Source organism: Sphingomonas radicis (genome assembly GCF_051400635.1).
In the GTDB taxonomy this organism is placed as follows: Bacteria; Pseudomonadota; Alphaproteobacteria; order Sphingomonadales; family Sphingomonadaceae; genus Sphingomonas.
Map to the genome: position 1 here is coordinate 738,757 of NZ_JBLFFG010000002.1, position 56,168 is coordinate 794,924.

Here is a 56,168-nt window from a genome sequence, read left to right on the forward strand (position 1 = left end):
AACCGATCGTGCTGGTCGGGCTGATGGGAGCCGGCAAGACGACGGTCGGCCGGCGGCTGGCGCAGCGCATGCGGCTGCCCTTCGTCGATGCCGACCATGAGATCGAGCGAGCCGCGGGGATGACGATCGCCGACATCTTCGATCGATTCGGCGAGCCCTATTTCCGCGACGGCGAGCGGCGGGTGATCGCCCGGCTGATCGATGGGCGCCCCAAGGTGATCGCTACCGGCGGCGGTGCCTTCGTCAATGCCGAGACGCGTGCGCTGATCCTCGACCAGGCGCTCGCGATCTGGCTCGACGCCGAGCCCGCGGTGCTTGCCGACCGCGTCCGCCGCCGCGACACCCGGCCGCTGCTGCGCGGTCGTGACCCCGAGGAAGTGCTCACCGAGCTCGCCGGCATCCGCAATCCATTCTACGCACTTGCGCCGATCCGGGTGCAGAGCATAGCGGCACCCCATGACGCCACCGTCGACGAAATCCTGAAGGCGATCCGCTCTTGACCACCGTTCCCGTCGCGCTCGGCGAGCGCAGCTACGACGTCCGCATCGAATCCGGCCTGCTCGCCCGCGCCGGCGAAGCGCTCGCGCCGCTGGGCCGAGGACGGCCGATGCCGATCGTCACCGACAGCCACCTTCACGGCCCTCTGGCAACACTTCAGGCAAGCCTCGCCGAGGCAGGCATCGCCAGCGAGGCGATCGTGCTCCCTCCCGGCGAAGGCACCAAGAGCTGGCGCCAGCTCGAGGCGCTGACCAACCGGCTGCTCGAACTCGGCATCGAGCGCAGCGATTACGTGATCGCGCTCGGCGGGGGCGTGATCGGCGATCTCGTAGGCTTCGCCACCTCCATCCTCAAGCGCGGCTGCAACTTCGTCCAGGTGCCCACCACCCTGTTGGCGCAAGTCGATTCGTCGGTAGGCGGCAAGACTGCGATTAACACACGCGCAGGCAAGAACCTGATCGGCGCCTTCCACCAGCCCGCGCTGGTGCTGATCGACCCGCAGGTGCTCGACACCCTGCCGCTGCGTGAGCTTCGCGCGGGGTATGCCGAGGTGGTCAAATACGGGCTGATCGATGATTTCGCTTTCTTCGAATGGTGCGAGGCCAATGCCGCCGCGCTGCTCGACGGCGATCCCGCAGCCCGCGAACATGCCATCGCCCATTCGGTAGCAGCCAAGGCGCGGATCGTGGCGGAGGACGAGCGCGAGACCACGGGCAAGCGCGCGTTGCTCAATCTGGGCCACACCTTCGGCCATGCGCTCGAGGCCGAGACCGGCTTCTCCGACAAGCTGCTCCACGGTGAAGGGGTCGCCGCGGGCATGGCGCTTGCCTTTGGCTTCTCGGCCGAAAAAGGCCTCTGCCCCGGCCAGGATGCCGAACGTGTCGCCGCGCACCTGCGTGCCGTCGGTCTCCCCGACGGTCTCGCCGCCGCGGGCGTCACTGCCTCGGGCGCGCGGCTGGTCGAACACATGCTCCACGACAAGAAGATGGCGGCCGGCACCCTCCCCTTCCTCCTCGCGCGCGGGATCGGGCAGACCTATGTCGACAAGAGCGTCGATCTGAAGGAAGTCGAAGCCTTTCTAGATCGCCAGCCGCGCTGACGTCCGAAACGCGCCTTTCCGGCGGGCAGGAAGAGGGCGTATTCCCCTGCCCCGCCCCGCACCCCGCTACGCCATCCAGTTGCCGTTCAGCCGCGAACCGCATAGCAAGCCGCCATGCGCATCCTCCTTCCCGCCATCGCCGCCCTGATGACCACCACCGCCATCTCGGCCTTCGCCCAGCAGGCGCAGCCCGCGCCGATCCTCACCGCTCCCGAAGCGAAGGACGTCTGGACGCACGCCGAGCCGCAGGTGGCACGCGTCACGCATGTCGACATCAACCTCGATGTCGATTTCGCCACGAAGACGCTGTCCGGAACTGCCATGCTCGATGTGCTGGCGGCCAAGGGTGCGAAGCAGATCGTGCTCGACGTCGACGATCTGGAGATCCAGGCAGTTACCTGCCGCAAGGGCAAGCCGCTTCGCTACACGGTCGGCCCGCGCGACAAGGAACTCGGTTCGGCGCTGACGATCGAGCTCGACGGCAACGACAAGATCCTCATCCGCTATCGGACCAAGCCCGGTGCCAGCGCGCTCCAGTGGCTCGCGCCCGAGCTCACTGCGGGCAAGAAGAAGCCCTATCTGTTCAGCCAAGGCCAGCCGATCAACAATCGCAGCTGGATTCCCACCCAGGACAGCCCCGGCATCCGCCAGACCTGGTCCGCCACCCTCACCGTTCCCGATGGCTTCGTCGCAGTGATGAGCGGCGAGCGACTAGACGGGGAGAAAGGCCAGCCCGCCGCTGGCGGCAAGCGCAGCTTCCGCTTCCGCATGGACAAGCCGGTGCCGCCCTATCTGATCGCGATGGCGGTGGGCGACCTCGCCTTCAAGGCCACCGGACCGCGCACCGGCGTCTGGACCGAGCCCGCGATGCTCGAGGCGGCCGCCAGCGAAGTCGCCGATATCGAGAAGATGATCGACGCCGCCCAGGCGCTCTACGGCCCCTATCGCTGGGGCCGCTACGACATGCTCGTCCTGCCACCGAGCTTCCCCTACGGAGGCATGGAAAACCCCACCCTCACCTTCCTCACCCCGACGATCATCACTGGAGACCGCTCGAACACCGACGTCGTCGCGCACGAACTTGCGCACAGCTGGTCGGGCAACCTCGTCACTAACGCGACTTGGTCGGATTCCTGGCTCAACGAGGGCTTCACAACCTATTTCGAGAACCGGATCATGGAGGCGCTCTACGGCCAGGAGCGCGCTGCCATGTACGCCGATCTCGACTGGGACGGCCTGCAGGAGGATATCGCCAACGCCGGCGGGCCACAGGCGCCCACCACGCGGCTGCACGGCGATCCCGGCACCACCTTCGGCCAGCTCGACTATTTCAAGGGATCGACTTTCCTCCGCACGATCGAGGCGGCGGTCGGCCGCGAGCGGTGGGATGCGTATCTGCGCTCCTATTTCGATCGCCACGCCTTTCAGCCGCAAACGAGCGCGGGCTTCCTCGCCGATCTGCGCAAGAACCTGATCAAGGGCGATGCGGCGCTCGAAGCGAAGCTCCAGCTCGATCGCTGGGTGTACCAGCCCGGCCTCCCGGAGAACGCAGTTCATGTCCAGTCGGCCACACTGGCCGAGATTGACGCCAAGATCGCGGCCGTGAAGGCAGGCGGGCCGATCTCGGCGGTGCAGCCGCAGGGCTGGGCGACGCAGCAATGGCTCCGCTTCCTCAATGGCCTGCCGCGCCAGCAGACGCCTGCGCGACTGAAAGAACTCGACGAGACCCTGGGGCTATCAACCTCGACCAACGCCTATGTCCGCTCGGCCTGGGCCGAACTGGCGATTGCCAATCGCTACGAGCCCGCCCTCCCGTCGATCCGCGCCTTCGCCAAGAGCGTCGGCCGCGGGCTGCTTATCCGCCCGATCTACGAGGCACTGATCAAGCAGGGCGACTGGGGCAAGCCGATCGCGCAGAGCATCTTTGCCGAGGCGCGCGGCACCTATCACCCGACCGTGGCGGCGCAGGTGGAGAAGATGCTCGCGGAGTGAAGTTCAGGCCGCCTGCCTCGCGCGCCGGAGCAGCGGCCGAATGATGGTGATCAATGCCAGAACCATAAGTATCGCAGCAGTGTCGACCACCCAGTCGAGCCAATCCGAGTCGCGGTGCAGAGCCGGGATCGCCTGCACCGCTTCGATGAACGCTCCGAACAAGGACAGGCCGATCACCAGCCGCCATTTCGGCACGCGCGGATGGCCCAAGGCAGCAAACAGCGTCAGTACCGCGAATGCCGTCGCATGCTGCGCCTTGTCGCTGAGGTCCCCCGGAACACGCGGAGGGTGCGGCAGCGAAGCCATGACCAACGCGAAGGCTCCCGCCAGCCAGAATGCCAGGGCAAAATGCCGGTCCCGGATCATGGCGTTCACCCGCGCAGCGCGTGCCAAGCCAACCATAGCCATCCCGCGATCAGCGCCGCCCCGCCGATCGGCGTGACCGCCCCCAGCCAACGCGGCGCGCCGAGCGCCATCGCATAGAGCGTCCCCGCAAAGATCGCCGCGCCGACCACGAACAGCCACGCGGGCGCCACCGCGCCCATCCGCGCCGCGACCAGCGCTGCCACCGCATGGATGAGCTGATACTGACCGCCGGTGCGCAGCCACTCCGCCGCGTCCCCGCTCGCTCCGTGCGCACCGAACGCTCCCGCGCCCACCGCCAACGCACCCGAAAGCGCGGCGAGCACCGCCACCAGCATCAGCCGCGCTCCAAGTCGGATTGGGCCGCCGTGGTCGGGTTGGCGTGGGTGAACATGCCATCTCGGCCCGCCCGCAAGTCGCCCGTCTCGCGCTGGACCTTAAGCCGCTCATAGTCGCGCCGGCGATATTCGGCTTCGGTCCTGTCAATCTCGGAGACCTCGACTCCCACCGCCTGCATCGCCCGCCGCGCCATCACCACCGCGCTCTCCATCAGCTCGCGCACCGCGCCCGCGATCGGCGCGCCTTTCATCCGCATGATCGAGCGACGGTCATAGGCGCGCACGAAGATCGATGCCTTGGGAAAGGCGTGGTGGATCGCTTCGAGCTGCTCGGTGTCCATCCCGTCGCCATCCTGGCAGAACAGGATCAGCTCGGCATCCGCCGCTCCGGCCTGGCGCAGCAGGTCGAGCCGCGTCCCGTCGCCGTAATAGACTTTCATCCCGAAATCGCCCGCGGTCTGGATCATCTCCACGTCGGTATCGACCAGCGTCACCGAAATTCCCTGGCCGATCAGCATCTGCGCCACAGTCTGGCCGAAGCGGCCATAGCCGACGACGATTGCATTCGCGCCGTCCTGCTGCGGCCCTTCCAATCCCTCGGCGCTCGGCTCGGGCTCCGCGCGAAGCCGCTGGCTGAACATCATCAGGAAGGGCGTGGTCGCCATGGACAGCGTCACGATCGCGCCGAACAGGCTCGCCGCTTCGGGAAGGATCAGCAGCGCGTCCTGCGCCTGGGCAAAGAGCACGAAGCCGAACTCGCCGCCCTGGCTCAGCAGCAGCCCCACTGCGAGCGCCTGCCGCCAGGGCATTCGAAACAGCCGCGCCAGCAGCGTGATGATGGCGGCCTTGGTCGCGATCAGCGCCAGCGCCATTCCGACGACGAACCACGGCCGCTCCGCGATCGCGTGCAGGTCGAGCGCCATGCCCACGGCGAGGAAAAAAAGCCCGAGCAGGATCGATCGGAACGGCTCCACATCGGCTTCCAGCTCGTGGCGATACGGGCTGTCGGCCAGCATCACACCGGCGATGAAGGCGCCGAGCGCTGTCGAGAGCCCTAGCGTCTCCATCACCGCGGCGCTCGCGATCACTGCGAACAGGCCGGCGAAGACGAACATCTCGCGCTCGCCCAGGTTACCGATCAGGCGGAACAGCGGGCGGAGCAGGAAGCGGCCGGCGAGCACCAGCCCGGCGACCGCCAGCACCGTGTAAAGCCCCAGCAGCCAGCCCGGCGGCCCACCCTGATCGGCCGGATTGCGCGAGAGCGCCGCGATGATCGTGATCAGCGGCACGATCGACAGATCCTGGAACAGCAGGGTCGAGAAGGTGCGCTCGCCGATCGGAGTGCGCATCCGCCCGGCCGACTGGAGCATCGGCAGCACCTGCGCGGTCGACGAGAGCGCGAGCGGAAGCCCCAACGCGAGCGCCGCCGCGACGGTCGCGTTGGTGGTCGCCGCGACGACCAGCGCGATCGCGAGGCCGCACAGCGTCACCTGTAGCGTGCCGAAACCGAAGATGTCGTGCCGCATCCGCCAGAGCCGGCTGGGGCTGAGCTCCAATCCCACCAGGAACAGCAGCAGCGAGATGCCGAGTTCGGCGATCCCCATCTTGCCCTCGGCGTCGCCGACGAGGCCGAGCATCTGGGGACCGACGAGCGCGCCCGCCACGAGATAGCCCAGCGTGGCGCCCAGCCCCAGGCGGCGGAAGATGAGGACGAAGATGAGTGCGAAGCCGAGCAACGGCACGCTGTCGCGGAGCAGCGAGATGCCCTCGTGCCCCTCCATCAGCCGCGCGCCTTCGCCGCAGCCTCGGCAGCCGCTTCGAACGCGAGTCGGATCGATGCGTGGCGGCCCCGGTGCGCAAGCGCGGGAACGAACAGCTGGAATCCTGGCCAGTCTGGCGGCGGCGCACGTTCACCCGCGAGCCATGCGGTCAGCTGATCGCGTGCAACGGCGAGCTCCTCCGCCGAGCGCCCGATCGCGTGCATTCCCATCAGCGCCGCCGAAGCCTGGCCGAGCGCGCAGGCGCGCACCAGCATCCCCAGCGCGGAGACGCGGCCCTCGCCATCGACCTCGACATCCACTGTCACGCGGCTGCCGCACACCGGGGAGCGCTTCTCGACGCTCGCCATCGGTGCGGCCAGCCGCTCGTGGAAGGGGATCGACGCGGCAAGCCGCAGGATTTCGGTGTTGTAGAGCGGCGCATTCATTACGGCTTCCGACTTAGGCGACGAGCGTCGGAAGTGCGAGAGGCTAATCGGCCTGATCGGCCGTGGAATTCGTTGCCCCAGGCGCTTCGGGCCCGAACACCGGCTCGCCCCGGCGGCGGCGGTCGACGAAATCGGCGATCGTCCGGCTCGTCGCGTCGAGCATCGGGTAGGTGGTCGATGTGCGGATCCATTCGGGGCGCTTCGCGGGGCCGCCGCCGACGGTATCGAACACAAGCACCAGCAGCAGGAAAGCGACGCTGGCGAGAATCAGCCCCTTGAGCGCGCCGAATCCCAGCCCCAGCGCACGATCGATCGGCCCGAGGATGCTCTTGCGGGTCTGCGCCCCCACCGTATTGGCGATCAGCCGCCCGATCAGATAGCTGCCCCCGCCAAGCGCCGCGAAAGCGAGCACCGCTGCACCCGGCTCTGTCCCCACCACACCGGCCAGCAGGGCAGCCAGCGGGGTATGAAACAGCTTGATCGCGAGCACCACGAGCAGCCATGCGAGCAGCGCCAGCACTTCGGTGACGAAGCCGCGCATGAAGCCGAGCACCGCCGCGCCGCCGATCGCGATCAGCACGATGATGTCGAAACCCGTCAATGCCATCATGCGCCCTCCCGCGGCCGCCTATGCCGCAAGCCGCGCGTGGGCGGAAGTGTGCGGGGTGGCAGCCGAGCGGCGTTGCCCCGACGACGATAGACGCGTATTCTGGCGGAGCGGGGAAAACGCAGGAGAGCGCCATGGAAGTCGCTCGTTCGGAACGTCTCGATCGTTCCGCGCCTATTATCGAAGTCCGCACCATCGGCGATGCCGATCTGAGGGACGCGCTGCGCCAGGGCTGGGCCGATCTCATGGATCGGCGCGGCGACCTGCTGTTCGTAGGCCTGATCTATCCGCTGGTCGGTTTGATTGCCGCGGTCGTTTCGCTCAACGGATCGCTGGCCTATCTCTTCTTCCCGCTCGCCATGGGCATCGCGCTGCTCGGGCCGCTGGCCGCGATCGGCTTCTACGAGCTCGCGCGCCGCCGCGAACAGGGGCTGGAAGCGAACTGGTCGCACTTCCTCGATGTCGCCCGGCGCCCCGCATTCGAATCGATCCTGATCGTTGGCGGGCTGCTGTTGATGGTCTTCGTGGCCTGGATGGCCGTCGCCGGAGCACTCTATTTCGCGCTGATGGGCGCGCCCCCCGAATCGATCGGCGAATTCCTGACGCGCCTCTTCACCACGCCCCAGGGCTGGGCATTGATCGCGATCGGCAATCTCGCCGGGCTCTTCTTCGCCGCGCTCGTGCTCACGATCAGCGTCGTGTCGATGCCGATGCTCGTCGACAAGGATATCGATGCGCGCACCGCGATCGACACTTCGATCCGCGCAGTCGCCGCCAACAAGGGAGTCATGTTTCGCTGGGGCGCCATCGTCGCCGCCCTGCTGGTCGCCGGCTCGATTCCCTTCTTCGTCGGCCTCGCGGCGGTGCTGCCGCTGCTCGGCTATGCGACCTGGCACCTCTACACCCGAATGGTCGTACGCTGATCCGGGGAGCTAGCGCCCCAGCAGGTGATCGACGAACGCGGCCAGACTCTTGAACCCCGCGAGGTCGAGACCGCCCTTGTCGGCTGTCTGTGCGGCCGGCGCGAGCGCGCGCCCGAACCCGAGCTTTGCCGCCTCGCGACAGCGCAACGCGCCGTGCGCCACCGGTCGCACTTCGCCCGAGAGCGCTATTTCGCCGAACGCCACCGCGTCGGCCGGAAGCGGCCGCTCGGCAAGCGCCGACACCAGCGCCGCCGCCACCGCCAGATCCGCCGCGGGATCCTGCACCCGATAGCCGCCCGAGATGTTGAGATAGACTTCGCACGCCGAAAAGCTCAGCCCGCAGCGCGCTTCGAGCACCGCCAGCACCATCGCCAGCCGCCCCGAGTCCCAGCCGACCACCGCGCGCCGGGGCGTCGCTCCGCTCGCCAGCCGCACCGTGAGCGCCTGCACCTCGACGAGCACCGGCCGCGTGCCCTCCAGCGCGGGGAAGACGATCGTGCCGCTCATATTCTCGTCGCGGTGGGTGAGGAACAGCGAGGAGGGGTTTCCCACTTCGTTCAGCCCCTCGGCCTCCATCGCGAAAACGCCGATCTCGTCGGTGCCGCCGAAGCGGTTCTTGACCGCGCGCAGAATGCGATACTGGTGGCTGCGCTCGCCCTCGAAAGCGAGCACGGTATCGACCATATGCTCCAGCACGCGCGGTCCGGCGATGCTCCCGTCCTTGGTCACATGCCCCACCAGAACCAGCGCCGTCCCGCGCTCCTTGGCGAAGCGGATCAGCTCCTGCGCCGATGCGCGCACCTGGCTCACCGTTCCCGGCGCGCCCTCGATCAGGTCCGAATGCATCGTCTGGATCGAATCGATCACCATCAGCGCCGGCGCCGCGCCTTCACCTAGCGTCGTGAGGATGTCGCGCACCGAAGTCGCCGCGGCGAGCTGCACCGGCGCATTGCCGAGCCCCAGCCGCCGCGCACGCAGCCGCACCTGATCCGCCGCTTCCTCGCCTGAGACATAGGCGACGTTCAGTCCGCGGCTCGCGATCCGCGCCGCCGCCTGGAGCAACAGCGTCGACTTGCCGATCCCCGGATCGCCGCCGATTAGCGTCGCCGACGCTTCGACGAACCCGCCGCCCAGCGCCCGGTCGAGCTCGGAGATTCCCGTCGCCATCCGCTCGGGCAGCGGGACATCGGCATCGAGCCCGCTGAGCTGGATCGCGCGCCCGCCCGACTGGAGATTGTGCCGCGCCTGGAACGGTGTCACCACCGCGCCGGAATCCTCCACTAGCGTGTTCCAATCCCCGCAATCGGCGCACTGCCCCGCCCATTTGGACGCGACCGAGCCGCACGCCTGGCAGACATATCGCTTCTGGAGTTTCGCCATGGGCTCATGGCTAGCGGAAGAACAGGAAGGGAACAAGTCCCAACTCTCCGCCCTCCCCCGAACAGCCGAAGGCCCGCAATCTTGCTCCGCATCTCCGCCCCGGCTATCGCCGCGCGATGCAAGCGTCGGACCTCCGTGTCGCCATGTTCAGCGGCAACTATAATTACGTCCGCGACGGCGCCAACCAGGCGCTCAACATGCTCGCCGGCCACCTGCTGCGCCGGGGCGTCCAGATCCGCGTCTATTCGCCTACCACCGACACGCCCGCCTTCCCGCCGACCGGCGACCTGGTGAGCGTGCCGGCGCTGCCGATCCCCGGCGGGCGCGGCGAATATAAGTTCGCCTGGCGGCTGCCGCGCGTGACGCAGGAAGACCTTGAGGATTTCGCGCCCGACATCGTCCATGTCTCCGCGCCAGAGGTGCTCGGCCACCGTGCGGTCACCTGGGCACGCGAGAACGATATCCCCACGCTCGCCTCGCTCCACACGCGCTTCGAGACCTATCCGCAATATTATAAGATCGGCTTCCTCGAGCCGATGATGATCCGCGGGCTGACGCGCTTCTACAATCGCGTCGATCAGGTGATGACACCCGGCCAGTCCACTGCCGACATCCTGCGTTCCTGGGGTGTCACCACGCCGATCGGCATCTGGGCCCGCGGCGTCGATCATGACCGGTTCGATCCGGCCCGCCGCAGCCTCGAATGGCGCCGCTCGCTCGGCATCGCCGACGAGGAGTTCGCAGTGGGCTTCCTCGGCCGCCTGGTCCTGGAAAAGGGGCTCGACATCTTCGCCGACGTCTGCGGAGCGCTGCGCGCGCGCGGCGTGCCGCACAAGGTGCTGGTGATCGGCGACGGCCCGGCGCGCGACTGGTTCGCCGAACGCGTGCCCGAGGCCGCCTTCGCAGGCTTCCAGAAGGGCGACGATCTCGGCCGCGCGGTCGCCTCGATGGACGTGCTGTTCAATCCGTCGGCCACCGAAACTTTCGGCAACGTAACGCTCGAGGCGATGGCCGCAGGCGTGCCGGTGGTCGCCGCGCGCGCGACCGGCGCGGTGGACCTGATCGACGACGGCGTGAACGGCTTCCTGGTCCCCCCGCGCGACGTGGACGCCTATGCCGACGCGATCGCACAGCTGATCGCCGATCCCGCGCTTCACAAATCCGCAGGTGCGGCAGGCCATGCCAAGGCAAAAGGCTATGAGTGGAGCGCGATCAACCAGGTCGTGCTCGACACCTATCTCGAAGTGATCGCGCGGCGCCGCGGATCGCAATCATAGGCTCACCCGTGCCGATACGCGGATCGTCCTCGGCTGACCGGGGAAAATCCACACCGGGCTGTATGAGCTTTGCGCATAGTGGCCGTCGAACAGATTGTCCGCTTCGGCACGCAGGGTGAACTGGCTCGAAAAGGCATATTCCACCGCCGCCTTGGCCTTCGCATAGGCGGGCAGCACCAGCCCGCTTCCGTCGATCGCCCCCGCCCGGTCGCCGACATAGTTCACCCCCGCACTCACCGAGAGGCCACGTCCGCCGTCGCCGACGAACCGTCCGAGCACGAAGAGCGTCCCGGCATGTTCGGGCACGTTGAGCACGCTGTCGGTCGCAAAGCTGCTGTCGTCCGCCCGCGCATCCGTCCAGGAATAGTTGCCGACGATCTGCCAATGCGACGCCAGCTTCAACGAGGCGTCCACTTCGATCCCGCGGCTCTTGAGGCTGCCCACCGGCGCGAGGAAATTGGGGTCCACCGGATCGTTGGTGAGGATGCCCTGCTTGCGGATGTCGAACCAGGTGAGCGCCACGTCGATGCCCGGCCAGGTGCCGGCGATGCCCAGCTCATAGCCCTTCCCCCGCTCGGGCGCGAAGCCCTCTCCGGAACGATCGGTGCCCGAATTGAGCACGTAGCTCTCGCCCCAATTGGCATGCACCGCGAGCGCATCGCTCAGCCGGTAGCGCGCGCCCAGCCGGAAATTCACCGGCTCGTCCACCGCGCGGCCGGTCTCGCCCGTGCGGTTGTTCTGGATACGCTGCCGATAGACGTCGAGGCGGACGCCGCCGACCAGCGTCAGCCGATCGGTCGCCTCCCACATGTCCTGCGCATAGATGGTCCCCGACCAGCGCTTCTCGCGATTGTTAGTGAAGGGCAGCAGCACCGGCGGCGTGCCGCCATAGACCGGCTCGAACACGTCGATCGCATAGGGCATCGCGGCAGTCGGGTTCCGGCGCATCCAGCGCTCGGCATAATCGAGCAGATAGCCCTTGATGCCGATGGTCGGTTGGTGGCTGCCGATCCGTCCCGAAAGCTCGAGCCGCGCCGAAAGGTCATCGACGAGGAAATCGCGCGAGCGGCGCTGGCGCCACAGAATATGGTTGTCGACCAGCCGCGACTGATCGGACGAGAAGCCCTTGAGCGATCCCGTCCGCCACGCAACACCGCCGTTGAGCGCCCAGCTTCCACCCAGTTCGGCAAATCCCGTCAACTGGTGCCGCTCGTTGCGGAAACGCGTCACTCCGTCGCCGGGCTCGCCATAGAAGTTCGATCGCGGCACGGCGTTGGCGTCCCCAGCGATGGCCGGGACGCCGCGATCGAACGGTGCGTCGAAATGCGTTATCTCGCCGATGTAGGTCAGGCGAACCGCGTCGCTTGGGCGCCAGGTGAGCGATGGTGCCACTACCCGCCGTCTCAGCGTGACGAAATCGCGCCAACCGTCGCTGTTCTCCCCTGCGACTACGATGCGCGCCGCCAGCGTAGAGGAAATCGGGCCGGTGGCGTCGAGTTCGATCCGGCGGTTACCGTAGGATCCAAAGGTGAAGGTCGCGCTGGCCGCGGGAGTGAAAGCCGGCGTCTTGCTCACGATGTTCACCCGCCCCGCCGGATCGATGTCGCCGAACAGCGCGCCTGCCGGCCCCTTCAGCAGCTCGATCCGCTCGACAGTTGCGGGGTCGCGGGGCGGCCCCATGCCGCGATTGGCGAGGAAGCCGTCGACATAATATTCCGCACCGCCGTCCGGCGTACCCAGGAACCCGCGGATCGCGAAATTGTCGAGGAAGCCGCCGCGATTGTTCTGGTTGCTCACGCCGCTCACCAGCTCGAGCGCATCGGAAAGGCGATAGGCACCGGCCGCCGTCAGCAGGTCGCGCTCGATCGAGCGGCTCGACTGCGACATGGTTTCCGTCGCGCCTCCGGACGAGAGCGTCGGATCGACCTGCGACTGACGCGTGCCCAATATGACAATTTCCTGCCCTTCCTTCGGTTCGACAGCGTCGTCAGGCTCGGCGGATGCTGGGAAGGCACAGAGCAGAAGCGGCGACAGCAGCGCTGCCGCGGGAAATCGATTCAGCAAGTGGGTTGCCTTTTTAGAGATGATGTAACATCTCCGATGCGAGAAGGAGATCCATTCTGTCAACCCCGGCCGTTTCACTTCCTGCGTCCACGCTCGACCATCACACTGCCCGCCGACCCACGCGCATCCTTTCGATCGACGCCCTGCGCGGGCTCGTCATCCTGCTGATGCTGGTCGATCACACGCGCGAGTTCTTCTACCTGCACGCGCAGGTCAGCGATCCGATGGACCTGGCGACGACCGAGCCGGCGCTGTTCTTCACTCGGCTTGCGGCCCATCTGTGTGCGCCGGTGTTCGTCGCTCTCACCGGGCTTGCCGCCTGGCTCTATGCCGCCCCGCGCGGCGGTGCGCGCGCCGCTTCCGGCTTCCTGGCCAAGCGCGGGCTGTTCCTGATCGCGCTCGAATGGACGGTGGTGAACTTCGCCTGGACCTTCGACCTGACTCCCGCAACGGTGTTCCTCCAGGTGATCTGGGCGATCGGCCTTTCCATGCTCGCCCTCGCGGTGCTGGTGCATTTGCCGCGGGCGGCTCTCGTAGCACTCGGGCTGGTCATCGTGCTGGGGCACAATTTGCTGGATCCGATCCATGTCGCATCCGGCGAACCGTTGCACGCGCTCTGGGCGGTGCTGCACGACCGCGGCTATATCGATCTGCCCTGGGGCGGACAGGCGCGCACTTCCTATCCGCTGCTGCCGTGGATCGGCGTCATCGCGCTCGGCTATGCGATCGGCCCCTGGTTCGCCGCGGGCGCGGACCCGGCTTCACGACGGCGTCGGCTCGGCCTTGTCGGGCTGGTGGCGCTGCTCGGCTTCGTCGCTCTGCGTGCAGCCAATGGTTATGGCGAGCCGGCGCCATGGCAAGCCGGCGACACCTGGTTGATGACCGCGGAGAGCTTTCTCAATCTCACCAAATACCCACCCTCGGCCGATTTCCTGTTGCTGACGCTCGGAATGGGTGCGTGGCTGCTCCTGGCGCTCGAGAAGCTGCCCGCACGGCCGGTGGCGGCCCTCGCCGTCTTCGGCGCTGCGCCGCTGTTCTTCTACATCCTGCATCTTTACCTGCTCCATGGCCTCAATCGCCTGGCGGCCCTAGTGCTCAGCGCGAATGGGCTGGTCAGCCTGCCGAACCTGGGCATGCTCTGGCTGATGGCGATGATCGTCGCGTTGCCGTGCTGGTTTGCCTGCCGGCGCTTTGCGGCGATCAAGCGCGCCAGCGGCGCATGGTGGATGCGATATCTCTAGGCGCCGGCGCCTAGTGCCAGTCGTAGCGCAGTTCGCCCTCGCGAAAGGCAAAGCGATCGAGGTGCCGGGCGACTGCCCCCTTCAATCCCTCGAGCTGCTCCGCGGAGGAGGCATCGATCCGCACGACCAGCCCCATCTCCGCAACGTTGAAGGTCACCACCGCATCGCCCGGATAGTTCGCGCCGCGGGCGTCCTTGGGGAAGATCACTGTCCCGTTTTCGGGCGTGAACTCCACCTGCAGGTTATGTTGCCAGTGCTTGCAGAGCTGCTGGAGATAGCGGCTCGCATGCTCGGTCGGGATCAGTACGGATGCCGAGACGGTGGCGATCGTCATTCAGAGCCTCTCGATCTTTCGTGCGGCTTCGTCGAGCACAGCCGCAATCTCATGAAGCACCTCGGAGTCAACGTCCGTCGCGGTTAACCGCTCCTGAAGCACGGTACGCAAATTGCCCATGGCGCGACGAACCGGACCGCCGCTGTGACGGGCATGCGTTTCGCCGAGCTCGGCGAGCCGCGCGAACAGTGCCTCGACCTCGCCCGCCTTCTCCACCAGCTCGGCGCGGCCGGCGTCGGTGATTGCAAAGGCCTTGCGTGCGCCTTCAGCCTTGGCCTCCTCGATCAAACCCATGTCGTCGAGCAGGGTTAGCGTCGGATAGACCACGCCGGGGCTCGGCGCATAGGCACCGCCCGAGCGCGCTTCGATCTCGCGGATCAGGTCATAGCCGTGGCGCGGGGTCTCCTCGATCAGCTTGAGCAGGATGAGCCGAAGCTCGCTGCCGTCGAACATCCGCCGCCCGCGGCCGCCGCCGCGTCCCTCGTGCATCTCCCAGACCATTGCCCAAGGGCCTCCGCGGCCCCAGCCGCGACGCCCGCCGCATTCGTGGCGGCCGTGCCGCCCGTGATGATGAAAACGCATTTCGTTACTCCATATGCGATTCTGATAGCTCTAAGATATATCTTCATTCGATCTTCGCAAGCTCCGGATTTGACTTTTGAGCAATGTTCATGTAATGTTCTTATTTGATAGACGAGATTCGAAAAGGGCGGATGATCTCCGCGGAGCAGCGCATGATCCTGATCCGAAGCTTGGCGGACGCGAAGGTAGCGCGAAACAGTCGCTTGGGTGTCGTGTGCGCGTCGCGTGTTTGTCGTTTGACCGTCGCGTCGCTGTCGCGTCGGATGCCCCTCCTCAGAGGGACCGGCATGATAAAACTGCGAATCGAGTCAACCGAGTCAACCGCCTCGCACATCCCCAGTGTAAATGCGCTTCGTCCGGGCCTATCTATCGCCGCGATGGCCGATCTTTTCGCACCCGAGGAACAGGCACCGCTCGCCTCTGAATCGCCCGCCGGCCCGCTTGCCGATCGGCTGCGCCCGCAGCGGCTCGAGGATGTCGTTGGCCAGGAGCACCTCACCGGTCCGGAAGGCGCGATCGGCCGGATGGTCGCGGCTGGCAAGCTCAGTTCGATCATCCTCTGGGGGCCGCCCGGTACCGGCAAGACCACGATCGCGCGCCTGCTCGCCGATGCGGTGGGGCTGCGCTTCGTCGCGATCTCGGCGGTCTTCTCTGGGGTAGCCGATCTCAAGAAAGTCTTTGCCGAAGCGCGCGAATATGCCCGGCTAGGACGGCGCACGCTGCTCTTCGTGGACGAGATTCACCGCTTCAACCGCTCGCAGCAGGACGGCTTCCTGCCCTATGTCGAGGACGGCACCGTCACCCTGGTCGGCGCCACTACCGAGAATCCCAGCTTCGAGCTCAACGCCGCGCTCCTCAGCCGCGCGCAGGTGTTGATCCTCCACCGGCTCGACCACAAGGCGCTGTGCAAGCTGCTCGACCGCGCCGAGGAACTGGAGGGACGCCCCCTCCCCCTCACGCCCGAGGCGCGCGATGCGCTGGTCGCCTCGGCAGACGGCGATGGGCGCTTCCTGCTCAACCAGGCCGAGACGCTCTTTTCGGTGTCGTTCGAAGCCCCGCTCGATCCCGGATCGCTGTCGAACTTCCTCCAGCGCCGCGTCGCGGTCTACGACAAGGATCGCGAGGGGCACTACAATCTGATCTCGGCGCTGCACAAGTCGATCCGCGGCTCGGATCCGGATGCGGCGCTCTACTATCTCGCGCGCATGCTCGTGGCGGGCGAGGAGCCGCTCTACTTGCTCCGCCGCCTCACGCGCGCCGCGGTCGAGGACATCGGCCTCGCCGATCCCAATGCGCTGGTCCAGTGCATCGCCGCGAAGGACACCTACGACTTCCTGGGCTCGCCCGAGGGTGAGTTGGCGATCGCCCAGGCCTGCCTCTACCTGGCAACCGCGCCCAAATCGAACGCCGTCTATGCGGCGCAGAAGGCTGCGTGGCGCTCGGCCAAGGAAACGGGCTCGCTGATGCCCCCCGCCAACATCCTCAACGCCCCGACCAAACTCATGAAGCAGATCGGCTATGGCAAAGGCTATCAATACGATCACGATGCCGAGGGCGGCTTCTCGGGCGACAATTACTGGCCGGCCGAAATGCCGCCCCAGACCTTCTACACCCCCACCGACCGTGGCCACGAAAAGCGGGTCGCCGAACGCATCGCCTGGTGGAATTCAATGCGCGAGAAGCTGCGTGAGGACCCCGGCGATGCGTGACCTCCGCTCCGTTCGCGCTGAGCTTGTCGAAGCGCCGTCTTGGCTTCTCGGTCGGGGCGCAGAAAGGCCGCCCTTCGACAGGCTCAGGGCAAGCGGGTGCATCCATGCGTGACTGGGAAGATGCCTGCGCCGCCGCCTGCGCGCTTCCCGATGTGGTGATGGAGAAATGGTGGGGCACGCCCTGCCCCAAGATCAACGGCAAGGGCTTCATGTCGCCCGGCCGCGAACCGGGCAGCTTCGCACTGATGGTTCCTCATCCCGAGAAGGAGATCCTGTTCGAGACTGACCCGGAGACCTTCTGGCAGACTCCGCACTACGCGAACTATCCGATGCTCCTCGTCCGCTACGGCACCGACAGCCGCGAGCGAGTCGAGCTCTACATCCAGCGCGCCTGGTGGGATCGCGCCAAGAAGCCCCAGCGCATCTCCGCGGGCATGGCAGAACGCCCCTGACCTTCACGGAGTTCATCGCGATCGACTGGTCCGGTCAGGCCGTCGAGCGTCCCAAGGGCCTCGCGGTGGCTCGCGCCCGCACCGGCACTGCCGCACCCGAGCTGCTCGATCGAAACTGGTCCCGGCAGGACATCCTCGATTGGCTGGGCGGGCTCGCCGATAGCGGCACCCGCGCGCTCATCGGTCTGGACCTGTCCCCCGCCTTCCCCTTCAACGACGAAGGCGCCTATTTCCCCGGCTGGGACCTTTCCCCGCCCGACGGCCCAGCGCTGTGGAAACTCGTCGACGATCTCTCCGCCGGTGATCCCCATCTGGCCGCCACGAGCTTCGTCAACCACCCCGACGCACGCCGACACTTCCGCCAGATGGGCGATTGCGGCGATCTCTTCCCGCCCGGCCGCGGCCGCTTCCGCGTCTGCGAGCACGGTCAGGAGGCAATGCGCCTCTCCCCCTACAGCTGCTTCAACCTCGTCGGCGCGAGCCAGGTGGGCAAGTCGAGCCTCACCGGCATGCGCGTCCTCCATCGCCTCCGCGGCAAACTTGGGCTCTGGCCGTTCGATCCTGTTCCGGCCGCCGGCCCGGTGCTGGTGGAGATCTACACCGCACTCGCCGCGCGGATCGCGGGCATGCGCAAGGGCATCTCCAAGATCCGCGACGCCGCCACGCTCGACGCACTGCTCGCCGCCTTCGGCTCGAAGCCCCACGCGCCGCTCGCGCGCTACGATGATCACGCCACCGACGCGATCCTCAGCGCCGCATGGCTCCGTACTGCTGCCGGTCAGCCTGAACTATGGTCGCCACGGCTGTTAACTCCGGAGCTTGCACGAACGGAGGGCTGGACCTTCGGCGTTCCCTGACGCATGGAGGCGCCCGCGCCGGATTAGCTCAGCTGGTAGAGCAGCGGTTTTGTAAACCGAAGGTCGCGGGTTCGAGCCCTGCATCCGGCACCACACGAATCCTCGTGATTCGGCCTCAAGTCCTTGAACACAGAGCAAAATGGCGGCTTCAAAGGTTCGCCCGGTTTAGACCCCGCTAGACTGGTTTCGACCCCTCTATTGCCCCTGTCATTGCCCCTGCATTCTCCACTGCAGACGGCAATCTATTGCCCCTGTTTTGGGCTTTTGCGCCGACCTGGAGTCGGACTGTGGCAAGAAGAACATCGCTTACTCCCGCCAGCATCGACGCGCTGGATGAAGGGCATCTTTTGGACCCGCAGACGCCGGGTTTGTGGATACAGGTCAATGCAAAGGGCGTGCGGACGTGGCGCTATCGCCGACAGATCGTGTGCTGCGGCGAGCTACTGAAGCGGACTCTGGGACGCTATCCAAAGTTCAGCATTGCCGACGCTCGTGAATGGGCAGCCGGATTCAACGCCAAGATCGACGCCGGCCTCGATCCTCGCGCCGCCGAGCAGGAGGAGATCGACCGCGCCAAGTTCACCGTCGCCTGGGTGCACGAGCGCTACATGGCCGCTGTACGAGAAGGTCGTGCTTCACGTGCCAAACGGCGCAACAAGCCTAGGACGATCGCAGACAAACTAGCGATCTACGCCTGCGACATTGCGCCCAGGCTCGCCACCAAGTCGATCTTCGACGTGACGGAGGAAGATCTTACCAGGTTGGTACTGGCCAAAGGACGAAGGGCGCCCGTCACCATCGTCGTCACCGATGCCGAGCGGGTCCGCGCCGGCCTCCGGTCCGACGGCGACCGCCTGTTCATCGACCAGCCCGGGATGCCGCTCCTGCTGCGGCCCGCCATCGAATGGCTCCGGCCCCTCCTGCGCAGTATCGCCCAGGCGCAGGTCGACATCGCGCGATACCGTGCCCCAGTCGTCGCCACGCGCCGCGGGGCAATCGGCATATCGCCCTGCGTTCAGTGCCGGCGCGGGCAGCAGACGGGCACGAAGACGGGGATCTTCATAATAGCGCAGCTTGGCCGCACGGATCGGCGCCAGCCCCGAGACGAGCACCAGCTCCTCGTCCGGCGGCAGCTGCATGACTTCGCCCGGAGTGAGCAGCGGACGGGCAGTCTCCTGACGGCTGACCATGACATGCGCGAGCCAGGGCGCGAGCCGGTGCCCGGCATAGTTGCGCATCGCGCGCTGCTCGGTCGCGGTGCCGAGCGCGTCCGAGACGCGCTTGGCCGTGCGTTCGTCATTGGTCGCGAAGGCAATCCGGACATGGCAATTGTCCAAGATGGCGTTGTTCTCGCCGTAAGCCTTGGAGATCTGGTTGAGCGACTGCGCGATCAAATAGGCGCGGATGCCGTAGCCGGCGATGAAGGCGAGCGCGGTCTCGAAGAAGTCGAGACGGCCGAGCGCCGGGAACTCGTCGAGCATCATCAGCAGCTGGTGCCGACGCGCGCCCGGGTCGGACGGGAGGCGCTCGGTAAGGCGACGCCCGATCTGGTTGAGGACGAGCCGGACCAGCGGCTTGGTGCGCGAGATGTCGGAGGGCGGGATGACCAGATACAGCGATACCGGGTGGCGAGCCTCGACGAGGTCCGCGATCCGCCAATCGCAGGCGGAGGTCGCCAGCGCGACGGTCGGGTCCCGGTAGAGTCCGAGGAACGACATGGCTGTGGACAGCAAGCGAGAAGTCACAAGCACGCAGCCGCAGCACGGCGTCCGCGATCTGGCTTGTCAGCGACAGCCGGGTTCCAGCGGCGTCTGCGGTCCTCGCATCGAGGCGCAGGTTGGCGGCCCGCGCCGTTTCCTTCAGCCGTCCCCAAAGATCGAGTTCCCAGGTTAGACCCGGCCCGACATTCGCCGAGTTCTGGACTGTTGTGGCGGTCAGCCCGCTACCGGCAGCTTGTGCGCCCTGGGCACGCGCGCGAGCGGCGCTGCCGCTGACGGACAGTTGCGGAAGCCGTTGCCCTTCTGAAACTCGCGCCCTTGCCCGGGCTTCATCGACACGTGCAGTGGCCTGGCCGAGAGTCGGATTGTCCGCGAGCGCGGCTTGGATCAGCGTGCCGATAGCGGGGTCGCGGAGCGGCTCCCACCACGCTTCTCGTCCCAACTCGCGTCCCGCCGCGGGCGAGGTTGCCGACGGCCCATTTGACCAGCCTGACGGCATGGGGATTTCGGGCCGCTGATAGGCAGGTTGCGTCGCGCAACCTGCGAGGAGCGCAGTCAGGGCGATCGTTGACCCGGCGGAACGGAGCCTGCGCGATAAGCCGCCTTTCCCGAAGGCATGGGCGCTCACTTGCTCTTCCCGTCGAGGAAGACCGAGGCAACCAGCTCCCTCTCGTCGATGCCGCGTGTCGCGGAGAGTTGACGTATGGTCTCGCTGCCCGTTGCCGGAACCCCCTTGGCCTGAAGACGCGCGACAAGCACAGCCGGCGTGGCGCGGACCAGCGGTGCCAACGACGCTACCGGCGCGTCGATCAAGGCATCTTTGACGGACTCTTCGAGATCGGAGCCGCCCTGCGATCCTGCCATGGAGAGCGAGACGGCAAGGACGGTGGCGAAGAACGCCATGCTGGCGATGCCCCACTCGGTCTTGAGATGGTTTCGGAGTGGGCGGGCATTGCCGACGATGTGGCCGGCAACACCAATCAGGAACAACCACGAGAACCAGCGATGGATGCCCGCGGTCAGGTCCGTCTCGACCCCAAAGAAGATCAGCAGCCCGGTGCCCGCGATCAGCATGAAGCAGCCGATGGTCGGCGGCGTCGCCCAGGTGCGGACCGTGAACGGCTTAGCCATGAACGTGGCCCACCGGCGGGAGGCCGACGCTGACGAGATAGGATTCGAGTGCGTCGGCTTCTTTCGAGCCGAGGATCGCGCCGACATAACCATCAGGCCGCACCAGCACCCACTCGCCACGTGCAAGGCCATAGGCGTCGCGAAGATACCCGCCATCGTCCGATAGTTCGCGTCCGGCGCCGACGTGGTGGACGTGGAGGCCGGCTCGGGGCGTGGCGATGTCTCGTGAGGTTTCATAGCCGATCAGGCTCCAGTGGGGGCCGGCGAACAGGTCGAAGAGCCGGCGGGCACACCCGGCGGCGCCGCGCAGCGGCGCATCGGGGGCGCGGTCGCCGGCGAGCAGGACACCCGGCCGGGATGAAGATTCAAAGCTGAGCGAAGAGCCCGGGTAGCCGATGTCGAGTTGGTGGACCTCGCGACCGCGCCGCATCGAGCCGCGCTTCTGCGCATCCAGAAGGCGGGTCGAGAGACCCAGCATCTCTTCCGCGACCGGGCGGCGCTCTTCCTCATACGTGTCGAGCAGCGTATCCGGCGCGCCGTGCAGCACCGCCCCCAGCTTCCACCCGAGATTATAGGCGTCCTGCACGCTTGTATTGAGGCCCTGCCCGCCGGTTGGCGGGTGGATGTGCGCGGCATCGCCGATCAGGAACACGCGGCCGACGCGGTAGCGGCCGGCCAGACGGGCGCTCATCCTGTAGGCCGAGGCCCACGACACGGAGTGAACGCGGATGTCGTCTCGGCCCGATCGCTCTGCCACCATGGCGTTGAGCGCAACGACTGACAGGTCCACGTCGCCTTCGAGCGGAACCGCGGCCTGGATCTGGAACAACTCGGTGCCGGCAAGCGGGCACAGCGACATCAGTTGCCGCATGTCGCCGGGATTGAACTGGTGCCACGCATCGCGACTGGCGCCGGTCAGAACGACGTCGGCGACCATCGCACGAGCGCCGAGGGTCTTGCCCGGGAAGTCGATTCCGAGCGCCTCGCGGATGGAGCTGCGCCCCCCGTCAGCCGCGACGAGGTAAAGGGTATGGACCAGGTCCTCGCCGGTTGCGCCGGCGACGCGTGCGGCGACCCCGTCCTCGGTCCGTTCGAAGCCGACCAGCTCACGTCCGAACTCCACTTTGCCACCTAGCTCGGCAAGACGCTCACGCAGCAGCCGCTCCGTCAGAAACTGCGGTAGCATGAGCGGGAAGTGATAAGGCTCAGCCGGCGTCGCCGGCTCGATCTCAAGCGGGGTGTCGGTGTAGGTGCCGTCGTCGTGATATTCGCGCAGTGGCGGGTAGATGCCGCCCGCCCCGACTATGCGATCGAGCACGCCCAAGTCCTCGAACACCTCCTGCGAACGGGGTTGGATGCCCTTGCCGCGCGAGCCAGCAAACGGGCAGTCTAGCCTATCAATCAGGCGGAACGGCACGCCTCGCCGCGCAAGATCAATGGCGAGGGTGAGACCGGCGGCACCGGCGCCGCAGATCAGCACGACCGGCGAGCTTAGCTCTTTCATTTTGAGCCTCCATATGTATAATGCACATATCTAGAGGGGCTCGAAGGATGTCAACAGAAAAAGTGCAAGATACACATATCAGAGCTTTGATGCCCTCCCTCCATTTGGCGCTGATCGATATCGCGAGCGTGATGAACCGGCCGGAACGCGATGATGAGCTGCTCGAATTGGCGGGTCTGACGTTGGAGCGGGCGCTGTTCCCGCTGCTCGTGTTCGTCGAACGCAAGGGACCGATCGGCGTGGTCGATCTCGCCGCCAGTGTCGGTCGTGACTACACTACGGTCAGCCGGCAGGTGGCGCGCCTGGAAGAACTCGGCCTCGTCGAACGTCGAGCCGGGTCGACCGACAAGCGCGTGCGCGAGACGATCATTACTCAGAGGGGCAAAGCGGCGACGGACGCGCTCGACGCCGCGCGCGAGAAGCTGGCGGTTGAGCTGTTCCGCGAATGGTCAGTCGGTGACTTCAATGAACTGGTGCGACTGATGCAAAAGTTCGCCCAGAGCATGAATGGGGAGTCGAAGGCGCCTGATCGGCCTGGTGATGCGAAATCTGAGTAAATCCTATGGTTCGACTGCCTCCTAGTCGATCCAAAGATCCCCTGGCGCGATGCGGAGAATCCACGCCGACGAAACGCCATTGCGACTGCGCCTCGGCAAGCGCCTTCAGCTCAAGACCGCCACCTGCGCCGACGACAAGTGATCGGCCCCCACTGAGTGGTCCGGTTTGATTGTTAGTGCATTGTTGCTTGGGCCTCACCCCATCTCTGGTCCGGCCATTGCGAGAAAAGCCGGCTTCTTTTTCATCCGGGCAGGCATGCCTGCCCGGATGAAAGCGCGCTCCATCGGGGTTTGGTTGCCGAGGGAGCTGTGTGGGCGCAGTTCATTGTACTCGCGCCGCCACGCCTCACATTTTACCCGCGCGTCGTCCAAGCTCAAGAACCAGAACGCGTTGAGGCACTCGGCCCGCACGCGCCCGTTGAAGGCCTCAGCAAAAGCATTGTCCGTAGGCTTTCCGGGGCGACTGAAGTCCAGCACGATATCATGCTGGTAGGCCCAGAGATCGAGGTCCTTCGAGATAAATTCGGGTCCATTATCCAGGCGAATCCGCTTCGGACGCCCATATATCCGCGCCACGCGCTCGAGCGTCTCGACGACATCTGCGCCACGATAGCTCGCCCGCACATCGAGCGCTGGGGACAGGCGAGTGAAGTTGTCGACGACTGAGAGTACGCGGATCTTGCGTCCGTCAAATAGCTGATCCGACAGGAAATCCATCGACCAGCACTCATTGGGCGCCGTCGCCGGGACGCGATTTTCCCGCAGCTTCGCCTTCACCTTTCGCTTGGGCGTCTTGTTGCGGAGCTCGAGGCCAAGCTCCCGGTACCCAGCGACGGGCTGCGGGCTCGTGAGGAAGGATCTCCCGAGCCACCCATGCGGCAATCCTGCTGCGCCGATCATCCATCGCGCTGCGCTTAAGCGGCTCAGCATGACAGGCGGATTACACCCTTCGCTGTTCACACCGCTCTTCGGCCGCAAACCGCCTGACAGCTTTTAGACCGGTGGTCCGGTAAAGCCGCCGCAATAACTAACGAGAAATCAAGACCGTGGAGCTGATCGCCTAATCCGCTCAAGTTTCTGGAATACTGTAACGCCGAGCCGGCCTGACTAACCCGGTGATGCTTCGCTTCTATCGCGGCTGCGTTGCTCCAATCTTGCTCAGTACCGCTGCCGTGATGTCGAGCGATGCGTCGCCAAGATCGAGCAAGGTACTGCGTGCCACTACGGCCGAACAGCTGCGCTCGGCGGCGACAGTTCGGATGGTCGGCGCGGCGAGTTGCACGACGTTCTTGGTGAGCTCGGCATCAAGCGCGGCCAGATTGCGGTTGATCTCCTCACCACGATCGCGAAGCTCCGCGCGGCGGCGAGCAATTTCCTGGTCGCGGAGGCTGGCTTCGGCGGCGGGAAGGGAAGCGCGCATCTTTGCTAATGCGCGGGCATCTGCCTCCAGGCGGGTGTTGTCGGCCTGGAAGCTCTGCTGGGCGCGATTACGAACCTGCTGGAAGCGCTCGGCGATCCTTGGCGCGACCGGGGAGCGCGCGACCAGCAAATTCTCTTCGACGACGCATAGCCGGAACGGGCGCGCCGCTTGCGCCTTGGTGGGAAGGGGCGTTGCAGTAGCAGCGGCCGATACGGCCAACCCCAGCAGAAGAATCATATTTCGCATGGTTACGCCCTAGCAGAACATCCTGTGGGGAAGAGGGGCGGCGGCCGCCCCTCTTCCCGCGGCGTGTGGAACGTGGGTCAACTAGCCGCCGCAACCCGGTCCGCGCAGGATTGCTCCTGCCAGATCACCTCCGACACGGTCACGCTATAGCGACCCCGCTCGCGCGTGAACCGGATTTCCATCCGGCAGCGCACGCGCTCGATGCTTCCCGGCGCGGCCGGGAAGAAGAGCACATAGTTCCACCGGCGCGTGATGCCTTCGCTGAAGTGCGGAGCCCCGATCAGATTATAGATGCTGAACTTGTCCACCCCCGGCGTGATCATCCGCACCACCGCGGGGTTCACGGTCACGCCGAGCTTCTTGTGCTCGAGCGGCCTCTTCTTGAAGACGGTGGGATCGACCTTGGCGACATAGGTGCCGGGAGCCTTTTCGGCATCGTCGGTTGCAGCGGATGCGCCGGCCGTGGTGAGCCCCAGGACAAGGGGCAGTGCGAGCAGTGTGGTTTTCATTGCGTCCTCCTTGAGGAATCTCATTGCTGGTTCGCGAGGGATCAGAACTGGAAGCCGATGCCGACATTGGCGCCGGCCCGTTGCTGGGTGTCGTAGGTCGCTCCTGCCTTCACGACCGTCTTGCCGTCGTCCATGACCCGCGAAAGGCCAAGGGCGAAGGCCGACTGCCCGCCGTAGGTGCCGCCGCCGAACGCCAGCATTCCGCGACCAGGCTCAAAGGCCTGCGGAAGGCCTGCCGCCGCGAGCCCGCCCGCGGCGCCAGCGAAGGCGTCGCGCCGAGTTTGGTCGAGATCGAAGGCGATGGCTGCCACCCTCTGGTCGGTATAGGTGTTCGCCTGGTTGAGCGTGTTGGCAAGTCCCTGGTTGAGCTGGCTCACGTTGACCGCATCGGTCGGACGGGTACCTGCGGCCACGTTGGTGACTTGCCGCTCGGCACCGACCGCGCCGACGGACACGACGTTGTCGCGACCGTCGTCGGTCGAGCCGTAGCCCAACGCCACCGAGTTGTTGCCTGTCGAGCTCGCGTTGACGCCGAGAGCCGTCGAGTTCGCCCCACTGGCAACTGCACCGTAGCCGCCGGCCGTCGAATTGGCGCCGGTCGAGACCGGCCGGGCGAAGCCGCCGCTGTTGTTCGAGGTGAACGGCGCGCCGTTCGCGGCAACCTGGGTGATCGCCTGGGCCAGCTGGCCCACGGTCACCGCGTCATTGTCGGCGACGCCGTCCGCCAGCCCGGAGATGGTGCGATCGCCGCCGCTGCCCGCAACGTTGATCGTGGTGCCACCGCTCATGCCGCCGATCGTGATCGGAGCGCTCGAGCCCCCCGCCTGCTGCACCAGGCCCACCGTGCCGTTGTTGATGCTCTCCTGCAGGTCGGTGACGCTGCCTTCGATGTTGGTGACGCGGTTGTCGAGGTTGGTCACGGCGCCTTCGACCGCCGTGGTCCGGTTCTCGACGTTCGTGACGCGCCCATCGAGCTGGCTGACGCTGCCCTCGACGTTGGTCACGCGGTTGTCGAGGTTGCTGATCGCGTTGGTGGCGTTCTGGGCAACGGCATCGAGCTGGCTAACGTTTACCGCGTCGGTCGGCGCGGAGCCCGCTGCGACATTGGTGATCTGCCGCTCGGCGCCCGCGGCACCGACCGACACTTCGCCCGCCGAGCTCTGCGGCGCAGCGAGGCCATAGGCGGTGTAGCCGGTGCGCGAGCCTACGACAGTCACTGCCCCGGCGCCAAGCGCCACGCTGCCTGAGAAACTGGCATTGGCGCCGGGGCCGATCGCGACCGACTGGACGCCGTTCGCGACCGAATTGGTGCCGAGCGCGATCGCGTCTTCCTCGCCCACTTCGGCATTCTGGCCGATCGCGGTACCGCCAGGGGCGGTCATCTGCACGACGGCGCCGTTGCCGATGCCGATGCCATTGTCACCGTTGACCACCGTGGTCGGGCCGACGGCGATCGATTCCGCCCCGACCGCCAGCGAGTCCGCCGCGGTCGAGTTGGCGTGGAAGTACTGCGTACTGGTCACCGCGAAGGCCTGTAGCGCGCCGGAAAGCTGGCGGATCGTCACCGCATCCTGCTGCTGAGTGCCGTCGGCAACATTGGTGATCTGGCGATATTCGCCGGTCGCCGCATTGCCGACCGACACCGACCCGAGCAGCGTTGCGTCGCTGGTGTTGTACGGAATGAAGCCGGTGCCCGCCGGAATCGTGCCCGAGGCCGGCGCGACTGCCCGGTTGGCAACGGAGCCCGAACCCAGTGCGAGCGAGCCCTCCACGCTGGCTACCGTGTCACGGCCCAGCGCCACGGCATTGGCGGCACTTGCATTCGCCTGATAGCCGAGCGCGGTCGAGCCCACGCCCTGCGCGAAGGCGTCGGTTTCGGCCAGGCCCGCCTCGTTGGTGCGGGCGTAGCGGATGCCGTCGCCGTTCGCGTCGGTGTAGGTCGTCGAGGTGTCGCCGGCGATGTTGGTGATCGTGTTGCCGACGTTGGTGAGATTGCCTTCCACCGTGGTGACCCGGCCGTCGAGATTGGTGACGTCGCCCTCGACCGTCGTCACGCGGCCGTCCAGATTTGCGATATTGGTGGTGTTCTGGGTCACCTGGGTGCCCAGGCTGTTCACGGCCTGGTTGGTCGCAGCCAGCTGCGAGCCGTTCACCGCATCGGTCGAGGTTGCATCGACGCGACCCGCCGCAACATTGGTGATGGTCCGCTCGGCCCCGGCGGCCCCGACGCTGAGGGTGCTACTCGGCGCGGTACCGGCGAAGGAATAGGCGGAACCGTTGATGGTCGTGCCGGTGGTCGCCACCGCCGCCGCTGTTGTCGAGCCGTTGCCCAGCGCCACGTCGCCCGCGTTATTGGCGATGGCGTTCGGTCCTATCGCGACCGAGTTCGTGCCCAATGCCTGCGAGTCGGGCTCGGTCGAGTTGGCGCGGAAATATTTGATGCCGCCGCCATTGTTGATGCTGGTGAGGTCGCCCTCGATGTTCGTCACACGGCCGTCGAGGTTCGTGACATTGCCCTCGACCGTGGTCACGCGGCTGTCGAGATTGGTGATATCGGTGGTGTTCTGCGTCACCTGGCTGTTGGTCGCAAACAGCTGCGAGCCGTTGATCGCGTCGGTCGAGCTCGCATCGAGCCGGCCAGCGGCAACATTGGTGATCGTACGTTCCGCACCGACCCCGCCGACGCTCACCGTTGACGTCGGTGCTGTCCCCGCGAAGGTATAGGCAGTGCCGCCGATCGTGGTTCCGGTGGTCGCCACCGCAGCCGCGGTCGTCGAGCCGTTGCCCAGCGCCACGTCGCCCGCATTGTTGGCGACCGCATTCGGGCCGATGGCAACGGAGTCCGTGCCCAGCGCCTGACTGTCGGCCAGCACCGAGTTGGCGTGGAAATATTTGATGCCGGCGCCGGTGTTGATGTTGGTCACCGTGGTGTTGAGATTGGCGATGTCCGTCGTGTTCTGGGTCACCTGCTGATTGGTCGCGAAGAGCTGCGAGCCGTTGACCGCGTCGGTCGATCCGCCGTTGATCTGGCCCGCCGCGACGTTCTGAATCTGGCGTTCCGCGCCAACTGCGCCAACCGAGACGACGCTCGTCGGCGAGGTGCCGGCGAAATTGTAGGTCATGCCGCCGATAACGGTGTTCGCCGTCGGAACCGGCGCCGCGGTCACCGAACCCGAGCCCAACGCCACGTCGCCCGCGTTGTTGGCGACGGCCGTGTCACCAAAGGCGAGTGAACCCACCGCCAGCGCGCTGCTGTCGTTGCCGAGCGCGACCGAGCCCTGCCCGGCCGCAACATTGCTGTTGCCGATCGCGACCGCGCCGCTCGCCATGTTGGCAGCGGTAGCCGTCGCCGTGCCGTCGGCGTTGGCGATGTTGTTCGCGCCGCCGGTGAACGCGCCGGTGCCGCTGGCATAGCTCGGATCGCCGATCGCGACCGCGCCGTCACCATAGGCCGTGTTGCCCGCGCCGATGGACACGGCCTTGCCGCCAGTGGCGACCGCTGCGGTGCCGATCGCGACCGCATCTTCGGCATCGGCGACAGCAGTGCTACCCATCGCAATTGCGTTGAGAGCCGAAGCGTCGGCAAGGTAGCCGACGGCGGTCGCCTGCTCTCCGGTTGCGCTGGCTCCGAGGCTGATCGCGGTCGCGCGGGTTCCCGTGGCGCTCGCCGCGCGGCCCAGAGCGGTCGAGCTGTCGCCCGTGGCGACGCTTTGCGCGCCGATCGCCGTTCCGGCGAGCGCGGCCGAGCTTGCGCGGCCCATCGCGACCGATTCGAAGTCATGGGATTGGGCGCCGCGCCCGATCGAAATGGTGCTGTTGCCGTCGGTGACGCTATCCAGACCGAGCGCAATGCCTGCAAAATTGGTCGCGTTGGCGTTCGTGCCTATCGCGACGACGCTGTTGCCGTCGGCGTTGGTAGCGTTGCCGATCGCTACCGACTGAAAATTGAGCGCAGTGGCATTGTTGCCCAAGGCGAGCGTCTGCTGACCATTGGCAACGGCCAGGGCGCCGACGGCGATGGCTTCATCATTGCTTGCGGAAGCACTGGTACCAACCGCTAACGAATTGAGGCCGCTCGCAGTGGCCAGGGCGCCAAGCGCGGTGGAATTGACTGCCTGAGCCCTGGCCGCTCGCCCAACCGATGTAGCGAAATCCGCTGAGGCGTTGGCGCCTTGTCCCAAGGCCGTAGCCGACAAGCCTGCGGCGTTTGCACCAAAGCCGAATGCGGCGCCATTTGTCCCGGAGGCCGTGCTATCCACGCCAACAGCTGTTGAGCCGCTCGCGCCGGTGGCGGCCGCTCTTGTTCCAATCGCGACACCCCTCAGAGATGAGACGTTGGCGCTATCTCCGATGGCAATACCAGAGGGTGCATTTGTGACTGACGACCAGAATCCAATTGAAATGCCTCTAGTGGATGCAGCGTCAACATGATCCCCGGCGTTATGGGTGCCGATGGCGATGCTGCCTTCTGCCAGCGCGTGCACCTGATTGCCCAGCGCGGTGGCGTTAACGGCCGTTGCCCGGGCGTCATAACCGATGGCCGTGCTTTCCAGGCCGCTCGAATTTGAAAGATACCCGAGCGCGGTGCTCTGAATCCCGCCGGCGTTAGCCAGATGCCCTAGTGCAATCGCGTCTCGTGCAGTCGCCCGGCTCTGGCGACCCATCGCGATCGAATCGAGCTGAGATGCCGTCACGTCCGTGCCGATTGCGATAGCGCTCTGCGCCAGCGCACCTGTTCCCGCCGCCGTACGCGAGCCGAGATAGATGGAGTTTAAAGTGGTCGCGGTCGCTTGAAAGCCGAGAGCGACGGCATTCTGAGCACCTGCATTTGAGTTCGTGCCTTGGGCAACCGAATCCAGACCGGCAGCCGTCGCATTGATTCCTACCGCCACTCCGCGCTGCCCGCTTGCGGTCGCGTCCGAGCCGATTGCCGTTCCGCCCGGTGCACTGACTTCAGCCCGGCAGCCCATCGCGGTGGCGCCCGACGCTGTACCGGAGGCTGCGGTAACGGTCGCCGGATGGGCGCCGCAGCCAATTGCGATACTTGAGCCGTTCGCCGTCGCGACCACACCGCCACCAGCTGTATAGTTCTGCGCCAGCGCAGGCGCCGCGATGGAAGTCGAAAGGGCCACGACGCCGACACCAGCAAAGAGACCGCTCACGCTCCTGCTGCCGAAACCGAGCCCGCCCAAACCGAGTCTTTCGCGCTTCACGCCGAGCACCCGGTGCGCCTGGCGCAGCACTCTCATCAGCCGGCGCCGCTGCGACCAGTTGCCCCCGTCCATGCCGTTGATCCAATTCCCCGCGAAGCTGGCGCGGCGGCGTGCGTTCGATGCAGTTTGGACTTCGACCATGACATATACCCCTTTGACTGGCCCGGTCCCGATGCGGATCGAGCAGGTGAAATGGGCGCAGCCGCCCGCTACGCGCGGCGACGCCCGTGAATTGGATTACCTTGACGAGTACGGTGGAGCCGTCGCCGGAGGAGAACGGCGACCTCCAGTCCGCTATGGACCTTGCGTGCCGGTCGTGATGGTGACGACGACGCAGCTTGCGCCGCTCGTGATCAGCATTGCCTGCCCCTGGCCGCCGCCGATCTCATAAAGCGGAACCCCGGACAGATTGGTCACAGGGACGCTTCCCGCTGGCAAATAGCTGACGACCTGCTGGCAGGGCTTCTGAAATGGCGCGACCCTTACGAACTGCCCCTCGCAACCCTGGCCCCGCGGCGCGGCAATGACGACCCCGGCCGCCTGACCCTTCAATTCGGGCAGATCGTAGGTCATTCCCACTGCGCCTTGCACGATGTGGGTATCCGGGGATCGCTTGTCGGTTTCGGTGCGGACCGCATGAGCCGCGCCTTGAGCAACCAGGCCGCCTAGGGCCGAATACAGCCCGGCGCAGGTCTTAACGCCGAGCTTGGTAGCCTGCTCGTGAAACATCCCGGCGGACGAGGGCGCCGCCTGCCGCGCCCCGGCAGAAACGCCCGCTCCGCTGGAAACCACGATCCCGGCCACTGCCGCAAGCACGGTCAGGTGACGGCGCGGGCGACTCACCTGCTCCCGTTTCCCGACCACCGCCGTCTCCGCCTTCTTAGCCATCTGCTACCCCTTTACTCGTTCCGGCGTCCCGATTCGAAACACACGAACAATACTCCCGAAATTTGAACATTGATCAAATAAAAAAACTAGGGATTTGAATAAAATGAGACGAACTGTTCAGTATAGATATAGTAAATTTGGCTAATATCGTAGGCAACAACCATCCAACAGCCGAGGCCGCAGCGCTCGACTTTGATTGTTCGACTTTCTCCCGCACTCGCAGGATTTCTCGCTGTCAGCTCAGTAACGGCCGCCGCCCAAAAGAGCCTTGCCGTTATGAGCAAAGCCTCTTTTGCGCATCCGCGGCCGCGATGTTCAACTGCTCACAGCAGTTCCCCCTCCGACTGGTTGCCAATTGATTGCACTACTGACCTCTGGTCAGACTTGAGGCCACTTGCGGTCCGCATGCACCGCCCGCGCTCGTAGGAGTCGCTGGACTTGGCGCACCTTGAGCGGGTCAACACGAGATAAACATCGGCGCCGGGGCGACAGATGCGGAAAGACCGCTTGCGCTATCGCAATACCGATTTGCGCTCGCGCCTAAGCAGGATTGATCAAGCCCACGCGAGCACACTGCGACTGCCCCCTGCAACGCGACCCTTGAGGATCAACGTATCATGTGAAGAGAGAAGGTAAACGGATCGTTAACGCCACTACGTCACGAGGCCGGTTGAGCTTCGTCCCAATCAACGTCAGTGACCAAGACGCTTGGCCGCTCCGCGACGAGCTGCAGATAGCCGCCGCGGATCATCATCTCGCTGCTGCGAACCAGCCGTTGGACTCGCAGCCTGAGATAGTCCGACCTGCCGCGCCATTCGTTCCGAACCCGATCGGCACCGAACAGCGCGACGGCAATGTCGCGCTGGGCGGCTCCGGCGTGCAGAGCGTCGATCGCGCGCAAGAACGCGATCCATCGCGGCGCGCGTCGATCCCGGGGAAACAGCTGGGCGGGCATATAGCCGAGACGCCAGAGACCCGCGAGCCGACGCAAGGTCAGCAGCCTGGGCTCGAGGTCGCGTAGGCCCTCAAGGGCGTACCGAAGACGCACCGGTCCTTCGAAGAGACTGCCACTGCGCAAGGCGAGCCGGATGTGGCGCGATCCCTCGCTCAGGAGCAGCTGGAGATCTCCGCCGGCGACCGGAAACGCGGTCACACGCACGCCCGTGCGGCCAAGGTCGAGACTGTCGGGATGGTTGGCGGAAGACGCGATCGCGTCGATCCTGACGACAGCTGGATCGTGAACGTCCTGCCACATGGCGCAAGCGGCGCGCGAGTCTAGGTCCGGCCGCTCGTGGAAACCAAAGGCCCCAGCGCGCCGCACCTCCGGGCGGCGCTTCGATCTGCTCGACCTGCGTGAACCGAAGCGTGCGGCGCGCAGGCGGATACCGACAGGCCTCGGCGCGATAGTGCGGATTGCGGCGAAGGAACTCCCACGCGAAGCCCCGGCGATCGAGCGCGAGCAGCGCCCGATACCCTGCGGAATCTCGCCAGTCTGGCTCCACGCCCGAGGGCATGAAATGCCCTCCCCTTGCCGTCTCCAAGAGGCAGCAGACCATGGCCCCCGGGCCTTGTCCCGGCGAACGTCCTGGCGAGACTCGCAACTTGCCGACCTGCGCAAGTTTTTGCGCGTCTATCGGCAAATTCTGGCGGTCCGACCGGCAAACCGCGTCAGTGCGAACCTGCGGCATGTCGCGGCACTGGCACCCTGCGCGCGTCAGCCGGAGGATCGGCATGACGGCAGCGGGTTGCGGGAGACCGCTGCGCCGGGCAGGCTGCGCATGTCGGGTGCCGTGAAACAGGGAGCGATTCTGGAGCCGGGGTAATGGCGGCGGATCGCTTCTAAATAGCGGGCCTTTGCACAAAGGTTTCCAACACCCGACCCCTGCCTTCCAGCGCATTCTTGGCCATCAGGTGGCGCGCCTGATCTGGCCGTTCGGGCACGATTTGCCAAGACTTCGGGAATAGGCCAGCATGGCGTCGCCGTCGAAGCATCGGCGGCAGGGGCGTGGAAACCCCTGTGCAAGACCGGATGTGCTTCGCGCCTGTTGCGCGGGGACAGCTATGGCGTCGTGCGGGCAGCAGCCGCCGGCCGTCGCGCCTGTGCAGGTTTCCATCGGCATCGCCACGCCCCTCGACCTGGGGAGTGGAAGCAATGGCCAGCACGGGCCGGAACGAGGATTCGCTGCCGCCGCGGGCGGACAAGCCGGCATCTACGCTCGACGAACTCTATCGACGTCATGCGGCCTGGCTCGGGCGCATGCTGGCCTGGCGGCTGCGCGCAACGCCGCTCGATGTCGATGACATCGTGCAGGAAACCTATACCCGCGTCGCCCGGTACGACGCGACCGACGCGGGGCGTCACCCCAAAGCGCTGCTGTTGCGCATCGCGGTCAATCTGGCGCGCGACCAGATGCGCCGCAACAGCGTGCGCGGAGGGCTCGCCGCTCCGATCGATGCGCTCGACGAGTCCGCACTCCCGCGCATCGAGCCCGAACAGCACTGCACGCTCGAAATGAAGCAGGCGATTCTGTCGCTTCCTGCGATTTATCGCGACGTATTCGTCCTTAGCCGGTTTACCGGTTTGACCTATCAGGAGATAGCGAGCCATGTTGGCGTCCCGGTCAAGACCGTCGAGTGGCGGATGAGCCGGGCGTTGGCGATGTGCGCCGCGAAGCTACGCGACTGAATGGCGGGGCACGATGGGGACGCAGGAGGAGCGCGCAGACGAGCAGGCAGCCGAGTGGCTTGCCAAACTCAACACGCGCTCGGTGACCACCGAGGAGTTGGAATCCTTCTATGCCTGGCGGCGCGCGCCAGGGAACGCCGAGCGCTTCGCGCGTGCCGAAGCCTTCTGGCGCGAATCGCGAGCGCTCGGCGACGATCCCGACATAGCTGCGGCGGTAGGGGATGCGCTGAGCCGTCCCCGCCTCGAGCGCCGCGGCTGGCGGCCCAGCCGCCGGATGGTGCTCGCGGGCGCGGGCCTGGCACCGGTCGCCGCGGGGGCTGGCTGGCTCCTGGTCGGCATGGCGCGTGCCTATCGCACGGCCATCGGCGAGCAGTTGCTGGTCAGCCTGGCGGACGGATCACGGATCCGTCTCAACACCGACAGTGCGCTTCGCGTCCATCGCGCCAATGCGGGTCGGCGGATCTCGCTCGACCGTGGCGAGGCGTTCTTCGATGTGAAGCACGACCCGGCGCGCCCCTTCGAGGTGCGCGCGCGCGGTGTAACGGTGCAGGCCGCAGGCACGCAGTTCGACGTGCGGCGCGCGGCCGGCGAGGTCCAGGTCGTCCTCGCGCGGGGCGCTGTCATGGTCGATGGGGGCGCGGGTGCGCCCGCGCGGCTCGCCCGTGCCGGGCTCAGCGCGATCGTCAATGCCGATGGCGAAATAGCGACCCGCGCGGTCGATCTCGAGGCAGTGACGTCCTGGACCTCGGGGCGGCTCGTCTTCCGGGGGACGCCGCTCGATCAAGCGATCGCAGAGGCCAATCGCTATAGCGAGAACCGGATCGAGCTCGGCGATCCGACGCTCGAAGATGCGAAAGTGGACGGCACTTTCCAGACCGGGGACACCGAAAGCTTCGTTGCCGCCGTTTCCGCCCTGTTCTCGCTCAAGCAGAATCGCGTGGAAAATACCATTGTTCTGACGCGAAGCTGAGACAAGGCTCGGATCCAGCAAAAAAATTACGGGCGGGAGTCAGGGTCGCCCGCGCCCCAGCACGTTGCTTCCCCAGTCGCGGCACTTGCGCGCGATCTGGGTGACATGGCCGGTAGTCCCGGCACGCGGGGAGAAGGTCGTGGGGGACAAGAAGAGCAAGATCGCCGGGGGCAAGCGATCGCATATGCTGGCAGGGTTGGCGGCGATCGCCATTATGGGTGCGGCATCGGCGGAGGCCGCTGCCCAGACGCGGGACTTCCGGATCGCGGCCGGCCCGCTCGGCGGTGCGCTCGCCGCCTATGCGCGCATCACGGGGCGCCAGCTGCTCTATTCGAGCGATCTGGTAGCGGGGCGCAGCGCAGCGGCGCTGATCGGCCGCTTCTCGGACGACGAGGCGCTCAAGCGCCTGCTCGGCGGGAGCGGCATCGAGGTAAGGCGGGCCGGCAAGGCCTTCGTCCTCCTGCCGCGCCAGACGCAGCGACGCCCGGTGCCTGCACCACCACAGCCACGTCCGCGCCGTCCTGCCTCCCCCGCCCCGGCGACGAGCGTCCCTCCCGCGTCACAGGACGTGCCCGGGGACGACATCGTGGTCACTGGATCCAACATCCGCGGCATCTCGGAAGGCAGTTCGCAGGTCATCACCCTGGATCGTTCCGACATCGACCGCGCCGGCCAAGGCTCGGTCGCCGAGGCGATCGCTGCCCTGCCGCAGAATTTCGGCGGGACCGGAACCGAGGACACGAGCTTGACGGGGGCCGATCACAGCACGCAGAATATCGGGCTCGGGACGAGCGCCAATCTGCGCGGGCTCGGAAGCGACGCGACGCTGACGCTCGTCAATGGCCGCCGGCTCGCCGGCTCGGGCGGCCAAGCCGATTTCACCGACATATCGTTGATCCCGCTGGCGGCAGTCGAGCGGATCGAGGTTCTGACCGACGGCGCGTCGGCGCTCTATGGCTCGGACGCGGTCGGCGGAGTGGTTAACGTCATTCTGCGCCGCTCGCTGGACGGAGGAGAATCGCGCTTGCGGGTGGGAACCCCCACGCAGGGCGGCGCAGCCGAAATCCAGATGGGCCAGGTACTGGGCGCAAGCTGGACCACCGGCCATGTGCTCGGCGCTTACGAGTTCATGCATCGCGACCGGCTCCGTGCAGATCAGCGGCCTTATACCGCGTCCGCAGATCTCAGGCCGTTCGGCGGCAGCGACTGGCGCTCCTATTTCTCGAATCCCGGCACGATCATGGCGATCAGCCCGGGCGGATCGCTTGTCCCAGCCTATGCAATCCCGAGCGGGCAGAACGGTGCCGGGCTGACGCCCGCGGATTTCGCCCCGGGCAGAATCGTGTCGATTTCCGTGCGGGCACCGACGTCCTGCCGCGCCAGGACCGGCACAGCGCCTATCTGACCGCGGCGCAGAAGCTGGGCGACAGGATCGAGCTCTTCGCGGAAGGTCGCTACGCCCGTCGCGACTTCGAGAGCTATGGCCAGGCGAGCACGACGCTCGCGCAGGTCACGCCGCGCAATCCCTGGTTCGTGAGCCCCGACGGCGCGCCTGTCGCCCTCATCGCCTATTCGTTCCAGCGCGAGCTGGGGGTGATCCGTCAACCCGGCAGCGTCGACAGCTGGAGCGCGACGGGCGGGTTGACGATCACGCCGCAAACGGACTGGCAGATCGAGGCCTATGTCACCCATGCCTCCGAGCTGACCCACACCGCATATGACAATATCGTCAACAGCAGCTTCTTCGCCGAGGCCGTCGGCACGACGCCCGACGATCCGTCGACGCCGTTCAACCCGGCCCTGGACGGCTATTTCAACCCCTATGGCGACGGTGCGGTCAACAGCCGGACGATCCTCGACTTCATCGGCCAGGGCTTTGCGACCACCCGCACGCTGAGCCGGATGACCTCGGCCAACATCAAGACCGATGGCGGCGTGTTCGACCTGCCGGGCGGCACTGTGAAGATCGCGCTGGGCGCCAATTTCCGGCGCGAGAAGTTCGACAGCAGCGGCGTGAACTTCCTTTCCGGCACGACGCCTTCGGCTTCCGCCCGGACGGACGTCGGCCGGTCGATCGGCGCCGGGTTCGGCGAAGTGGCGCTTCCGATCTTCGGCCCTGACAACGCGCTGCCGGGATTGCGGCGGCTGCTTCTCTCGGCCGCGGTGCGCCACGAGCAGTACAGCGATTTCGGCAGCACGACGAACCCCAAGTTCGGGCTGGTCTGGGAGCCGGTCACGGGACTGGTTCTCAAAGGCAGCTATGGTACGTCCTTCCGCGCGCCGGTGCTTCGCGAGGTCCGCGATGCGCTCCAGGTCTCCTATGTGCAGCTGCGCGACGCGGCGGGCGTGCTGACGCCCGTCCTCACGCTGTTCGGCGGCAATCCGGCGCTGCAGCCCGAAACGGCGAAGTCGCTGTCCTTCAACGCCCGCATCTCGCCCGGCTGGGCACCGCGATGGCGCGTCGAGGCGACCTGGTTCCAGACCGACTTCCGCAACCGCATCGAACGGCCCGCCGCGGATAATCTCACCGAGGCGCTGTCGGATATCGTCTTCTCGCCCTACATCACGCGGGTCGATCCGGTGAACAACGCCGCCGACCGCGCGCGGCTGGTCGCATTGATCAACGATCCAGGGTCGCTGATCAGAGGCTATTTCCCGCCTGAATTCTACAGGGCGATCCTCGACGGGCGCCTCGTCAACTCCGCGCAACTGCTCGTGCGCGGAGCTGACCTGCTCGTGTCGGGCAATTTCGCGCTGGCAGGCGGCACCGGCGCCCTCAGCCTCAATGCTTCGCACATGCTCGACTATCAGCGCCGGATCACGCCCAAGGCGGCATTGCTCGAGCGGGTCGGCACCCTCTCCAACCCGCCGGCCTGGCGCCTGCGCGCATCGCTGGGCTGGGACAAGGGGCCCTGGGGCGTGTCGGCGACGCTCAGTCATGTCGACGGCTATGTCGACGACGTCAGCAACCCCGAGCGCATGGTCGGCAGCTGGACGACCGTGGACGCACAGATCCGCTTCTCGCCTCAGGCAATCCGGGACAATGGCTGGAGCTTCGCCCTCAACGCGCAGAACCTGTTCGACGCCGATCCTCCCTTTGTCGATCAGCTGACCGGCTTCGGCTATGGCGCGGCGAGCGCCGACCCGCTGGGACGTTTCGTCTCGCTCCAGGTCATCAAGCGATGGTGACCCCGGCCTAGTCCTGCGCTTCTCCACACACCCGGAAAGTTTCGACCATGCGTTTCCCATGGCTGGCCGTGCTATGTCTGTTGCCGGCACCCGCCGCGATTGCCCGTCCCTACACGATCGAGGACATGCTCCGCCTCGAGAGCTATGGCCAGGTGCTCGTCGACCCGGCCGGGCGCGTCGCGATAGTCGAGCGCCGCGACCGATACGACAGCGCCCCACGCTACAGCTATGACTGGATGGTGCGGCGATCTCTGTCGAAGCTGCTCGTCGTGGATCTTGCCGCCCCGAAGGGCGCGGAGCCGCTGTTCGCGCAGGCAAAGGCGGCGGGCTATTGGGCCAGCGCCTTCTCGCCATCGGGTTCGCGCCTTAGCATATTCCGTCTGCAGGGCGACCGGCTGCAGCTCGGCGTGGTCGACCTGGCGAGCCGGAAGGTCCGCTGGCTCGATCTCGTCCCGGACCTGCCCGCCGCACGTCCTGCCCCGGTCTGGATCGACGAGGATCGCCTGCTCGTCGTGACCCTCGACGACGGCGGCCTTCCGGGCCTGTTCCAGACCCCCACCAATGCCCAGCGCGACAGCATCCGCCGCTGGGAAGGCGCGGCGAGCGGCCGTCGCGCCTCCTCCGACCTGCTGGGCAGCGGTCGTTATCTTGGCCGCGGATCCTCCTATCGCGCGCGCCGCATCGTCGAGGTCGACCTTGCCAGCGGCGCCACGCACATGCGCATGCAGGGCGACGTGCTCGATATGGCGTTGTCGGGCGACAGGACGAAGCTCGCCGTCCTCACCAAGGGGCCGCCCGTCCAGCCGGACCCGGGCGCGAGCGTCGACCCGGCGTTCGAGCCGCGCCGCCAGCGTCTGACGATCCTCGACCTCGTCACCGGCGCGCGGCAGGAGCCCTGCGGCTGTGACGTCCTGCCCAGCCTGCTTCATTGGGCGCCTGCAGGCGCGCACTTGCTGTTCTACGGCCGCCGCGACGGCAGCCCATGGTCCGCGGGGACGCTTTACCTCAGCCAGGGCAGCCCCGCCTCGACCACGACCCCGCTTCCTGGGGATGTCCGGCCGGTGACGCGGATCGGGGGCGGCAGTGCGCGCTTCGTCCGCGCCGGATGGGCGGGCGAGCGCGCGTTCGTTCTGGCCGAACGCGCGGGCGACCAGCGGCGGGTCTGGTATGTGTTCGGTCCGCGCGGTGAGGCGCGGCCCGCAACCGCGCTCCGCGGCACGACGCCGACCGATCTGGTGGCGGCCGGCACAAGCCATTTCGCGTTCGCAGATACGCAAGGCCTGTGGCGCGCCAGCTGGTCGGGCGCGTTGCACAAGATCGCCTCGGGGCCGGTGACGCGGATCAGACCGACCCTGTTCGATGGCCATAGCCTCGGCACGCGTGCGTGGCTCAACGCCGTCCCCGAGAGGGGCCTCGCGGCGGTCGGCACGGGCGACGGCCAGCGGGCATATGCCGAAGACCGTGCAGGGAGGTTCCGGGCGCACTCGGTGCGGCAGGACGACCAGATCCTCGCGACGACGCCGACCGGCGCATTGATCCTCTACCGCGAGGACGCACAAGGCGTCGGCACACTTGCCAAGGTCGATGGCGATGAATGGACGACGCTCGACCGGATCAATCGGCATCTCGCCGAAGTCACGCCCGCGAAGCGCGTGCTGCTCCACAGCCGGGCTGCAGACGGCACGCTGCTCAATCACTGGTTGCTCTTGCCGTCAAAGGCTGGCGGAGCGCCGCCCCGCCTCGTCGTCGTGCCCTACCCCGGCTATCCTTATGGACCCACGCCCCCTGCCGATTCGGCGCCTGCGACTCCGACCACCATGACCCATCCGCTGCTGCTCGTCGGGGCAGGCTATGCGGTGCTCCAGCCGAGCATCCCGCTCGGCGACGGGCCAGGCGAGCCGCTCGCCGACATTGCTGCGGTGCTCGACAAGGCGATCGATGCCGCGCAGGCGAGCGGCCGCGTGTCGCGCGCGCCGCCCTTCCTCGTGGGGCACAGCTATGGCGGCTATACGGCACTCGGCGTGGCGGCAGTCAGCCCCCGCTTCGGTGCAGTCGTCGCAGCGAACGGCATCTACGACCTGGCGTCCGCCTATGCGGCAATGGATCCGCGGCTCAACTACGCGGAGAGCGGCATCTCGCTGACCATCCCGATCGGCTGGTCGGAAGGCGGTCAGGGGAGAATGGGCGTTCCGCCCTGGAAAGACATTGCGCGCTATACGCGCAACAGCGCATTCTATCGGGTCGAGGACATTCGCGCGCCCGTCCTGCTGATCCATTCCGACCTGGATTATGTGCCCCAGGCACAAGCCGAGCGCATGTTCCTGGCGCTGTACCGGACGGGAAAGGATGCGATGCTGCTTCGCTATCGCGGAGAGAGCCACAGCCTGACGAGCCCGGCGAACCTGCGCGACTATTGGGCCCATGTCCTTTCGTTTCTCGCCGAGGCTCAGTCCGCCGGATCTTCGAGGCCCCAGTAGCGGGCCCATGCCTCAAAGCTTGCATAGACCACGACCAAGCGGGAGGTATCGCTCCAGATCAAATTCTCTTCCCTGAGGGCCTGGTCGATTCCGGGGCCATCGAGAAAGCCATGGGCCACAAGCGTGCCGTCGAGCAGGAACGCGCGCAACCAGGCGAGATTCTCCGAAACCGCGCGCCGGTAATAGTTGGTGGCGTCGCCCTTGTCGCGGCGATCCCGGATCGAAGGCGGCAGCCAATCGCGAAACACTTCACGCGCGAATGCCCGGTCGCCTGCACCGCTCGCCAAGCGATAGCTGGGGATCGCCAGGCAGGCCTCGACGACGGGCTGGGAAAGAAGCGGATGGATCAGCGCCTTTTCGGCGCTGCGCCAGGTCGGGCTGTTGAAATGCTGGCAATTAGCGATCGCCTCGAACTGCAGACGACGCGCCGGCGCCATGATGACGTCGTCGCGCAACCAGGGATGGCGCAACGCCCTGCCCCGCGCCGCGGCCATGGCGGCACTACCCAGCTGCATCCCGGGCATTGGCTGAACCGGCGGAGGCCGACGCCACAACCTGTCCCGCAGCATCAGCCACTGGACGTGCCAAATCGACCGGTGCGCGCGCCTTGCCGCATCATAGGCGACTTTCGAGAAATGCGCTCGCCAGCCGACCGCGCGTGCATAGTCGACGGCCACGAGGGGATTGGGCAAATTTCCAAACACCGCGTCTCCGCCCTGCCCCGTGAAGATCGCCGTCGAATCGAATGCCCTGGCGACTCCGAGGCTGGCGCGCTCGAGAATGGGATCAAGACCGTACAGCATGGGTTCGACCGGTTGCTCGCCGGTGAGCAGGTCGCCGAATTGAAGGTCGCTGGCGTGGGCGGTTACTTCGATGAGCCGCACTCCCCATTGATCCGCGACGGCCCGCGCCTGGGAGCGTTCGTCGCCGCCGGCGTGCGCGACGGAGAAATTGACGCAGCTGATCTCGACAGGATCGGGTGCGGTGGCGATCGCTCCCAGAACGATTGCGGAATCGAGCCCGCCCGACAGCTCGAGCGTGAGCCGCGGGTGGGGCGACGCCAGCGCCCGCGCGCAGCCCGCGACGGCCTTGCGCAGCCGTGTCGAAGCCTCGGCTTCGAGGGCGGGCGGTTCGCGGAGCAAGCGCGGTTGGGGCCAGAGCGTACGGATATCTGCCGATCCGGTGCCGACGCAGTCGAGCGCGCAGCCGGCCGGCAAGTGCCGGACACCTTTCAGAAGCGAGCGATGCGTCGGCAGGAGCGGATTGGCGAGCGCAGCTGCCAGCCACTGCGCATCGATCATCGGCCTTGCGCCGGCAGCCCGCCGCAGCCATTCGGGCAAGTTCGGCGAGACGAGCAACACACCCTCGCCTTCGGCGACGAAAGCTCCCAACCCTCCGCTTGGGTCGCGCAGGATCGTCACGCCGGCAAGCTCCGGCTGCCGGCGCAGCGCGATGAAGCGCCCCCAGACGCGCTCGAGCAGGGCAGCATCGTCGAGCCGGACCACCGAGCCGGCATCCACCTGCGAAGCCCCTCCCTCTTCCAGCGTGTCACGGTCGAAGGCGGCGCCGACCAGGATCAGCCGGGCGCCCTCGTCGGCCGACACAGGATGCTGGCTGCCAGTTCGGTCAGCGAAGAGGCACAGACCCGGCAGCGCGAAGCGGCGTTCGAGCTGGGGCGCGTGCTCGCCAAGCGCTTTCCGAATCCGGAGAACGGCCGCTGGTTCGCGTCCGGCAGGCCAGAGCACGACCAGATAGCCCGGCGTTGCCGGCGCTTCAGACCGCGACAATGGGCGTATACCAGCGGACATGCTCGAGACTGTCGTTGAGAACCACCCCTTGATGCTCGACCCAACAATGTGCCTCGAACGGATAGGTGCGCACCCCGAACACCCATCTGGCGGCGATCCCTTGCCGGTGGAGAAACCCGAGCAGGTACAGCGATCCAGGAAGGCAGCTCCCAAGTCCGGGAAAGAAGGGCCGAGCGTCGCGCGCGAGCCGCGCGAGCGCGTGAACGCCGGACACATCCTGCCCGCTGGCGGCCCGTGCGTTCCAGCGCTTGGCGGTCGCGAACCAGCGGCGAGGACGAAATATTCGAAGCCGCGCGGGCGCCAAGGCAGCAGCGCACGCAAGAGCCAGGAGCCTCGACGGGGTTGCCGCTGCCCGCGCCCCGGGCAGTCGATCCAGATCCGCAATCGCTTCCATCCGGGGCGGCGCATGCCGCGGCTGTGCGTCCGTCATGCCGAAAAGGCCCGCCGTCTCCAGCTCATCGAGCAGGTCGGCGCTGGGCCGAAACCGGTGACTACCCGTCAGCGCGACCTTCAAGCCATCGGAGAAGCTGCGCGGCACGCAGAGATAGGCGTTGGTCCGTGCGTCCAGGAGCACCAGGTCTCCGTCGACCTCGGCGAGATATACGTGCGGGGCGATGCCGTAGAACATCGGAAAGAAGAGGGGCGGCCCGTAAGCCGTCCCTCCCCTGCGATCAGGGCCGCGGAACGCCAAGGTAGATTTCCCCGGGTTCGTTCGGGAGCACGAGGACGATCGCCTTCGTGAGCGCGCTGACCCGTCCGAGACGGACGAGCCGGGATATGGGTGCTTTCGGCATGATGACCTCCAGGGTTGTGCAAGCCGCGACTTGCGGCAGACCCAGAACATGCCGTTCGAGCTCTATATTCAAACTATATGGCGGCTATTTCTTGCCCGGCATGCGGCCGCCATCGCGAACGCCACCCGTTCCGCACGGGAACGGCGAAGTCGGAATTCATCGCGCAGCAGTGTCCTGGCGGATTTCCATGCGTGCTGGCGCAACAGTTCCACCAGCTGCGCGTCGCGTTCGGCGTTGGAACCGTAAAGTTCCGCCTCGGTATGGCGCGCCGCGGCAAGAGCCTCGATATGGATCTGGCCCGCGGCGACCAGCCGCGCGTTGCGCGACAATGCCAGGACGGCCCGGAGCGCATCACCGGACGGGTCGTCGCAAGGCTGCAGAAAGGACCGCTCTGTCCCTGCCGCCAGCCTGCTTTCCCGACCGTCGCCATGCTGCTCCGCGTCCCGGAGGGCCGCGCCCAGATGCAGCTCGCATAGGTCATGGAGTTCGACGAGATCGAACCAGGAGAGAAGCGGCACGAAGTAGCCGTGGCTCCTACGGTCGTCGACGAGCCGTTCGCCGGAGAGACGCGCCAGCGCCTCGCGCACCGGCGTGGCGCTGATGCGCAACGCGCTTGCCACCTCACCCACCACGATCTGATCGCCCGGGAGCCTGGATCGGCCAGCCAAGTCGATCCGCAGATTTTTATAGGCCGTGACGAAAGGATGTCGTCGGCTGGCCTGAGGCACGATGGATGTCTCGCTCACACGAGCAGCATCCTGGTCGTCGGCATCTCGTCCAGCCCCGGACCCGCGCCATGGTCAACTTCACTGCAGTTTGGATGTGAACGTCGAAAATCTTGCGCATACCGGCATAGAAGGTGCAGTCTTGACCAGGATATTGCGACTTCTGCGCCGAAAATGCGTACGATCATCGGCAGAACTTGCACGCCGTTCATTTCGCCCATGTAATAGGTTCACCATGCGCATGGATCGAAAGGGCGAAGGCGGAGGGAGGATCCTGTCGTGCGGTCGGTGCCGGTGATCGGGCCTGGGGAACGGGATGAAAACCAAGCAGGAACGCGCTGACATTGAACTGCTTTCCGCGGCGCTCAAGGCGATCCGGAAGGAGCGACGCCTGCGGTCCAGCGAGGTTGCCCGGGCGATGGGCATGCCGCTTCGATCCTATGAGCATCTCGAATCGGGGCGCGGCCGCTTCACCTTCGACCGGCTGATACGTTTCGCCGAGGTCACCAACAGCGACCCGCTGGCGATCGTAGCGGTGCTGGCGTTGAAATCGCCCGATTTCGCCCTCCGATGCGCGGACAACAAGCTGATGACGATCCTGATGATCGCGATGAGCGAGCTAAATGACGATCTCGGCGACGACATCGTCTTTCTCGAGCCCGGTATATTGATCGGGGCATTCACGCGCGTCGTGAAGGATTTGAGGGCACATATCGAAAAGCGCGATCTTTTTGCGGAGACGTGGCTCGAGGAGCGCAGTTCCCGGGTTCAGGGCGCCCGTCCTCCCGGCTATGGCCGCCTGCGGCGCCGCACCGCCGAATAGCGGGTTGCCTTCGCCGGATCGCCCTAACTTAGAGCAATTCGATTGCCTTCAACCGGTGGCGGAAAGCCTGAGCAATCGGCCCGATCACAGCATCGGGCGTGCCGGCAGGCATAGCGGCGGCCGCCCGCTCGAGCGCAGCCTCACCCTCCGCTTGAAGCTCGTCGAAGATCGCAAGAATCTCACGCTCGTCATAATGGTTAAGCGCCGCGCTTTGCAGGAAATGGCGAGGAAATATGTCAAAAACCCGATATCGGCGACGATCTCCGATCGCCATCGCCAAGCGCACCTGCGTTCGGTTCACCTGGTGCGCCGCCAGGCTGGGTTCGACGGACAGCACGTCATAGAGTGGTGTGGCGTTGAAGCGGCCACCGGGCGCCAGGAAGATGCTGAAGTTCTTCGCATGGCCATCTGTGGCGCCGATCATCCAGAACGCGATCATCGTCTTCATGAAGTGCCTGCGATCCACATCGGGCGTGTCGCTGGCGGCAAGAAGCCGCATGATCTCGACGACGCCCGGGCCTCCATGGTCTTCATATTTGCGCGTCGGAGGGACCGAGAGCGCCTGGCAGATATCCTCCTGAGGGCGGCGAAGCAGCCTGCCGCCGCGTCCATGCTGGCGATCGAAACGCTCGACGATGAGCACCGGTCGACCGCCGAACCGCTCGATCCGAGTCGGCGCGACCGGCAGTCCCAGATTCCCCATCAGGGTAAGACAGAAATGTTCGTTCTCGACGCTATTCGACAGATCGATGCCGTTCGGCAGCTGTCCGATCTGCGGTTTGAAAATGTGCGTGGTCGGTGTGGTGCCCAGGGGCTTTTGCCACTTGTCCTCCCACCAGAGCAGCGCTGTCTTTTCCTGAGCGCCCGCAATCGAGATCCGAAAGGTGTCATCCGGTTCAAGCCCAAGCGGGGCTTTGGCAAGGTTTGCGATGATTTGGGCAATGTCATCGTCGCTAGCCGGCACAGCTTCGATTTGACCAACTGGCGTCGGCGTCTGCCCTTCCTCCAGAAATTGCAGTGCGCCCACACAGTCGCGGCCGACGACTGACAAAAGGCTGTAGGCATCGATACCGTCGGCGCCGATCCGCTCTGCTATTCTTCTCCGGATATCGTCATTGTCGGGCAGCAGATTGTCGAACACCGCCGTTACTTGCGCGCCGGTGTAACGCTGGTCGCCCAGCGGTAGCGAGAGCGAGGCCGGGATTGCAAACTCCCAGTCAAGCCAAGCCTGTTCATACCGGAAATCGACAGCGCCATTGGCTGCACGATGAAGCCGGCCCAGCAAGCGCCCATTGAGAAGGACAGCTAGCGTCGAGGATCGGCGCTTCGGCATCAGAAAATCTCATCTAGGTCCGGTTGCATGGTCGAACGGGGCACGAGCCGCATTTCGAGCTTGAGAAAGGTACAGAGCTTGAAAAGCGACTCCAGCGTGCCGCCCTCGCCATTTTCGAGGCTCGAGATTGTCGCTTGGCGAAGGCCGGTTCCGAGGCCAAGGTCGGCCTGCGTCAACCCCGCTGCGCGCCGCGACTTGCGGATAGACGCGCCTAGAGCCTTTGCTGAACGGATGACAGGTTCCATATCTCATCTCATACGATTTTGCGTATGAGACCTGTATATGCGCTTTTTCGTATAACGCAACAAAATACGCAAAAGCGTATTCTACGCAGATATACGGAATATCGTATATAAGGCAGATCGACGGTTCTCCTTGAAAGGTTCGACAGCCTGCCGCATCGCCCCGTTCAATGGCTCATGGGGTTCACCTCGACCCCCCTCTTCTACGCCTCGCACCTCGGTCTGCTTCACCTTGGCGCAGTCAGCGGCGACAATGACCCAAGGACGGCAGGTGCCATGACGATGCGCGGAAACGCTCGGGGGCTCTCAGTGAGCAGCCTAGCAGCCGGTTGCCGGCGCAACAGCGCACAACTTAGAGCAATTCGATTGCCTTCAACCGGTGGCGGAAAGCCTGAGCAATCGCCCGATCACAGCATCGGGGGCGTGCCGGCGGGTATAGCAGCGACCGCCCGCTCGAGCGCCGCCTCACCCGCTTGGAGTTCGTCGAAGATCGCAAGAATCTGGCGCTCTGGACAAAATGGATCAGCGCAGTGCGCGCAGGGCCAGATCGACGAGCGCGGCGCGCTGGTCCGGCCTGGCGCCCGCACGCGCCGCAAGGCGGATGCTGGAGACAATCGTGATCACGAAGGCCGCGAGGTGGTCGAGATCGAGATCGGCCGCGACGTCGCCCTGCGCCCGCGCCTTGGCCAAGGCTTCCTTCACGGCGCGTGCCAGCGTGGCGCTCGAAGCCTCGCGGAGTTTCACCAACTCGGGCCGGGTGCAGCCGAACTCTACGATGGCGCCGAGGCCGAGGCAGGCCTGGTCCGCCTCGCCCGCGACGCGAGCGAGCATCGCACGAATCCCGTCGATCGCCCGCTCGCGGCTCGCCAGCATCTCGGCATGCGTTCGCACTTCATCCCGCGAATAGCGCTGCACCGCAGTGCGGTAGATGCCCCATTTGTCGCCGAACGTGTCGTACAGGCTCTGCCGGCCGATCTTCATCGCATCGACGAGCATCTGTGCCGAAGTGCCTTCGAAACCATGTTCGCGGAACACCGCTATCGCAGCCTCCACGGCGGTATCGACATCGAATTCCTTGGGGCGGGCCATGGCGGAGAGATAATATACTGGAACGATCGTTCAAGATGTGTTTGAGAGCGGAGATGGATTCGTTGGTACGCCGGCTCCGATGATCGCACCACGCTGGTATCGCGTCCTCGACCCGAACGGCCGCCGCGCGTTCCGCAGCACCTATGCCGCGTTCAGCATCGATGCGATGAACGTCCAGCTCTATTCCTTCGTCCTGCCGCTGCTGCTGACGCTCTGGCACCTGACTCCTTCGGCGGGCGGATTGCTGGCGACGGTGATGCTCGTCGCCTCCGCGGCCGGCGGGTGGCTGGCGGGCCTGGCTTCCGATCGGTTCGGCCGCGTGCGCGTGCTGCAGCTGACCATCGTCTGGATGGCGCTCGCCACCCTGTGCTGCGGGCTGGCGCAGAATTTCGAGCAACTGCTCGCCGCGCGGATGTTTCAGGGCTTCGGCTTCGGCGCGGAGTGGGCGGTCGGCGCGGTGTTCATGGGGGAGATCTCCGCCGCGGCGACGCGCGGCCGGCTGGTGGGGACCGCGCAGAGCGCCTGGGCGATCGGCTGGGGCCTGGCCGCCGCGACCTCCACAATCGCCGTGGCGCTGCTGCCGCCAGATCTGGGCTGGCGCGCGGCCTTTTTCTTCAGCCTGCCACCTGCGCTGGCAGTCTTCGTCGCGCGCCGGCGGCTCATCGAGTCCGCTACCTTCCTCGCCACCACGGATGCGGAACCCTGGCATTGGATCTTCTCGCGCCGGATGTACGGCAACACCGCCCGGGGCAGCCTGCTCGCGATCGGGACGCATGGCGGCTATTGGGCGCTCGCCACCTGGTGGCCGACGATGCTGCGGCTCGAGCGCGGCATGTCCACGGCGCAGGCCGCCACGCACATGGCAGTGCTCGTCGGCGGATCGCTCGTCGGCTATATATTGGGGGCGACGCTCGCCGATCGCATCGGGCGCCGGGCAACGCTCGCTTGCTTCGCGCTCGGCGCAATCGCCACAGTGCTCGTCGCCACCGAAGCAGAGATTTCCGACACAGCGCTGCTCGCCATCGGCGCGCCGCTCGGGCTGTTCGCGATGGGACTCTATAGCGCCATCGCCCCCGTGCTGGCCGAGCTTTACCCGACGCGGCTGCGCGGCTCGGGCCTTGGCTTCTGCTACAATGTGGGGCGCGGCGTCGCGGGCCTCGCTCCCTTGGCAGTCGGTGGCAGCATCGCAGCATTCGGCATCTCTCGTTCGATCGGCCTCTACGTGTGCGTGGCCTATGCGCTCGTGCTGTTTGCCGCCGGGCTGCTGCGCGAGACTAGGGGCATGGAGTTCACGCCCGCGGTGGAGGGCGCCTAGAAGCCCAGCTCGGTGAGGCCGGGATGGTCGGGCGGGCGCGGCCCCTCCGGCCAGCACAGCGAACGCTCATGCCCCCGGATCGTATGCTCGTTGGCGGCGGTAAGGCGGCGCCGGACCAGTCCTGCATCGTCGAACTCGATCTCCTCGCTGCCGTAGACGCGGAACCAGGTGCCGCTGTCGTTGCGGAACTCGGCAGCGTGGCGCGTGCTGAGCCGATTATCGCCCTCCGCCCATAGCTCGATGACGGTACGAAGCTCGATTTCGCGGCGCAGCTGACGTTCGAGAAAGGTGCGAATCTGCTCGCGCCCCCACAGGAAGTTGACACGGTTCCGCCACTGGCAGTCGATCGTGCTTGCGAGCAGGATCGCCTGCACGTCGCGGCTGTTCCAGGCGTCTTCGGCAGCGCGAACGTGCCGCTGCATCGCCGGACTGAATCGAGGCATTGGGCTTCCAAACCTTAGCAGGGCGTCCCCGATTATGACGCAGCGCATGGGCCGACCAGTTAGACGCTGTTAGTTTCCGAGAAACGCACCGCTCGCTCACAGCAGATCATAGCGATTAACGGGCGCTGGTTTTCCCGCAACGCTATCTGCGAACCGTTTTCATGCTGCCGAGAAGGACCGGAGCCATGTCGAAGCCTATGCCCGAAACCGTCATCGATCGCCGCGGCTTCGTCCACGGCGCCTCCGCGATCGCCGCGGTCGCCGCAGCGCTGACTGGAGGTGGCACGCCTGCGCTGGCCGCGACACTGCGGAGGTCGTCCTCCCCTTCCCCCCTCGGCCCGATCCGGCAAGTCGACGCGGGCGTCCTCAGCATCGGCTATATCGAGATGGGGCCGGCTTCGGGGCCGGCGGTGCTGCTCTTCCATGGCTGGCCCTATGCCATCGACGCTTTCGCCGAGGTCGCCCCGATGCTCGCCGCGCGCGGCTATCGCGTGATCGTGCCGCATCTGCGCGGCCATGGCAGCACGGCGTTCCGCTCGGTCGAGACGCCGCGCAATGCCCAGCAGGCCGCGCTCGCGGCCGATGGGCTCGCGCTGATGGACGCGCTCCGCATCGAGCGGGCGATCGTCGCCGGCTTCGATTGGGGCGCGCGCACCGCGGACATCATGGCGGTGCTCTGGCCCGAGCGCTGCAAGGCGCTGGTTTCGGTCAGCGGCTATCTGATCGGCAGCCAGGCCGGCAACGCCAAGCCGCTGCCGCCGAAGGCCGAGCTGCAATGGTGGTACCAGTTCTATTTCGCGACCGAGCGAGGCAAGGCCGGCTACGCCGCAAACACGAAGGCGTTCAACCGACTCATTTGGGAGTTGGCTTCGCCGAAGTGGAAGTTCGACGCAGCGACCTATGACCGCTCGGCCGCCGTGTTCGAAAATCCGGACCATGTCGCAATCGTGATCCACAATTATCGTTGGCGGCTCGGGCTCGCCGAGGGCGAGGCGCAATATGACGCGGTCGAGACGAAGCTGGCCGCGGCGCCGCCGGTGACGATCCCTTCGATCACCATGGAAGGTGACGCCAACGGCGCGCCGCACCCCGATCCGGCGCAATATCGCGCCAAGTTCACCGGGCCCTATGAGCACCGGCTAATCAGCGGCGGGATCGGGCACAATCTGCCGCAGGAAGCCCCGGCCGCCTTTGCCAAGGCGGTGCTCGACGTCGCCACGCTGGCCGGTTGAGGAGGACAGCATGAAGCGTTTCGCAACCTGCAGCCTTGTGCTCGCGACAATGGTCTTCGGAGTCTCTGCGGTGGCCGCTGCCCGGCGCCCGGCCAGCGACGTTTCCCCGGTCTATGGAGTCAAGCTCCCCACGGGCTATCGCGACTGGAGGCTGATCAGCGTCGCGCACGAGGCGGGCAAGAACAACGACATCCGGGCCATTCTGGGCAACGACATCGCGGTAAAAGCCTTTCGCGAAGGCAACCGCCCCTTCCCCGACGGCGCCGTGATCGTGCGGCTGGCTTGGCGGTTCCAATCGTCGCCGCGCAACGACACCGTCTTCCCCGCCCCCCAGTCATTCGTCGCCGGCGACCCTGTCAACGTGCAGGTCAGCGTCAAGGATTCGAAGCGCTACGCTACGAGCGGCGGCTGGGGCTATGGCCAGTTCGAGAACGGCGCGGCGAACCAGGATCCGGCGCTCACCAAGGCCTGCTTCATCTGCCACGCCAAGCTCGACGCGCTCGACAGCAAGGCGGACCTCGTCTTCACGAACTACTCGCAATAGGGATCGCCGGCGACCAGCGACGCAAGCGCGAAGCCGACCGCGGGCGCGACGCCGGCGGCATTTGGGGGCCGCCGCCGGCGCTCAACTCATCGGGCGGTCGCCGCTCTTTCGATCACGCGGGTCACCGCCGGTGGGTTCGACACCATCACCACATGCGAGGCGCCCTTCACCACGACCGTTCCGCGCGACTTCGCACGATCGGCCATGAACGCCAGCGCAGCGGGCGGGATGTTTCGGTCCTGGTCGCCATAGACGAACCAGGAAGGGACGCGCTTCCATGCGGGTTCGGTCGATGCCTCTGCCAGCGCCGCCTCGGCGATCGGGCGCTGGCCGGCGGCCATCAACCGCGCCTCGGCCGAGGGCACGTCCGCCGCGAACTGATCGGGGAAACGTGCCTGGAGGATGTAGAGGTCGTTGCCGCCGCCCGCGAGCTTGACCGGCGGCGCCAGCGTAGGCGCGAGGGTGCTGCCTGGGAACTTGCCGGTCAGCCCGAGCGCAGTCTCCCCGGCATCCGGCGCGAAGGCGGCGACATAGACCAGCGCCTTGACGTTCGGCGCGCCCTCTCCCGCTTCGCTGATCACCGAGCCGCCATAGCTGTGGCCGACGAGCACGACCGGTCCGGGGATGCTGTCTACCAGCGCACGCACCGCATCGGCATCGGCACGGACGCCGCGCAGCGGATTGGCGGCGGCGACCACGGTATAGCCGTCGCGCTCGAGAATCCGGATCACGCCGTTCCAGCTCGACGAATCCGCGAAGGCGCCGTGGACGAGCACCACCGTGGGTTTCGTGGCCTGGGCCTGCGCAGCGAACGGTAGCGCCGCGGCGGCGAGCAGCAGCCCGCCCGCAATCAGCTTCTTCATGTCGGTCTCCTTCGAAATGGACGTCAGACGAGGCGAACGACGGCGTCGATGTTGCCCTTGATCGCCTTGGAGTAGGGGCAGGTGCGGTGCGCGGCCTCGATCAGCTGGCGCGCGATCTCGGGCTCCATGCCCGGAACGCTTACGTTCAGCCGGGCGGCGAGTGCATAGCCGTACCCGCCATGGCGCAGATCGACCTCGGCATCGATCGCGAGATTGGCCGGCAGGGCCACCCCCTTGCTCTTCGCGGCGATCACCATCGCGCCTTCGAAACAGGCCGACCAGCCGGCGGCGAACAGCTGTTCGGGATTGGTGCCGGCGCCGGGGCTGCCGGGCACCGCGAGCGCGACATCAAGGCGGCCGTCCGAACTGCGGGCGGTGCCTTCGCGGCCGCCGGTCACATGCACATAGGCGGTATACAGAGTCTTGGCGTCTGACATAGTGGTTCTCCTTGGGGATGGGTGCTCAGCGAAGCGGTCGGAAGGCGGCGCGGACTTCCTCGGCGAACAGCGCCGGCTGCTCCCAGGCGGCGAAATGGCCGCCGTCGCGCGCTTCGTTGAAGTAAAAGAGATTGGTGTAGCAGCGCCCGGCCCAGCTCTTGGGCGCGCGGAAAATCTCACCGGGGAACACGCTGACTGCGACCGGCAGGTCGATGATGCCGCGCGCGTTGAAGTTGTTGGAGTGATCCTCCCAATAGATCCGCGCGGCGGATGCGCCGGTTCCGGTCAGCCAGTAGAGCGAGATGTCGTCGAGGATCGCGTCGCGGCCGAGCACCCGTTCGGGATCGCCGGCGGGATAGGTCCATTGGCCGATCTTCTCGTACAACCACGCGGCCATGCCCACCGGCGAGTCGACCAGCGAATAGCCGATCGTCTGGGGCCGCGTGTTCATCATCGCGGCATAGGCCGAATTGTCGCGGTAGAAGGCTTCGAGCTGGTCGAATGCGCCGCGCTCCCCGGGCGTGAGGCTCACGGGGGCGGGATCGCCTGCGGCAAGGATCTTCGCGATGTCGGCGGGGACGACCGCGGGCATATTGAGATGAATGCCGATAAGTCCGGGCACATGCTGGAGCGCCATGCGCTGCGAGATCACCGAGCCGCAATCGCCGCCCTGGCTGACATAGCGCTCATAGCCGAGCCGCTGCATCAGCATCGCCCAGGCGCGGCCGATATGATCCGAGCCCCAGCCGGGCACCGTGGGTTTTGCGGAAAAGCCGAAGCCCGGGATCGACGGGATTACCAGATGGAAGGCGTCTTCCGCCTTGCCGCCGTGCGCCGTCGGGTTGGTCAGCGGCTCGATGACCTGGAGGAACTCGAGGATCGATCCCGGCCAGCCATGGGTGAGGATCATCGGCAGCGCATTTTCGTGTCGCGAGCGGACGTGGATGAAGTGGATGTCGAGGCCGTCCATCCCGGTGACGAACATCGGCAGCGCGTTGAGCCGAGCCTCAACCTTGCGCCAGTCATAGCCCTGCGCCCAATAGCGCATCAGCGGCTCGAACGTCTGACGGGGCACGCCCTGGCTGTCATCGCTTGCCGGCTGAGTATCGGCCCAGCGGGTCTCGGCGATCCGGCGCTTCATTGCCCGGATTTCGGTCTCCGGGATCGCGATCCGGAAGGGTTGGATGGCGCGGTCGCTGGCCTGGGCGCGTACGATGGACGGCATGGCGCTGAGCGCTCCCGCCACACCCGCTCCGACGACGAACTGACGGCGCGAGGGTTGGTCTGCGAACATGGGTTCTTCTCCCGATCTGGTTGCGGCCAGATTTAAGGAAGCGGAGCAGCGACGCCCGTTAAGTGCAGTGATGCGACGTTAGCGCCCGCGGGGGAGCAGACGCACGGCACCCGCTTTCAGGAACTAACGCTTGCCCGCCGATGGCTAACGGGAAGCGGCGCGTCGGCAGCCTTATTATCTGCGGTGACCAGCAATAGGAGGCACGCACCATGAACCAGAGACGCTCGCTCGGCTTCGCCGCTGCCGCAGTCGCGACGGCTGCCGCGACCGTTGCCGTCTGCTTCGGCGATGCGCTGGGCCTCGTTCGATCCCCCGCCAAGGCCAGCGAAGCTGTCGCCGGAGCGCCCTTCCGCGCCGCGCCGCGCCCGGTCGAAGTGCTGCAGGAGGCCGCACCGTGGCTCGTTCCGGCGCCTGAAGGTCCCAAGTCGCTGCGCGGCAAGGTCGTGGTCGTCAACTTCTGGACCTATTCGTGCATCAACTCGCTGCGTGCGCTTCCCTATCTGCGGGCGTGGAGCGAGCGCTACGCAAGCAAGGGGCTCGAGGTGATCGGCGTTCACGCGCCCGAATTCGGCTTCGAGCACGACCCGGCGAACGTCCGCCGCGCCCTCGGCCAGCTCGATGTCCGCTACCCAAACCTGCAGGACAATGATTATGCGGTGTGGCGCGCCTTCGCCAACCGGGGCTGGCCCGGCATCTATTTCATCGACGCGCAGGGCAAGATGCGCGGCTATCGGCTCGGCGAAGGCGGATATGACGAGGGCGAGCAGCTGATCCGCACGCTGCTGGCCGAAGCGGGTCAGAATGTCTCCGACGTGCCGCTAGCCCCGATCGAGGGCAAGGGCGTGGAGGCGCAGGCCGATTGGGCCGATCTGGGTTCACCCGAAGCCTATATCGGCTACGCCAAGGCGGTCGGCTTCGCATCGGCGGGCGGTCTCCGCAACGATGCAACGCGCAGCTATGCTCCCGCCGCCACCTTGTCGCGCAACCGATGGGATCTGGCGGGGAGCTGGAGAGTGGGGAGTGAATATGCGGCGCTGGAAGGCGGCCCTGGCACCATCCGTTTTCGCTTCCATGCTCGCGACGCGCACCTTGTGCTGGGCGGTGCGGCCGACGGGCGTCCGGTTCGCTTCCGCGTGACGATCGACGGCCGCGCGCCCGGCGCCGGCCACGGCGTGGACGTCGATGCTGCCGGCTGGGGCGAAGTGAAGGAGGACCGGCTCTACCAGCTGGTCCGCCAACCGGGCGAGATCGCCGACCGCACAGTCGCGATCGAATTCTCGCGCCCCGGCGTGCGCGCCTATGTCTTCACCTTTGGTTGATGGGAAATGGAATCATGACACGGACCTGGCTGGTGACCGGCAGCTCGCGCGGCTTCGGGCGCGCGCTGTGCGAGGCGATCCTTGATGCGGGCGACAATCTGCTGGCGACGGCGCGCGACCCCGATCAGCTCGCCGGTCTCGGCGACGGCCGTCCCGGCAAGCTCGCTGCCGCACGGCTGGATGTGACCTCAGCAGAGGACGCCGCCGCCGCCGTGGCCGCTGCGATCAGCGCGTTCGGCGCCCTCGACGTGCTGGTCAACAACGCGGGCTATGGTGACGTCGGCTCGGTCGAGGACACCTCGATCGACTCGTTCCGTCGCCAGATCGACACCAATTTGTTCGGCACGATCCTGATGACCAAGGCCGCGATCCCGCACATGCGCGAACGGCGCCGCGGCCACATCGTCCAGTTCTCCTCGGTCGGCGGCCGGGTCGGCGCGCCGGGACGCGCGCCCTATTCGGCTGCGAAATGGGGGATCGAGGGCTTCTCCGAAGTGCTCGCGCAGGAGATGAAGCTGATCGGCGTGCGCGTGACGATCATCGAACCGGGCGGCTTTCGCACCGATTTCGCCGGATCCTCGACCACGCTCGATGCGGGCCGCGCCGAGTACGATGCCGTGGTCGGCAATGCCGCGCGGATGCAGGCGGCGTATCACGGCAGGCAACCCGGCGATCCGCGCCGCGGCGCGCAGGCGATCCTCACGATCGTCACCGCCGATGATCCGCCGCTGCGCCTGCCGCTCGGCAGCGACGCCATTGCCGCAATCGAGCGCAGCGACAGAGCCCGGCTCAACGAACTGGAGCGCTGGCGCGCGCTCAGCCTCTCCACCGATTTCCCGAAGGAATAATTGCCAGGCAGGATTGAGACGCGCCGCCACGCGCGGCATGGATCGGCCGACCAGACGGGGGTAATGGCAGATCGTGGCGGACCTGGATCAGCAGCTTGGCGAACGCATGTGCTTCGGGCCCTTCTGCCTGTCCCCGGGCGCGCGCCTGCTGACCCGGCACGGCGAGCCCGTCGAGATCGGCGGCCGCTCGTTCGACCTGCTCGTGGTGCTCACCGAGCAGCCCGGCCGCGTCCTCTCCAAGCGCGAGCTGCTCAAACGCGTCTGGTCGGATGTGGTGGTCGAGGACGGAAGCCTGCGCTTTCACATGGCGGGGCTGCGCAAGCTGCTAGGCGATGGGATCGACGGCGCGCGCTACATCGCGACGCAGGTCGGCGTCGGCTACGCGTTCGTCGCGCCGGTCGAGCGCCATGGCGGCGGCTCGGTTCCGCGGCGCCCGGAGGAGAGCGTCAGGGCGGCCACCGTGACCAATCTGCCCGCGCGGCTGCCGCATCTGATTGGACGCGAGCGAGACGTGGAGCTCCTCGTCGAGCGCGTCGCCGATACGCCGCTCTTTTCGATCGTCGGCGCGGCGGGGGTCGGCAAGACCTCGCTCGCCGTAGAGATCGGCCACCGGCTCGCGTCGACGTTTG

The 56,168-nt window shown here is 66.4% G+C and carries 48 protein-coding genes, 1 tRNA gene and 5 pseudogenes (2 of these 54 only partly in view); 24 read left to right on the forward strand and 30 right to left on the reverse strand.

Annotated elements, in window-relative coordinates; all coding sequences use genetic code 11:
- The 3 genes from ACMGDH_RS10445 to ACMGDH_RS10455 form a co-directional block, all read left to right on the forward strand.
- On the forward strand, nucleotides 1-500 hold the 3' portion of the coding sequence (locus ACMGDH_RS10445) for a shikimate kinase (protein ID WP_436827871.1). The gene continues 40 nt to the left of window position 1, outside the view; the window shows 500 of its 540 coding nt (coding positions 41-540); the start codon falls outside the window, past its left edge; the stop codon is at nucleotides 498-500.
- Nucleotides 497-1,597 (forward strand): 3-dehydroquinate synthase, encoded by a 1,101-nt coding sequence (gene aroB / locus ACMGDH_RS10450; protein WP_436827872.1) that lies wholly within the window; start codon nucleotides 497-499, stop codon nucleotides 1,595-1,597. Before ACMGDH_RS10445 ends, aroB begins: the two co-directional genes overlap by 4 nt.
- A 114-nt stretch (nucleotides 1,598-1,711) precedes the next feature.
- A complete protein-coding gene (locus tag ACMGDH_RS10455) occupies nucleotides 1,712-3,589 on the forward strand; it encodes a M1 family metallopeptidase (protein ID WP_436827873.1) in 1,878 nt (625 codons plus the stop codon).
- A 3-nt stretch (nucleotides 3,590-3,592) separates the two neighbouring features.
- Here the strand turns inward: ACMGDH_RS10455 and ACMGDH_RS10460 are convergent, their stop codons facing one another.
- Genes ACMGDH_RS10460 through ACMGDH_RS10480 form a run of 5 tightly spaced genes read right to left on the reverse strand, consistent with a single transcriptional unit; the run spans nucleotide 3,593 to nucleotide 7,103 of the window.
- Nucleotides 3,593-3,955, reverse strand: coding sequence for a hypothetical protein (locus ACMGDH_RS10460; RefSeq protein WP_436828243.1), 363 nt, complete (start codon nucleotides 3,953-3,955; stop codon nucleotides 3,593-3,595).
- Nucleotides 3,956-3,960: 5 nt separating this feature from the next.
- Nucleotides 3,961-4,290: a DUF423 domain-containing protein gene (locus ACMGDH_RS10465; RefSeq protein WP_436827874.1), complete on the reverse strand. Its 330-nt coding sequence runs from the start codon at nucleotides 4,288-4,290 to the stop codon at nucleotides 3,961-3,963.
- Nucleotides 4,290-6,071, reverse strand: a complete 1,782-nt coding sequence (locus tag ACMGDH_RS10470) for a cation:proton antiporter domain-containing protein (RefSeq protein ID WP_436827875.1) — start codon at nucleotides 6,069-6,071, stop codon at nucleotides 4,290-4,292. Before ACMGDH_RS10470 ends, ACMGDH_RS10465 begins: the two co-directional genes overlap by 1 nt.
- Nucleotides 6,071-6,496, reverse strand: coding sequence for an iron-sulfur cluster assembly scaffold protein (locus tag ACMGDH_RS10475; protein ID WP_436827876.1), 426 nt, complete (start codon nucleotides 6,494-6,496; stop codon nucleotides 6,071-6,073). Before ACMGDH_RS10475 ends, ACMGDH_RS10470 begins: the two co-directional genes overlap by 1 nt.
- Before the next feature lie 43 nt (nucleotides 6,497-6,539).
- Nucleotides 6,540-7,103 carry a CvpA family protein gene (locus ACMGDH_RS10480; RefSeq protein WP_436828244.1) on the reverse strand — a complete coding sequence of 188 codons (564 nt, stop codon included), beginning with the start codon at nucleotides 7,101-7,103 and terminating at the stop codon, nucleotides 6,540-6,542.
- Nucleotides 7,104-7,237: 134 nt separating this feature from the next.
- On the opposite strand from ACMGDH_RS10480, the gene ACMGDH_RS10485 reads away from it, so the two are divergent.
- Nucleotides 7,238-8,026, forward strand: coding sequence for a DUF2189 domain-containing protein (locus ACMGDH_RS10485; RefSeq protein WP_436827877.1), 789 nt, complete (start codon nucleotides 7,238-7,240; stop codon nucleotides 8,024-8,026).
- Between the two features lie 9 nt (nucleotides 8,027-8,035).
- Here the strand turns inward: ACMGDH_RS10485 and radA are convergent, their stop codons facing one another.
- Nucleotides 8,036-9,406, reverse strand: a complete 1,371-nt coding sequence (gene radA / locus ACMGDH_RS10490) for a DNA repair protein RadA (protein ID WP_436827878.1) — start codon at nucleotides 9,404-9,406, stop codon at nucleotides 8,036-8,038.
- Between the two features lie 116 nt (nucleotides 9,407-9,522).
- Between radA and ACMGDH_RS10495 the strand changes: the two genes are divergently transcribed.
- Complete coding sequence (locus tag ACMGDH_RS10495; protein ID WP_436827879.1) at nucleotides 9,523-10,683, forward strand: glycosyltransferase family 4 protein; 1,161 nt, start codon at nucleotides 9,523-9,525, stop codon at nucleotides 10,681-10,683.
- Here ACMGDH_RS10495 and ACMGDH_RS10500 read toward each other — a convergent pair.
- Nucleotides 10,678-12,747 carry a TonB-dependent siderophore receptor gene (locus ACMGDH_RS10500; RefSeq protein WP_436827880.1) on the reverse strand — a complete coding sequence of 690 codons (2,070 nt, stop codon included), beginning with the start codon at nucleotides 12,745-12,747 and terminating at the stop codon, nucleotides 10,678-10,680. The genes ACMGDH_RS10495 and ACMGDH_RS10500 overlap by 6 nt on opposite strands.
- Before the next feature lie 134 nt (nucleotides 12,748-12,881).
- Between ACMGDH_RS10500 and ACMGDH_RS10505 the strand changes: the two genes are divergently transcribed.
- Nucleotides 12,882-13,988, forward strand: coding sequence for an acetyltransferase domain-containing protein (locus ACMGDH_RS10505; RefSeq protein WP_436828245.1), 1,107 nt, complete (start codon nucleotides 12,882-12,884; stop codon nucleotides 13,986-13,988).
- A 10-nt stretch (nucleotides 13,989-13,998) separates the two neighbouring features.
- Here ACMGDH_RS10505 and ACMGDH_RS10510 read toward each other — a convergent pair whose 3' ends face one another.
- On the reverse strand, nucleotides 13,999-14,322 hold the full coding sequence (locus ACMGDH_RS10510; RefSeq protein ID WP_436827881.1) for a DUF2218 domain-containing protein: 324 nt from the start codon (nucleotides 14,320-14,322) through the stop codon (nucleotides 13,999-14,001).
- The gene (locus ACMGDH_RS10515; RefSeq protein WP_436827882.1) at nucleotides 14,323-14,904 is read right to left on the reverse strand and encodes a PadR family transcriptional regulator; all 582 of its coding nucleotides are present in this window, start codon (nucleotides 14,902-14,904) and stop codon (nucleotides 14,323-14,325) included.
- A 377-nt stretch (nucleotides 14,905-15,281) separates the two neighbouring features.
- Here ACMGDH_RS10515 and ACMGDH_RS10520 point away from each other — a divergent pair, with 377 nt between their 5' ends.
- The 5 genes and pseudogenes from ACMGDH_RS10520 to ACMGDH_RS10540 all read left to right on the forward strand — a co-directional run.
- Nucleotides 15,282-16,613: a replication-associated recombination protein A gene (locus ACMGDH_RS10520; RefSeq protein ID WP_436827883.1), complete on the forward strand. Its 1,332-nt coding sequence runs from the start codon at nucleotides 15,282-15,284 to the stop codon at nucleotides 16,611-16,613.
- 104 nt (nucleotides 16,614-16,717) lie between these two features.
- Nucleotides 16,718-17,065, forward strand: coding sequence for a hypothetical protein (locus ACMGDH_RS10525; RefSeq protein ID WP_436827884.1), 348 nt, complete (start codon nucleotides 16,718-16,720; stop codon nucleotides 17,063-17,065).
- Nucleotides 17,062-17,922, forward strand: coding sequence for a hypothetical protein (locus ACMGDH_RS10530; protein ID WP_436828246.1), 861 nt, complete (start codon nucleotides 17,062-17,064; stop codon nucleotides 17,920-17,922). The genes ACMGDH_RS10525 and ACMGDH_RS10530 overlap by 4 nt, the downstream gene beginning before the upstream one ends.
- A 17-nt stretch (nucleotides 17,923-17,939) precedes the next feature.
- Nucleotides 17,940-18,015, forward strand: a tRNA-Thr gene (locus ACMGDH_RS10535).
- 194 nt (nucleotides 18,016-18,209) lie between these two features.
- Nucleotides 18,210-18,473: pseudogene (locus ACMGDH_RS10540) on the forward strand (Arm DNA-binding domain-containing protein); the annotation flags it as partial.
- Nucleotides 18,474-18,713: 240 nt separating this feature from the next.
- Here ACMGDH_RS10540 and ACMGDH_RS10545 read toward each other — a convergent pair.
- The 4 genes and pseudogenes from ACMGDH_RS10545 to ACMGDH_RS10560 all read right to left on the reverse strand — a co-directional run.
- Nucleotides 18,714-19,661, reverse strand: a pseudogene (locus tag ACMGDH_RS10545) (type IV secretory system conjugative DNA transfer family protein); the annotation flags it as partial.
- A 19-nt stretch (nucleotides 19,662-19,680) separates the two neighbouring features.
- Nucleotides 19,681-20,139, reverse strand: a pseudogene (locus ACMGDH_RS10550) (TolC family protein); the annotation flags it as partial.
- A 125-nt stretch (nucleotides 20,140-20,264) separates the two neighbouring features.
- Nucleotides 20,265-20,771 carry a hypothetical protein gene (locus ACMGDH_RS10555; protein ID WP_436827885.1) on the reverse strand — a complete coding sequence of 169 codons (507 nt, stop codon included), beginning with the start codon at nucleotides 20,769-20,771 and terminating at the stop codon, nucleotides 20,265-20,267.
- Nucleotides 20,764-22,275 (reverse strand): FAD-dependent oxidoreductase, encoded by a 1,512-nt coding sequence (locus tag ACMGDH_RS10560; RefSeq protein ID WP_436827886.1) that lies wholly within the window; start codon nucleotides 22,273-22,275, stop codon nucleotides 20,764-20,766. The genes ACMGDH_RS10555 and ACMGDH_RS10560 overlap by 8 nt, the downstream gene beginning before the upstream one ends.
- A gap of 47 nt (nucleotides 22,276-22,322) precedes the next feature.
- Between ACMGDH_RS10560 and ACMGDH_RS10565 the strand changes: the two genes are divergently transcribed.
- Complete coding sequence (locus ACMGDH_RS10565; RefSeq protein ID WP_436827887.1) at nucleotides 22,323-22,832, forward strand: MarR family winged helix-turn-helix transcriptional regulator; 510 nt, start codon at nucleotides 22,323-22,325, stop codon at nucleotides 22,830-22,832.
- Nucleotides 22,833-23,027: 195 nt separating this feature from the next.
- Here ACMGDH_RS10565 and ACMGDH_RS10570 read toward each other — a convergent pair.
- From ACMGDH_RS10570 to ACMGDH_RS10600, 7 genes and pseudogenes are all read right to left on the reverse strand, one after another.
- A pseudogene (locus ACMGDH_RS10570) lies at nucleotides 23,028-23,657 on the reverse strand (integrase core domain-containing protein); the annotation flags it as partial.
- A 304-nt stretch (nucleotides 23,658-23,961) separates the two neighbouring features.
- The gene (locus ACMGDH_RS10575) at nucleotides 23,962-24,489 is read right to left on the reverse strand and encodes an OmpH/Skp family outer membrane protein (RefSeq protein WP_436827888.1); all 528 of its coding nucleotides are present in this window, start codon (nucleotides 24,487-24,489) and stop codon (nucleotides 23,962-23,964) included.
- Between the two features lie 86 nt (nucleotides 24,490-24,575).
- Nucleotides 24,576-25,007 (reverse strand): outer membrane protein assembly factor BamE domain-containing protein, encoded by a 432-nt coding sequence (gene bamE / locus ACMGDH_RS10580; protein ID WP_436827889.1) that lies wholly within the window; start codon nucleotides 25,005-25,007, stop codon nucleotides 24,576-24,578.
- Between the two features lie 41 nt (nucleotides 25,008-25,048).
- Nucleotides 25,049-30,361 (reverse strand): YadA-like family protein, encoded by a 5,313-nt coding sequence (locus ACMGDH_RS10585; RefSeq protein ID WP_436827890.1) that lies wholly within the window; start codon nucleotides 30,359-30,361, stop codon nucleotides 25,049-25,051.
- A gap of 153 nt (nucleotides 30,362-30,514) precedes the next feature.
- Nucleotides 30,515-31,108 carry a hypothetical protein gene (locus tag ACMGDH_RS10590; RefSeq protein ID WP_436827891.1) on the reverse strand — a complete coding sequence of 198 codons (594 nt, stop codon included), beginning with the start codon at nucleotides 31,106-31,108 and terminating at the stop codon, nucleotides 30,515-30,517.
- A 658-nt stretch (nucleotides 31,109-31,766) separates the two neighbouring features.
- Nucleotides 31,767-32,363, reverse strand: a complete 597-nt coding sequence (locus ACMGDH_RS10595; RefSeq protein ID WP_436827892.1) for a DUF2285 domain-containing protein — start codon at nucleotides 32,361-32,363, stop codon at nucleotides 31,767-31,769.
- 49 nt (nucleotides 32,364-32,412) lie between these two features.
- Nucleotides 32,413-33,006, reverse strand: a pseudogene (locus tag ACMGDH_RS10600) (transcriptional regulator domain-containing protein); the annotation flags it as partial.
- Nucleotides 33,007-33,260: 254 nt separating this feature from the next.
- On the opposite strand from ACMGDH_RS10600, the gene ACMGDH_RS10605 reads away from it, so the two are divergent.
- From ACMGDH_RS10605 to ACMGDH_RS10625, 5 genes are all read left to right on the forward strand, one after another.
- Nucleotides 33,261-33,794: an RNA polymerase sigma factor gene (locus tag ACMGDH_RS10605; protein WP_436827893.1), complete on the forward strand. Its 534-nt coding sequence runs from the start codon at nucleotides 33,261-33,263 to the stop codon at nucleotides 33,792-33,794.
- A 13-nt stretch (nucleotides 33,795-33,807) separates the two neighbouring features.
- On the forward strand, nucleotides 33,808-34,764 hold the full coding sequence (locus ACMGDH_RS10610) for a FecR family protein (protein ID WP_436827894.1): 957 nt from the start codon (nucleotides 33,808-33,810) through the stop codon (nucleotides 34,762-34,764).
- Nucleotides 34,765-34,903: 139 nt separating this feature from the next.
- Nucleotides 34,904-36,169, forward strand: coding sequence for a TonB-dependent receptor plug domain-containing protein (locus tag ACMGDH_RS10615; RefSeq protein WP_436827895.1), 1,266 nt, complete (start codon nucleotides 34,904-34,906; stop codon nucleotides 36,167-36,169).
- A 128-nt stretch (nucleotides 36,170-36,297) separates the two neighbouring features.
- Complete coding sequence (locus tag ACMGDH_RS10620) at nucleotides 36,298-37,953, forward strand: TonB-dependent receptor (protein WP_436827896.1); 1,656 nt, start codon at nucleotides 36,298-36,300, stop codon at nucleotides 37,951-37,953.
- A gap of 47 nt (nucleotides 37,954-38,000) precedes the next feature.
- A complete protein-coding gene (locus tag ACMGDH_RS10625; protein WP_436827897.1) occupies nucleotides 38,001-40,430 on the forward strand; it encodes an alpha/beta hydrolase family protein in 2,430 nt (809 codons plus the stop codon).
- Here the strand turns inward: ACMGDH_RS10625 and ACMGDH_RS10630 are convergent.
- The 3 genes from ACMGDH_RS10630 to ACMGDH_RS10640 form a co-directional block, all read right to left on the reverse strand.
- On the reverse strand, nucleotides 40,400-42,175 hold the full coding sequence (locus ACMGDH_RS10630) for an asparagine synthase-related protein (RefSeq protein WP_436827898.1): 1,776 nt from the start codon (nucleotides 42,173-42,175) through the stop codon (nucleotides 40,400-40,402). The genes ACMGDH_RS10625 and ACMGDH_RS10630 overlap by 31 nt on opposite strands.
- Before the next feature lie 28 nt (nucleotides 42,176-42,203).
- Nucleotides 42,204-42,929, reverse strand: coding sequence for a lasso peptide biosynthesis B2 protein (locus ACMGDH_RS10635; RefSeq protein ID WP_436827899.1), 726 nt, complete (start codon nucleotides 42,927-42,929; stop codon nucleotides 42,204-42,206).
- Between the two features lie 171 nt (nucleotides 42,930-43,100).
- Entirely contained in the window at nucleotides 43,101-43,778 is a 678-nt protein-coding gene (locus ACMGDH_RS10640) for a GntR family transcriptional regulator (protein ID WP_436827900.1), read from the reverse strand.
- 295 nt (nucleotides 43,779-44,073) lie between these two features.
- On the opposite strand from ACMGDH_RS10640, the gene ACMGDH_RS10645 reads away from it, so the two are divergent.
- Nucleotides 44,074-44,580: a helix-turn-helix domain-containing protein gene (locus ACMGDH_RS10645; RefSeq protein ID WP_436827901.1), complete on the forward strand. Its 507-nt coding sequence runs from the start codon at nucleotides 44,074-44,076 to the stop codon at nucleotides 44,578-44,580.
- 28 nt (nucleotides 44,581-44,608) lie between these two features.
- On the opposite strand, the gene ACMGDH_RS10650 is transcribed toward ACMGDH_RS10645, so the two are convergent.
- The 3 genes from ACMGDH_RS10650 to ACMGDH_RS10660 all read right to left on the reverse strand — a co-directional run bounded on the left by ACMGDH_RS10650 (nucleotide 44,609) and on the right by ACMGDH_RS10660 (nucleotide 47,244).
- Nucleotides 44,609-45,913, reverse strand: a complete 1,305-nt coding sequence (locus ACMGDH_RS10650) for a type II toxin-antitoxin system HipA family toxin (RefSeq protein WP_436827902.1) — start codon at nucleotides 45,911-45,913, stop codon at nucleotides 44,609-44,611.
- The gene (locus ACMGDH_RS10655; protein ID WP_436827903.1) at nucleotides 45,913-46,158 is read right to left on the reverse strand and encodes a helix-turn-helix domain-containing protein; all 246 of its coding nucleotides are present in this window, start codon (nucleotides 46,156-46,158) and stop codon (nucleotides 45,913-45,915) included. Before ACMGDH_RS10655 ends, ACMGDH_RS10650 begins: the two co-directional genes overlap by 1 nt.
- A 519-nt stretch (nucleotides 46,159-46,677) precedes the next feature.
- A complete protein-coding gene (locus ACMGDH_RS10660; protein ID WP_436827904.1) occupies nucleotides 46,678-47,244 on the reverse strand; it encodes a TetR/AcrR family transcriptional regulator in 567 nt (188 codons plus the stop codon).
- A gap of 79 nt (nucleotides 47,245-47,323) precedes the next feature.
- Between ACMGDH_RS10660 and ACMGDH_RS10665 the strand changes: the two genes are divergently transcribed.
- Nucleotides 47,324-48,559 carry an MFS transporter gene (locus ACMGDH_RS10665; RefSeq protein ID WP_436827905.1) on the forward strand — a complete coding sequence of 412 codons (1,236 nt, stop codon included), beginning with the start codon at nucleotides 47,324-47,326 and terminating at the stop codon, nucleotides 48,557-48,559.
- On the opposite strand, the gene ACMGDH_RS10670 is transcribed toward ACMGDH_RS10665, so the two are convergent.
- A complete protein-coding gene (locus ACMGDH_RS10670) occupies nucleotides 48,556-49,002 on the reverse strand; it encodes a DUF1348 family protein (protein WP_436827906.1) in 447 nt (148 codons plus the stop codon). The genes ACMGDH_RS10665 and ACMGDH_RS10670 overlap by 4 nt on opposite strands.
- A 185-nt stretch (nucleotides 49,003-49,187) precedes the next feature.
- Between ACMGDH_RS10670 and ACMGDH_RS10675 the strand changes: the two genes are divergently transcribed.
- Nucleotides 49,188-50,234, forward strand: coding sequence for an alpha/beta fold hydrolase (locus ACMGDH_RS10675; protein WP_436827907.1), 1,047 nt, complete (start codon nucleotides 49,188-49,190; stop codon nucleotides 50,232-50,234).
- Between the two features lie 10 nt (nucleotides 50,235-50,244).
- Entirely contained in the window at nucleotides 50,245-50,778 is a 534-nt protein-coding gene (locus ACMGDH_RS10680; protein ID WP_436827908.1) for a cytochrome P460 family protein, read from the forward strand.
- An 86-nt stretch (nucleotides 50,779-50,864) separates the two neighbouring features.
- On the opposite strand, the gene ACMGDH_RS10685 is transcribed toward ACMGDH_RS10680, so the two are convergent.
- From ACMGDH_RS10685 to ACMGDH_RS10695, 3 genes are read right to left on the reverse strand one after another with little or no spacing between them, the layout of a single operon-like run.
- Nucleotides 50,865-51,641: an alpha/beta fold hydrolase gene (locus tag ACMGDH_RS10685; protein WP_436827909.1), complete on the reverse strand. Its 777-nt coding sequence runs from the start codon at nucleotides 51,639-51,641 to the stop codon at nucleotides 50,865-50,867.
- Between the two features lie 23 nt (nucleotides 51,642-51,664).
- Nucleotides 51,665-52,078 (reverse strand): organic hydroperoxide resistance protein, encoded by a 414-nt coding sequence (locus ACMGDH_RS10690; protein WP_436827910.1) that lies wholly within the window; start codon nucleotides 52,076-52,078, stop codon nucleotides 51,665-51,667.
- Between the two features lie 25 nt (nucleotides 52,079-52,103).
- Entirely contained in the window at nucleotides 52,104-53,372 is a 1,269-nt protein-coding gene (locus ACMGDH_RS10695; RefSeq protein WP_436827911.1) for an epoxide hydrolase family protein, read from the reverse strand.
- A 209-nt stretch (nucleotides 53,373-53,581) separates the two neighbouring features.
- On the opposite strand from ACMGDH_RS10695, the gene ACMGDH_RS10700 reads away from it, so the two are divergent.
- The 3 genes from ACMGDH_RS10700 to ACMGDH_RS10710 form a co-directional block, all read left to right on the forward strand.
- On the forward strand, nucleotides 53,582-54,691 hold the full coding sequence (locus ACMGDH_RS10700) for a redoxin domain-containing protein (protein WP_436827912.1): 1,110 nt from the start codon (nucleotides 53,582-53,584) through the stop codon (nucleotides 54,689-54,691).
- 14 nt (nucleotides 54,692-54,705) lie between these two features.
- Nucleotides 54,706-55,539 (forward strand): oxidoreductase, encoded by an 834-nt coding sequence (locus ACMGDH_RS10705; RefSeq protein ID WP_436827913.1) that lies wholly within the window; start codon nucleotides 54,706-54,708, stop codon nucleotides 55,537-55,539.
- Between the two features lie 73 nt (nucleotides 55,540-55,612).
- Nucleotides 55,613-56,168, forward strand: the start of a protein-coding gene (locus ACMGDH_RS10710) for an ATP-binding protein (RefSeq protein ID WP_436827914.1). 2,189 nt of this gene lie beyond the right edge of the window; the window shows 556 of its 2,745 coding nt (coding positions 1-556); its start codon is at nucleotides 55,613-55,615; its stop codon lies off the right edge, out of view.

Excerpts from the sequence above, each read along its gene's own strand:
- ACMGDH_RS10665 (WP_436827905.1), top strand. The coding sequence starts at position 47,324 with ATGATCGCACCACGCTGGTATCGCGTCCTCGACCCGAACGGCCGCCGC.
- ACMGDH_RS10595 (WP_436827892.1), bottom strand. The coding sequence starts at position 32,363 with ATGTGGCAGGACGTTCACGATCCAGCTGTCGTCAGGATCGACGCGATC.
- ACMGDH_RS10605 (WP_436827893.1), top strand. The coding sequence starts at position 33,261 with ATGGCCAGCACGGGCCGGAACGAGGATTCGCTGCCGCCGCGGGCGGAC.
- ACMGDH_RS10480 (WP_436828244.1), bottom strand. The coding sequence starts at position 7,103 with ATGGCATTGACGGGTTTCGACATCATCGTGCTGATCGCGATCGGCGGC.
- ACMGDH_RS10525 (WP_436827884.1), top strand. The coding sequence starts at position 16,718 with ATGCGTGACTGGGAAGATGCCTGCGCCGCCGCCTGCGCGCTTCCCGAT.
- ACMGDH_RS10685 (WP_436827909.1), bottom strand. The coding sequence starts at position 51,641 with ATGAAGAAGCTGATTGCGGGCGGGCTGCTGCTCGCCGCCGCGGCGCTA.
- ACMGDH_RS10555 (WP_436827885.1), bottom strand. The coding sequence starts at position 20,771 with ATGGCTAAGCCGTTCACGGTCCGCACCTGGGCGACGCCGCCGACCATC.
- ACMGDH_RS10700 (WP_436827912.1), top strand. The coding sequence starts at position 53,582 with ATGAACCAGAGACGCTCGCTCGGCTTCGCCGCTGCCGCAGTCGCGACG.
- ACMGDH_RS10465 (WP_436827874.1), bottom strand. The coding sequence starts at position 4,290 with ATGCTGGTGGCGGTGCTCGCCGCGCTTTCGGGTGCGTTGGCGGTGGGC.
- ACMGDH_RS10575 (WP_436827888.1), bottom strand. The coding sequence starts at position 24,489 with ATGATTCTTCTGCTGGGGTTGGCCGTATCGGCCGCTGCTACTGCAACG.
- ACMGDH_RS10650 (WP_436827902.1), bottom strand. The coding sequence starts at position 45,913 with ATGCCGAAGCGCCGATCCTCGACGCTAGCTGTCCTTCTCAATGGGCGC.
- ACMGDH_RS10675 (WP_436827907.1), top strand. The coding sequence starts at position 49,188 with ATGTCGAAGCCTATGCCCGAAACCGTCATCGATCGCCGCGGCTTCGTC.
- bamE (WP_436827889.1), bottom strand. The coding sequence starts at position 25,007 with ATGAAAACCACACTGCTCGCACTGCCCCTTGTCCTGGGGCTCACCACG.
- ACMGDH_RS10645 (WP_436827901.1), top strand. The coding sequence starts at position 44,074 with ATGAAAACCAAGCAGGAACGCGCTGACATTGAACTGCTTTCCGCGGCG.
- ACMGDH_RS10460 (WP_436828243.1), bottom strand. The coding sequence starts at position 3,955 with ATGATCCGGGACCGGCATTTTGCCCTGGCATTCTGGCTGGCGGGAGCC.
- ACMGDH_RS10660 (WP_436827904.1), bottom strand. The coding sequence starts at position 47,244 with ATGGCCCGCCCCAAGGAATTCGATGTCGATACCGCCGTGGAGGCTGCG.
- ACMGDH_RS10455 (WP_436827873.1), top strand. The coding sequence starts at position 1,712 with ATGCGCATCCTCCTTCCCGCCATCGCCGCCCTGATGACCACCACCGCC.
- ACMGDH_RS10655 (WP_436827903.1), bottom strand. The coding sequence starts at position 46,158 with ATGGAACCTGTCATCCGTTCAGCAAAGGCTCTAGGCGCGTCTATCCGC.
- ACMGDH_RS10680 (WP_436827908.1), top strand. The coding sequence starts at position 50,245 with ATGAAGCGTTTCGCAACCTGCAGCCTTGTGCTCGCGACAATGGTCTTC.
- ACMGDH_RS10690 (WP_436827910.1), bottom strand. The coding sequence starts at position 52,078 with ATGTCAGACGCCAAGACTCTGTATACCGCCTATGTGCATGTGACCGGC.
- ACMGDH_RS10515 (WP_436827882.1), bottom strand. The coding sequence starts at position 14,904 with ATGCGTTTTCATCATCACGGGCGGCACGGCCGCCACGAATGCGGCGGG.
- ACMGDH_RS10590 (WP_436827891.1), bottom strand. The coding sequence starts at position 31,108 with ATGGCTAAGAAGGCGGAGACGGCGGTGGTCGGGAAACGGGAGCAGGTG.
- ACMGDH_RS10470 (WP_436827875.1), bottom strand. The coding sequence starts at position 6,071 with ATGGAGGGGCACGAGGGCATCTCGCTGCTCCGCGACAGCGTGCCGTTG.
- ACMGDH_RS10585 (WP_436827890.1), bottom strand. The coding sequence starts at position 30,361 with ATGGTCGAAGTCCAAACTGCATCGAACGCACGCCGCCGCGCCAGCTTC.
- ACMGDH_RS10560 (WP_436827886.1), bottom strand. The coding sequence starts at position 22,275 with ATGAAAGAGCTAAGCTCGCCGGTCGTGCTGATCTGCGGCGCCGGTGCC.
- ACMGDH_RS10695 (WP_436827911.1), bottom strand. The coding sequence starts at position 53,372 with ATGTTCGCAGACCAACCCTCGCGCCGTCAGTTCGTCGTCGGAGCGGGT.
- ACMGDH_RS10670 (WP_436827906.1), bottom strand. The coding sequence starts at position 49,002 with ATGCCTCGATTCAGTCCGGCGATGCAGCGGCACGTTCGCGCTGCCGAA.
- ACMGDH_RS10610 (WP_436827894.1), top strand. The coding sequence starts at position 33,808 with ATGGGGACGCAGGAGGAGCGCGCAGACGAGCAGGCAGCCGAGTGGCTT.
- ACMGDH_RS10705 (WP_436827913.1), top strand. The coding sequence starts at position 54,706 with ATGACACGGACCTGGCTGGTGACCGGCAGCTCGCGCGGCTTCGGGCGC.
- ACMGDH_RS10520 (WP_436827883.1), top strand. The coding sequence starts at position 15,282 with ATGGCCGATCTTTTCGCACCCGAGGAACAGGCACCGCTCGCCTCTGAA.
- ACMGDH_RS10485 (WP_436827877.1), top strand. The coding sequence starts at position 7,238 with ATGGAAGTCGCTCGTTCGGAACGTCTCGATCGTTCCGCGCCTATTATC.
- ACMGDH_RS10475 (WP_436827876.1), bottom strand. The coding sequence starts at position 6,496 with ATGAATGCGCCGCTCTACAACACCGAAATCCTGCGGCTTGCCGCGTCG.
- radA (WP_436827878.1), bottom strand. The coding sequence starts at position 9,406 with ATGGCGAAACTCCAGAAGCGATATGTCTGCCAGGCGTGCGGCTCGGTC.
- ACMGDH_RS10495 (WP_436827879.1), top strand. The coding sequence starts at position 9,523 with ATGCAAGCGTCGGACCTCCGTGTCGCCATGTTCAGCGGCAACTATAAT.
- ACMGDH_RS10510 (WP_436827881.1), bottom strand. The coding sequence starts at position 14,322 with ATGACGATCGCCACCGTCTCGGCATCCGTACTGATCCCGACCGAGCAT.
- ACMGDH_RS10565 (WP_436827887.1), top strand. The coding sequence starts at position 22,323 with ATGTCAACAGAAAAAGTGCAAGATACACATATCAGAGCTTTGATGCCC.
- ACMGDH_RS10625 (WP_436827897.1), top strand. The coding sequence starts at position 38,001 with ATGCGTTTCCCATGGCTGGCCGTGCTATGTCTGTTGCCGGCACCCGCC.